This is a genomic window from Streptomyces sp. NPDC038707 (genome assembly GCF_040636485.1).
Classification (GTDB): domain Bacteria; phylum Actinomycetota; class Actinomycetes; order Streptomycetales; family Streptomycetaceae; genus Streptomyces.
In genome coordinates this window covers 1-57671 of sequence record NZ_JBEZUP010000031.1, presented here as the reverse complement: position 1 = coordinate 57671, position 57671 = coordinate 1, and the positions used below count along the sequence as shown (strand labels likewise).

Here is a 57671-nt window from a genome sequence, read left to right as displayed (position 1 = left end):
GGCCCATCATCACGAACTCGGTCGTACCGATGCCGAAGGCGCCCACGGCTAGGGCGAGCAGGGCCAGGGGCATGAGGGACCTTTCAGAGCGGAGAAGGGGGGACGGAAAGTTTCGCAGTATGTTCCCGTGCCGAACAAACGCTCTCAGGGTCGATATTCCAGCGGGTTACGCGCCTGTGTCCAGCTTCACACGGGCCGCCACCGGCAGGTGGTCGCTGTCGGTGCGCGGTAGCGTCCAGCTGCTCTCCGGCTCCGCGCCCCGGACCATGATCTGGTCGATGCGCGCCATCGGGAACGACGCCGGCCAGCTGAAACCGAAGCCGCTGCCCGCCGCGCCCTGGGTGGAGCGCAGCTGGGAGGTGACGGCGTTGAGCGAGCGGTCGTTCATGGTGCCGTTGAGGTCGCCGAGCAGCACCACCCGGCGCAGGGGCTCGTCGGCGATGGCCTCGCCGAGCGCGTCGGCGCTCTTGTCCCGCTGCCGCGCGGTGAACCCGGCCTCGATCTTCACCCGGACGGAGGGCAGGTGGGCGACGTAGACCGCGACCGGGCCCTCGGGGGTCGCGAGGGTGGCGCGCATCGCCCGCTTCCAGCCGAGCTTGATGTCGACGGCCCGCACATCGGTCATCGGGTACTTGCTCCACAGCCCGACGGTGCCGACCACCGCGTGGTGCCGGTACGTCGGCGCGAGCGCCTTCTCGTAGACGGGGACGGCGGAGGCCGGCAGTTCCTCCAGGGCCAGCACGTCGGCGCCGGACGCGGCCACGCCGGTGGCGGTGGCGGCCGGGTCGGGGTTGTCCGCGTTGACGTTGTGGGTGGCGACCATGAGATCGCCGCCGGCGCCCGTGCGGCCGACGAGCAGTCCGCCGAAGAGGTTCAGCCACACGATCGCCGGGAGGAGCACGGCGATGAGCGCGGTCGCCGACTTGCGCAGCACGCCGAGCACCAGCAGCACCGGGATGGCCAGGCCCAGCCAGGGCAGGAAGGTCTCGGTGAGGCTGCCCAGGTTGCCCACCGCGTTGGGGATGTGCGCGTGCAGCAGCATCACCAGGGCGAGCAGCAGGGCCAGCCCGGCGAGGACGGCGCCGCGCCGCCAGATGCGCGGATCGCCCCGCCAGCCGGAGACCAGCCGGTGCGCGAGGCGTCGGAGCCGGGTCCCCGGTCGCTCGGGCCCCGAGCCGCCGTCCGCCGTCTCCGTCCTGTACGCCTGCTGCGCCATACCGTCTGCCTCACTGCCTGCCGTGCACACCGTTCATCCCCCGTAGCCCCCGACCCTAGGGGATGACCGGCTCCGTTCCGCCGTCCCATGACGGCCGTACGGAAGACGATGACGTGCGATGCGGGGGCGGGAGTTCCGGTCGGGCCCCGGGCGGGCGGGGTCTGTGACGAAACGCGCACACGAGTGCTACGAGGCTGTGGAGCTGACGGGCCGTAGGCCGGCCAGGAGCGAGTCGACGACCCGTTCCGCCAGGTCCTCGCAGAGGTCCGCCTCGGGGCGCATGACGGAGCGGACCAGGACCGGGCCGACGAACAGGTCGTTCGCCAGGTCCACGTCGACGTCCGCGCGCAGTTCGCCGTCGCGCTGGCCGCGGCGCAGTACGTCCAGGACGAGCCGGCGCCGGGGCTCTATCACGTTCTCGTGGTAGGCGGCCCAGATCCTCGGGTTGCTCTTCATCTGGACGTGCACGTTGTGCAACAGCACCGAGGAGCGGCTGGCCAGTCCGCGTTGGCGCAGGTTCTCCAGCAGGACCACGAGATCGTCGCGCATGGAGGTGCCGGGGAGTTCCGGCTCGGGCGGCTCGGCCGCGCGGACCACGTCGATGAACAGTTCCTCCTTGCCGCTCCAGCGGCGGTAGATGGTGGCCTTGCCGACCCCGGCGGTGCGGGCGATCCGCTCGATGGACAGCTCGGCGAGGGGCACGCCCTCCTCCAGGAGCCGCATCACCGTGTCCAGGATGGCGCGCTCCGCCGCTTCGCTGCGCGGGCGGCCCCGGGCTGGTGCCTCCGGTCGCGGCCGGCTGCCGGCAAGGCTCACGTCGTTCCGTCCTCTCACTGCGCTGCGGCCATTGTCCCGCAGCGGCCTCCTTCCCCCGTCGAACCACCGCTTTCCCCGTCGGACCGCCGCGCCGGCCCCGGCGTCCGCCGACGCCCCGCCCACGGCCTCCGCGTCCACCACGGACCCCGGACCCCCGACGCCCCACACGGCCTCCGTGTCCGCCGCGGAACCCGGACTCCCCCGACGGACCCTGTCAGGAATCGCTCGGACCTCACTCGGATCTCACTCGGATCTCGCTCGGACCTCACTCCATCGCGGTGACCATCTCCTGTTCCTTCTCCCCCTGCGGTGCCGCGGGCGTGCGGCCCGGCAGGAACAGGGCCGTCACCACGGCGCCGACCAGTGCCACGCCCGTGCCGCACAGCGCGGTGACGTGCATGGCGTGCAGGAAGGCGTCGTTGGCCGGGTTGACCAGCGCCTCGCCCCGCGGGCCGAGCTTCTCGGCGACGCCCAGCGTGGCCTCGATGGACTCGGCGGCGGTGTCGCGCAGGTCCGGCGGCAGCGCGCCGAGCTTGCCCTCGATGCCGTTGCGGTAGGACGTGGCGAGGACCGAGCCGAGGACGGCGATGCCGAGGGCGCCGCCGACCTGCCGGAAGGTGTTGCTGAGCGCGGAGGCGGAGCCGGCCTTCTCCCGGGGCAGCGCCTGCATGATCACGACGGAGGTCGGGGTCATGATGTGCGCCATGCCGGTGCCCATGAGGAAGAAGACGACCTCCAGCAGCCAGATCGGGGTGTCCGCCTCGAAGCCGGCGAACGCGGCCAGCGTCGCCGCGATCAGCAGCAGGCCCCCGGTGGTGGTGGCCCGGTTGCCGAAGCGGTCGACCACCAGCCGGGCGCGCGGCGCGAAGAGCAGCTGGGCGACGGCGAGCGGCAGCATCAGCAGGCCGGACTCCAGCGCCGAGTAGCCGCGCACGCTCTGGGTGTAGAAGACGCCGAAGAACGTGACGCCCATCAGCGCGAAGAAGACCAGCGCGATGGCGCTCATGGCGGCCGAGAAGACCTTGTTCCTGAAGTAGGTGACGTCCAGCGAGGGGTGGTCGGTGCGCTTCTCGAAGACGACGAAGGCGGCCAGGACGACGATGCCGGCGATGGTGGTCGCGAGCACCTTGGGGTCGGTGAAGTCGGCCAGCTCGCCGCCCTTGATGATGCCGTAGACCAGCAGGATGAGGCCGACGACGGACAGGACCACGCCGATGGGGTCGAGGCGGCCGGGTCTCGGGTCGCGGGAGTCGGGGACCAGCCAGGCCATCAGGACCAGCGCGACGATCACGATGGGCACGTTGATCAGGAAGACCGAGCCCCACCAGAAGTGGCCGAGGAGCGCGCCGCCGGTGATCGGGCCGATGGCGATGGCGAGGCCGACGCCGCCGGCCCAGATGCCGATGGCCTTGGGCTGCTCGTGCCGCTCGAAGACGTTCATCAGGACGGCGAGGGTGGCGGGCATCACGAAGGCGGCGCCGAGGGCCATCACCGCGCGGTAGGCGATGAGCTGGTCGGGCGAGCCGGACTCGGCGGCGAGCGCGGAGCCGATGCCGAACACCAGGGTGCCGCCGAGCAGCACCTTCTTGCGGCCGACCCGGTCGCCGACGAGTCCGGCGGTGAACAGCAGGCCGGCGAAGACCAGGGTGTAGGAGTTGATCGCCCACTCGATCTCGCTCTGGGTGGCGCCGAGGCCGGTCGGCGCCGGGGTCGCGATGGTCTTGATGGCGACGTTCAGGATCGAGTTGTCGAGGACGACGATGAGCAGGGCGAGCATCAGCACGCCGAGGATGGCCCAGCGGCGCCGGTGCACGGCCTCCGGTATTCGGGAGGCGGGGACGGGACTTGTCATGCGTCCGACCCTAGAGACTTTCGATACGGAACGGTCTCGTATCTTATTTTCTTTGCCAAGCCATTGCCTCCGAACGTGGTTCACGGACTCTGCGGGACCCCCTCTGGCCCCGACTGGCACGAGGTGCCACCATGGAGACGATCCGGGGACGCCGTCAGGGCGCCTCGAGATGACTGAAGGAGCCGTTGCAATGACGCAGCTTTCGGCTGCCCAGACGAAGCCCTCCGACGGCAGCAAGGCGCTGTACGGGGGCAAGGGCACGCGCCGCATCACCGTCCGCGACATCGCCCTCGCCAAGGAGCGGGGCGAGAAGTGGCCCATGCTCACCGCCTACGACGCGATGACCGCGTCCGTCTTCGACGAGGCCGGGATCCCGGTGATCCTGGTCGGCGACTCGGCGGGCAACTGTCACCTCGGGTACGACACCACCGTGCCCGTCACCCTCGACGAGATGACCATGCTGTCGGCCGCCGTCGTCCGCGGCACCCAGCGCGCCCTGGTCGTCGCCGACCTGCCCTTCGGCTCGTACCAGGAGGGCCCGGTGCAGGCGCTGCGCTCGGCGACCCGGCTGGTGAAGGAGGCCGGGGCCGGCGCGGTCAAGCTGGAGGGCGGCGAGCGCTCGCACGAACAGATCCGGCTGCTGGTGGAGTCCGGCATCCCGGTCATGGCGCACATCGGGCTGACCCCGCAGTCCGTGCACGCGATGGGGTACCGCGTGCAGGGCCGCGGCGAGGAGGCGGCCCAGCAGCTGCTGCGGGACGCCAAGTCCGTACAGGACGCGGGCGCCTTCGCGGTGGTGCTGGAGCTGGTGCCGGCCGAGCTCGCGGCCGAGGTCACGCGGGTGCTGCACATCCCGACGGTCGGCATCGGCGCCGGTCCGGAGACGGACGCGCAGGTGCTGGTGTGGACCGACATGCTCGGTCTGACCTCCGGCCGGGTGCCGAAGTTCGTCAAGAAGTACGCGGACCTGCGCGAGGTCATGACCGGCGCGGCCAAGGCGTTCGCCGAGGACGTGGTCGGCGGCGCGTTCCCGGCGGCGGAGCACTCCGTCCACTAGTCCACCGCGGCACCACCGGACGGCCCGCCGATCTTCCCCCGTCGGCGGGCTGTCCCTTTTCCGGCCGAGAGGCATGCCGCCGGCACCCGCCCGCACGCCCGCGCCCGCGCCCGCAAAGCTTTGGCCTCAACTCCCCTCTCGGGCACGGCAGTTGTAACAGAGTGGCGTCGAAATCCGTGCGGGGGCTCCCCCGCTCCTGGCTCGGTGGTGCACTTGACAGTGTGGGCCGTCTCACACTCGGGGGAGAGACAATGAGCCAGCCACCGGCCGTCTGCGCCGACTGTTCCACCGCCACCGTGCCCGGGGCGGCCTTCTGCGGCGGGTGCGGGGCCACGCTGGCCGTCACCCGCAGCGCGGACACGGACCACCCGGCGTCCCGCCTGGCCGTGCCCCACTGGACCGGCGGCCGGGACCTGACCCGGTACATGTGCGCGGCCGTCTTCCTGGACCGGCAGTACGCCGACTCCCTGATCAGGGACGTCGCCGCCGAACCGCACCTCGGTGTGGCGCCGGCCCCGGGGTGCGACGTACCCGTGGTCCTGCGCTACGCCTACGAGGCCAACGCGCGCCGGCACGCCAGGGACCTGCTGCTGGCCGTCGAGTTCCTGGTACTGGTCCTCGGGCTGCTGGTGATCCACAGCGGCCTCGCCGTGTTCCTCATGCTCCTGTTCGGCTGGCTGACCACGCTGGTCTTCGCCCTCTCCACCCAGTACGGCGAGCGCCTCCAGCGGCTGCGGCCCGACCGGTTCGACCCGGCGCAGGCGCCGCCGCCGCCCAACGAGTCCGCCGCCCGGCGGCTGCGCCAGATCGACGAGTACGCGCGCGGCAACCTCACCGTCTACAGCGGCTTCTCGCCGTTCACCGGATACGGCCAGGAACTCGACTCCTGGTCGCTCACCTTCGACGTGACCGCCTCCGGGCGGGAGGGCGTACGGCCGCGGGACTTCGACGTCGCGGACCTGTACGCCCATATCGCCCGGCGGGTCGGCGAGCTGTCGCTGCCCTGCCTGGAGCTGGAGGAGCGGGTGTTCGTGGAGGGCACGGCGCTGCTGGGCGACACCCGCTTCCTGCCCGACCCGCTCGGCCGCCCGGTGGCCCGGATCGGCGCCGACCGGCTGGACGCGCTCAAGCGGGACCCGGAGGAGACCGCCCGCGCCTATCTGGTCGCCCACTCCTCGGGCTGGGGCGGGGAGCTGGTGACCTCGGTGTTCCTGCGGCTGGTGCGCTCGGACTCCAACCTGTTCGTGGAGGCCCTGCCCACCGTGCTGTGCCCGCTGCTGGACCGCTACCGGACCATCGACTCCCTGATGCCGGCGCCCTCGCCGCGCGAGTTCCTCTCGATGGCGCTGCAGACCCTCGCCAGCACCCCGTTCGTGATGATCGCCTCGCCGGGGCGCGCGGTCACCGGCTTCTTCCCGGACTTCGGGATGCGCAAGCGGCTGAAGAAGCAGCACCGGCAGATCACCCGGCTCGGGGTGTTCGACTACGGGGCGCGCAAGAGCGTGCGGCAGCTCGCCTCCGCCACGGACCACCGGCGCTACTTCCAGAAGGTCGACTCCGGCATGGTCCTCAAGACCGTGGAACGGCGGATCCTGGACGCCCTGGTGGAGTTCGCCCTGGAACACGACATCGACGCGGGCGATCTGATCAAGCGTCAGGAAACCATCATCAACAACGGCATCATCGCCACCGCGGGGGCCAGGGTCGAGTCGAGCGCGGTCGCCTCGGGCGAGAAGTCCCGCGTCTCGGCCATCCTGAAGAAGATCCCGCGGCCCAACACCGACTGACAACCACCGCACACGCGACGGATGAACGGGGACCGGCATGCACCAGCGCAGCAACGACGGCGTCATCGCGACGGGAAACGCACAGGTCAGGAACACGGTGGTGGCGAGCGGCAGCAACGCCCGCGTCGACTTCCGGGTCACGGAGGACGAGGCGGAGCGGGCCGGCGGCCGTCCGCTGACCCCGCCGGAGATCAGCGACCTGCTGGCCCGGTTCGTCGAGGAACTGCGCCGCTCGGACCACCCGGAGCGGGAGGACCTGGCGGAGTTCGCCGAGGACGCGCGCGAGGAGCTGGCCGCGCCCGAACCCCGCACGGGCAAGCTGCGCCGGGTCGCCAAGGCGCTGGTGGAGGCCGTGCCCGGGTTCGCCGCGCTGGCCTCGCTGGCGGTGACCATCGAGGAAGCCGTCCGCGGCCTGTAGCCGGGAAACGGCCTGGAGACGGAAAGCGGGGGGCCATGCACTTCTGTGTTCACTGCGGCTCGCGCGTCGAGGACGCCGCGCGGCCGGACTGCCCGGACTGCGGGGCGCCGCTCGCCGCGCCGGAGCCGCCCGGGGGCGGGTATGTGCGGATCGGCGCCACCCGGCTGCCGGTCTGGCTGCCCTGGGCCCTGCTGGCGGTGCTGGTGGCCGGCGGGGTGACGCTCGGGGTGGCCGTCGCGAACCGCCCCGACACCCCGTCGGCGGGCGGCTGGTCCGCCGTCACCGTGTCACCCGGCGGCACCTACGACGGCTGGACCTCCCCGCCCTCCCCCACCGACGGCGGGTACACCACACCGGTGGTCACACCCGACTACGACGACAGCGGCGGCTACGACGACACCCCGACTCCCGAGCCCTCGCAGGAGGACCAGGACGCGAGCACGGTCGTCACCACGTACTACGACCACCTCAACGCCGGGGACTTCCAGGCCGCCTGGTCCATGGGCGGCGGCCGGCTCTACGGCGGCTCCTACTCGGACTGGGTGGCGGGCTTCTCCTCCACCGCGCACATCGACGTCACCGCCTCCGACAACGGCGGCGGACAGGTCGCCGCGGAGATCCGGGCGACCCAGACCGACGGCAGTGTGCAGGTGTTCCGGGGCACCTACACCGTGTCCGACGGGCAGCTCGTCGGCGCCGACATCCGGCAGGTGTCGTAGCGCCCCGCCCGCGTCGACAGTCCGCCGACACAGTGCCCGCCGCCGGTGTCGGCGCTCTGTCGGCGGTTTGTCGGCGGGCCCTGGCACTGTCGTCCCCATGACACGCATCGACGACAACCCCGCCGGCGGACGTGCCGCCGTGACCGTACGGGGGCTGGTCAAGCACTACGGCGAGACCAAGGCGCTGGACGGGGTCGACCTGGACGTGCGCGAGGGCACCGTGATGGGTGTGCTCGGGCCGAACGGCGCCGGCAAGACCACCCTCGTACGCATCCTGTCCACCCTGATCACCCCGGACTCCGGCCAGGCCACCGTGGCCGGCTACGACGTGGTCCGCCAGCCCCGGCAGCTGCGCCGGGTCATCGGCCTGACCGGCCAGTACGCCTCGGTGGACGAGAAGCTGCCGGGCTGGGAGAACCTGTACCTGATCGGCCGGCTGCTGGACCTGTCCCGCAAGGAGGCCCGGGCCCGCGCCGACGAGCTGCTGGAGCGGTTCTCGCTGACCGAGGCCGCCCGGCGCCCGGCCGGCACCTACTCCGGCGGTATGCGGCGCCGGCTGGACCTGGCCGCCTCGATGATCGGCCGGCCGGCCGTGCTGTACCTGGACGAGCCGACCACCGGCCTGGACCCGCGCACCCGCAACGAGGTGTGGGACGAGGTGAAGGCGATGGTCGGCGACGGCGTCACCGTGCTGCTCACCACCCAGTACATGGAGGAGGCCGAGCAGCTCGCCTCCGAGCTGACCGTGGTGGACCGGGGCCGGGTCATCGCCAAGGGCGGCATCGAGGAGCTGAAGGCCCGCGTCGGCGGGCGCACCCTGCGGGTGCGGCCGGTCGACCCGCTCCAGCTGCGTCCGCTCGCCGGCATGCTGGACGAGCTGGGCATCACCGGGCTGGCGTCCACCACCGTGGACACCGAGACCGGAGCGCTGCTGGTGCCGATCCTCAGCGACGAGCAGCTGACCGCCGTGGTCGGCGCGGTCACCGCGCGCGGCATCACGCTGTCCTCCATCACCACCGAACTGCCCAGCCTGGACGAGGTGTTCCTGTCGCTCACCGGCCACCGTGCCAGTGCCCCGCAGGACGCCGCGCCCGCCCGCCAGGAGGTCGCCGTATGAGCACCGCCACCCTTTCCCCGGCCGCCGCGCAGGCCGACACCCCGATCCCGCTGCGGGCCCATCTGCGGCACACCGGCGCGCTGATCCGCCGCAATCTGCTCTGGATCCGCCAGGACCCGGAGTCGATGTTCGACGCGATCCTGTTCCCGGTCGTGTTCACCCTGCTGTTCGTGTACGTCTTCGGCGGCTCCATCGGCAAGTCGCTGGGCGGCGGCCAGGACCAGTACGTGCAGTACGTGGTGCCCGGACTGCTGGCCATGATGGGCATGAACATGGCCCAGGGGGTCGGTACCGGCTTCAACCAGGACTTCAACTCGGGTGTCATGGACCGCTTCCGCTCGCTGCCCATCGGGCGCGGCTCGGTGCTCTTCGCGAAGATCGCGGTGGAGCTGATGCGGATGCTGTTCGCGACGGCGGTGCTGCTGGTGGTCGCCCTGCTCGTGGGCTACGACGTCGGCAGCTGGAGCGGTCTGCTGGGCTCCGTGGCGCTGTCCGCGCTGTTCGGCTCCGCGCTGATGTGGGTGTTCCTGACCCTCGGCGTGATCATGAAGAACGCCCAGTCGGTGCAGGCGATGGGCTTCCTGGTGCTGATGCCGCTCCAGTTCGGCTCCTCCATCTTCGCGCCGACCCAGTCGATGCCGGGCTGGCTCCAGGCGTTCACCGACTACAACCCGCTCTCCGCGCTGGCCGACTGCGCGCGCGGGCTGATGGAGGGCGGCCCGGTGGCGCACGCCCTGTGGGTGACGGTCCTCTGGTCGGTCGGGCTGACCGTGGTGATGGCCCCGGTCGCGATCCACAAGTTCCGCACCAAGAGCTGACGGCGCACCGGTCAGACCAGGGCGGTGGCCTCCGCGAGGGAGAGGCCACCGCCCTCGGCGTACGCGGCCTCGTACGACCGCTCGTCCAGCCGGGCCAGGACCCGGGCCTCGGTCCGCTCGAAGATCCGCCGCTCCACCCCGGCGACCACATGGCCGGCCGGCAGCAGCGCCCGGGCGGCACCCAGGCAGCGGGCGGCGTCGGCGGCCCGCTCCCCGCCGTCGGCGTCGGCGAGGGCCATCGCGGCGGCGCTGAGGCAGACGGAGTGCAGATGCGGGGTGAGGGCCTGGGACAGCGGTTCGGCGCTGAGCCGCAGCGCCTTGCGGACCAGGGTGAGCGCCGGGCCGGTCCGCCGGTCGAGGGCGTCCAGCAGGGCCTCCTGGCACGTCAGCAGGGAGTCGAAGATGACGAAGCGGGCGACGGGGAGTTCCGCGCGCAGCACCCGCAGTTGCTCGCGCGCCTCGTCGGTGCGGTCGGTCAGGCCGAGCCAGGCGGCCAGGTGCAGCCGGGCCATCGTCGTCGCCTCGTTCTGCGCGCCGTCCTGGCCGGCGATGACATCCCTGAGCATCCGCTCGCCGCGCTCGCTGTCGCCCGACTCCAGCAGGACGCCGCCGAGCCGGGCGCGCAGCACGGCCGTCTGGGCGCGGGCGCCGAGGCGTTCGGCGTGCTCGATGGCGGCCCGGTAGTCGGCCGCCGCCCTGTCGTAGGCGGCCCCGCGTTCGTTGGCCTCGCCGCGGGCGGCCAGGGCCTCGGTGGCGCCCCAGAGGTCGCCGAGGCGGCGGTAGATCTCCAGCGACTCGTCGGCGTCCCGGGTGGCGTCGTCCGTCCAGGCGGCCCGGTTGGAGAGGAAGTTGGCGCGCAGGTGCAGCACTCCGGCCAGCTCCCACTCGAAACCCGGGGTCGTGCGGCAGGTCCGCACGCAGGCGTCCGCGAGGGCGTGCAGCCGGTCGGCGCCGCCGGTCAGCAGCACGGCGAAGAACCACAGCAGCCCCGGCACCCGGCAGGTCTGCGGCAGGCCGGGTTCGTAGACCCGGGCGATGGTGCGCAGCTTGGCCTGCGCGGCGGGCGTCTGCCAGGCGTCCATCTCGGTGTCCATGCAGGCCAGGTGGGCCAGATGGATCCCGCGCCGGGCCTCCATGAGGGCCTCGCCGGTGTACGGGGGCGGGGTGTCGGTGCAGCGCTGCCACACGGGGGCGGCGGGGCGGGCCGGTTCGGCGAACGGGTCGGGGCCGAGCGCCATGACCTCCCGGCACCAGATGCGGGTCTCCACGCGCAGGTCGCGCATCTGCCAGAACCAGAGCATGGAGTGGATCAGGCACAGCCCCTCGTGCTCGTCGTCCAGGGCGACGGCGTGCCTGAGGGCGGTGCGCAGGTTCTCGTACTCCAGCTGGAACCGGCCGATGGCGGCGCGCTGTTCGGGGCCGCGCAGCAACGGCTCGGTGGTGCGGGCCAGTTCCCGGTAGTACGTCAGGTGGGCGCGCTCGGTCTCGGTGCGCCGCCCGGTCTCGGCGAGCCGTTCGGCGGCGTACTCGGCGACGGTCTCCAGCAGCCGGTAGCGCATGCCGCCGCCCGCGGGCGCGGCCACCACCAGGGACTTGTCGACCAGGGAGCCGAGGGCGTCCAGCGCGGCCGGTCCGCACACGGCCTCGGCGGCGGCCAGGTCGCAGCCGCCGGCGAAGACCGACAGCCGGGCCAGCACCTCCCGCTCGGCGGCGTCCAGCAGGTCCCAGGACCAGTCCACGACGGCCCTGAGGGTCTGCTGGCGGGGCAGCACGGTGCGGCTGCCGGAGGTGAGCAGCCGGAACCGGTCGTCCAGCCGGTCGGCTATCTGCCGCGGGGTCAGCATGCGCAGCCGGGCGGCGGCCAGCTCGATGGCGAGCGGGAGGCCGTCCAGGCGGCGGCAGATCTCCGCGCACGCCTCGGGGTCGTCGGCCACCCCGAAGCCGGGGCGGGCCGCCGCGCCGCGCTCGGCGAGCAGCCGCAGCGCGACCGGCTCCGGCAGCGGTTCCACGGGCCGCACCAGCTCCCCCGGCACGCCGAGGGGCTCCCTGCTGGTGGCGAGGACGGTCAGCTCCGGGCAGCGGGCCAGCAGGGACTCGGTGAGCCGGGCGGCGGCGTCCACGACGTGCTCGCAGTTGTCGAGGACGAGCAGCATCCGGCGCCGGGCACAGTGCTCCACGAGCCGTTCGAGGGGGTCGTCGTGCCGGTCGGTGACCGCGCGCATGCCGTCCACGCCGGCGCCGTGCAGCACGGTGTCCCGGGCGCCGATGGCGGTGAGCACGGCCTGGGGCACGGCGTCCGGGTCGTCCACCGGGGCCAGCTCGGCGAGCCACACCCCGTCCCGGACGGTGTGCCGTACCGCCTCGGCGGCCTCCTGGGACAGCCGGGTCTTCCCGGCGCCGCCGGGTCCGAGCAGGGTGACCAGGCGGGCCCCGGCGAGGTCGGCGGCGATGGCCGCCAGGTCGGCTTCGCGGCCGACGAAGGAGGTGAGCCGGGCGGGCAGGTTGCCCGGGCCGGCGGCGGGCGGGGCGGGCGCCGGTTCGGCGCGCAGCAGCTCGGCGTGCAGGGCGCGCAGCTCGGGTCCGGGGTCGGAGCCGAGCCGGTCGGCGAGCAGCCGGCGCACCTCCTCGTAGGCGGCCAGGGCCCGGGCGGGGCGGCCGGTGTCCCGCAGGGCGCGCAGCCGCAGCGCCTGCAGCGGTTCGTCCAGCGGGTGGTCGTCGCACAGCGCGGTCAGTTCGGGCAGCGCCTGCTCGGCCCGGCCGAGGGCGAGGGCGGCGGCGTGCCGGGCGCGCCGGGCGTCGAGCCGGCGGGCCTCCCAGCGGGCCGCCTCGGCGGTGCGGTCGGGCAGGTCGGCGAGGGCGGGCCCGTGCCACAGGGCGAGGGCCTCGTCGAGGAGGACGGCGGCCTTGGCCGGGTCGCCGTCGGCGAGGGCGGCGAGGCCGTCGCCGGTGAGCCGGTCGAAGCGGGTGAGGTCGATGTCGTCGGGGGCGGCGGCGAGCCGGTAGCCGCCGTCGGCGGAGGCGACGGCCCCGGCACCGAGGGCGCGGCGCAGCCGGCCGACGAGCGCCTGGAGGGCGCCGGGGGCGTCGGCGGGCGGGTCGGCACCCCACACCTCGTCCACGAGCACGGCGGCGGGCACGGTCCGGCCGGCCCGCAGCGCGAGCACGCTGAGCAGGGCACGCAGCCGCGCCCCGCCGACCGGGACGGCCGTGCCGTCGGGGCGGATCGCCTGAGTGGTGCCGAGCAGCCGGTAGTACACGGGGTCCATTGTCTCCGGAGGGGGCGGCGCCGGAGACGGTCACCCCGGCAGCCCTGCGGCTGCCGCGGACGCCCCGACGGCCCCCGGTGTCAGGGGCTCTCGCCCGTGGCGGGGGTCTCCAGGGTGATCAGGGCGCCGACCGTGCGGTGCATGCGGTGCGGGCCCGGGTCCCGGCCGGGTTCGTCCGGCTCGAACCACTTCGGGCAGCTGTCGGCGGCCTGGAGGGTGTACGCGCCGGGCACCGCCTCCCAGCGGTGGGGGGACGGGAGGATGACCACGCCCTCGCTGCCCTCGCTCTCCATGGCCCGCTCCAGGCGTTCGCGGGCGCTCTCGTCCGTGTGGACCACGTACTCCCGGCGCACCAGCTCGATGGCGCGGACCCGGCCGGTGGTCGGGCGGGTCCGGTCGCCGTGGTTCTCCACCCACGCCTCGGCCCCGTAGCACTCGTCCCGGCGTTCCGGCGTGTCCACGGCGACCAGCGGCCAGGCCACCTCGTCGCCCGCCGCGAACGGCCGCCCGCAGCACTCCATCTGCCAGTCCTCGTAGAACACCTTGATCCGTGCCATCCCGCCAGCCTTCCAGGAACCCGGCGGCGACGGCGAGACGTTTTCCCCGTATGCTCTCGGATCTTGCGGGAGCCCCGTCCCGTGTCCCCCGTCACCGCAGGAGCCGACGCATGACCACCGCCACCACCCGACCCGGCGACCGGCAGGTCAGTCCCGTGTTCGTCGGCATCCTGGCCGTGACGGCGGTGACCGGCTGGGCCACCTGGACCGGGTACGCGGAGCAGCCGGGCGTCGCGGTGTTCCTGTTCGTGACCGCGGCCTGGATCGTCTCCCTGTGCCTGCACGAGTACGCGCACGCGCGCACCGCCCTGCACAGCGGGGACATCACGGTCGGCGCGAAGGGCTACCTCACGCTGAACCCGCTGAAGTACACGCACGCGCTGCTGAGCATCGTGCTCCCGTTGGTCTTCGTGATCATGGGCGGGATCGGTCTGCCCGGCGGCGCGGTGTTCATCGAGCGGAACCGGATCCGGGGGCGCTGGCGGCACAGCCTGATCTCGGCGGCGGGCCCGCTGACGAACGTGCTGTTCGCCGCGGTGTGCACGGCGCCGTTCTGGCTGGACGCGCTGGACGGGGTGCCCGCGGACTTCCGGTTCGCGCTGGCGTTCCTGGCGCTGCTCCAGGTGACGGCGGCGATCCTGAACTTCCTGCCGGTGCCGGGCCTGGACGGCTACGGCGTGATCGAGCCGTGGCTGTCGTACAAGGTGAAGCGGCAGGTGGAGCCGTTCGCCCCGTTCGGCCTGCTGTTCGTGTTCGCGGTGCTGTGGCTGCCGTCGGTGAACGAGGCGTTCTTCGACGTGGTCGACGCGGTCATGCGGGCGCTGAACGTGGACGCCTTCTCGCAGTACTGCGGCGAGGTCCGGTACCGCTTCTGGGAGGACGCCCCGGCGATCTGCTCGTTCAGTTCGTGACGGAGGCCGAGGTGCGCCGGGCGGCGGCCTCCATGCGCGCGCGCCGGACGTAGTACCAGGTCATGTTGGACGACAGGCCGGCCAGCAGCACCCACACGATCCCCAGCCAGCTGCCCTGGACGAAGGAGACGACCGCCGCGGCCACGGCGAGGACGCAGACGACGAGGGTGTAGAGGGCGATGCGGGGCATGACGGGGGGCTCCTGTCGGGGACACTGCTCGGAACTGCTTCGCCGACCAGTGTCCCCCATGCCCCGCGGCCGCTCACACGTCGGTCACGCGCAGCCCGGCGTGCGCCTTGTACCGGCGGTTGACGGAGATCAGGTTGGCGACCAGCGACTCCACCTGGTGGGCGTTGCGCAGCCGGCCCGCGAAGATGCCGCGCATGCCGGGGATGCGACCGGCCAGGGCCTGCACGATCTCCACGTCCGCGCGCTGCTCGCCGAGGACCATGACGTCGGTGTCGATGCTCTCGACCTGCGGGTCCTGGAGCAGGACGGCCGACAGGTGGTGGAAGGCGGCGGTGACCCGGGACTCCGGCAGCAGCGCGGCGGCCTGCTCGGCGGCGCTGCCCTCCTCGGGCTTGAGGGCGTAGGCGCCCTTCTTGTCGAAGCCGAGCGGGTTGACGCAGTCCACGACGAGCTTGCCGGCCAGTTCCGCGCGCAGCGCCTTCAGGGTGTCGCCGTGGCCGTCCCACGGTACGGCGACGATCACGATGTCGCTGCGGCGCGCGGCCTCGGCGTTGTCGGCGCCCTCGATGCCGTGGCCGAGTTCGGCGGCGGCGGCCCGGGCGCGGTCGGCGGCGCGGGAGCCGATGATCACCTTCTGGCCGGCCCGGGCCAGCCGGTAGGCGAGGCCCTTGCCCTGGGGACCGGTGCCGCCGAGCACGCCGACGGTGTGTCCGGAGACGTCGGGCAGGTCCCAGGGGTCCTTGGCGGGGGCCTTCTGTGCGCTGTCGGTAGAGGTCATGGCCCGACTCTACGTCCGGGCCGGCCGGGGCACCGGCTCAGGTCAGCCGCCGTACCGGCACCCGGCGGAAGGTGATCGTCTCGTAGGTGCCGAAGTCGCCGGTCTCGTACAGCAGCCCGACCGTGTGCCGGTCGACGCGGACGAGGTCGGAGTAGCCGGCGGGCAGTCCGTCCACGGTGAAGGCCGCCCGCCAGGTGGTACCGCCGTCGCGGGAGACGCGGATCGTCATCACGGCGCGGGTGTTGCCGGGGTCGGCGGGGGCGGAGAACAGCAGCAGGTCGGGGTCGCGCAGCTGGAGGACGGCGGCCTCGCAGACGGGTGCGGTCAGCCCGGCCTGCGGGCGGAACGGCTTGACGAGCGTCCTGCCGCCGTCCGCGGAGTGGGCGTCGGCGCGGTTGCCGGGGGACGGGGAGTCGTTGCGGGTGTTGAGGTAGACGCGGCCGTCGGGGAGTTCGGCGGCGGTGGTCTCGTTGACGTTGACGTAGCCGTCGGTGTTGTCGTCCAGGTAGCCGAGGTACCAGGTCTCGCCCCGGTCGTCGCTGAGCAGGCAGTGCCCGCCGTTGTACTTGGCCTCGGCGCCGGTGTCGGTGCCGGCGGGCGGCAGGGTGTGGTTGGCGGGGACGAGGACGCGGCCGGTGGTCAGCTGGAGGGCGTGGCCGGGGGTGGTGGCGTACCAGCGCCAGCCCGGCTTCTTCACCTGGCCGGTGATCTCGCTGGGCGCGGACCAGGTCTCCCCGTCGTCGTCGCTGTGCTGGACCCACACCCGCCGCCCGTCGGCGTCCGGGACCTGTCCGCGCAGGATGGCGGCCTCGGTGGCCGAGGCGGCGGCGCGGACGTGGACGAGCAGGATGCGGCCGGTGTCGAGGACGACGGGGGCGGGGTTGCCGGCGAGGCCGGTGCCGTTGCTCGCGGCGACCTGGAGCGGGCCCCAGGTCCGGCCGCCGTCCGTGGACCGCTTCAGCACGATGTCGATGTGCCCGTGGTCGGCGGCGGAGGCGACCCGGCCCTCGCAGAAGGCGAGCAGGGTGCCGGACCGGCTCGCGACGACGGCGGGTATGCGGAAGCTCGCGTACCCCTCGCGGCCCGCGCGGAAGGGGACGGTCACGCCGGTCGGGGGGACGGTCACGTCGGTCATGGGGGCTCCTCGGTCGCGGGCGGCGCGCGGATGGGGGCGCGTACGGGCCGGGTACGGGTCGCTCGCGGGCCGCGTACGCGTCTCGTGCGCTTCCCGTACGGGCCGCCACTTCCCCGGGTCGGGCGAATTCCCGGTGAACTCCGGGTCACGAGTGGCCCGTTGCGGCAGGATTCGGCCACATGGACGCCGTACGGGTCGCATTGCTGCGGGAAGTGCTCGCCGGGACGGAGTGGCTGGGGGCCACCCGGAGGTTCGCGGGGGTGCTGCGCGGGTCGGTGGTGGCGCACGGGGGCGGGCTGCTGCTGGTGGGCACGCCGGAGTACGAGCCGTGGCACCTGGCCGCGCACCTGGTGGACGAGGCGGCCTGGTCGGGCACGCCGGAGCTGGCGCCGACGCTGGTGCGCCAGCACGCGCGCCCCTCGGATCCCGCGCATCTGGCGGTCGGGCCGGGCCGGATCTCGGCGGCGCGGCGCGGGGAGACCCTGCTGGTGGTGGCGCCGGAGGAACCGGCGCCGCTGCTGGAGCGGGTGCACGATGCCCGGCGGGCCGGGGTGACGGTGCTGGCGCTGGGCGGCACGGGCGGGGGTGAGCTGGCCGCGATGGCCCACGACACGCTGGCCGTGCCGGAGGGGGCGGAGCTGGACCTGGACAGCGTCCAGCACCTGGTGAGCGCGGCGGCCGGCGAGAACGCGGGGCCGCCCCGGTCCCGCCGGGGCTTCCGCGACCGCCTCTCCCGCCTGACGGAAGCCCTGACGGCACCGCCCCCCGCCCCCTGGTGACCTCGCCCGCCCGCGCGGCGCGGCCGCCTGGACCGGCCGGAGAAAAGCGGTTGCCGCGCCCCGGTGCGGGGCTCAGCATGCCTGGGTGACCCGCGCCCTGCTTCCCGACCTCGCTCCCTGGAACGCCTCCGCCGACTTCCGGCGGCTGTGGAAGTCCGGGCTGATCAGCAACTTCGGCAGCTTTCTGACGTTCGTCGCGCTGCCCGTCCAGCTGAAGGACCTGACGCAGTCCACCGCGGCCGTGGGCGCGATCGGTGCCGTGGAGCTGCTGCCGCTGATCGTGTGCGGTCTCTACGGCGGCGCCCTCGCCGACGCCCTGGACAAGCGCAAGCTGATCGTGTGGACGGAGGCCGGTCAGGGCCTGCTCAGCGCGGCCCTGCTGCTGAACGCCCTGCTCCCGCGCCCCGCCGTCTGGCCGCTGTACGCCGTCGCCGCCCTCTCCTCCGCCCTGGTCTCCGTGCAGCGCCCGGCGCTCGACTCGCTGTGGCCCCGGATCGTCGCCCATGACGACATGCCGGCCGCGGCCTCGCTGAACTCGCTGCGCTGGACCGTCGGCGGGGTGGCCGGCCCGGCGGTCGCGGGCGTGGTCGTCGCCTACGCGGGCCTCGGCTGGGCCTACGCCGCCGACCTGCTGACCTTCGCCGTCTCGCTGCTGTACGTCCTGCGCATCGCCCCCTCCCCCGCCGCCGAGGCGGCCGCGAGGCCGGATCTGCGGGCCGTTGCGCAGGGCGCCCGGTACGCGTGGAGCCGCAAGGAACTGCTCGGCACCTACGCCGTCGACCTCGCCGCGATGTTCCTGGCCATGCCGCTGGCGGTGCTGCCGTTCCTCGCCGACGACCTGGACGCCGAGTGGGCGCTGGGGCTGATGTACGCGAGCGTGCCGGCGGGGGCGCTGCTGGTGAGCCTGACCAGCGGCTGGGCCTCGCGGGTGCACCGGCACGGGCGGATGGTGGTGCTGTCGGCGGCCGGCTGGGGCCTGGCGGTCGCGGCGGCCGGGGTCTGCCGGAACGTGTGGCTGGTGCTGCTGTTCCTGACCGTCGGCGGCGGGTTCGACATGGTCAGCGGGGTGTTCCGGTCGGCCATGTGGAACCAGACGATCCCGGACGAGCTGCGCGGCCGGCTCGCCGGGATCGAGCTGCTGTCGTACTCGGTCGGCCCGCAGCTCGGCCAGGTCCGGGCCGGCGGGACGGCCGCCTGGGCGGGGGTGCGGGCCTCGGTGTGGTCCGGCGGGCTGGCGTGCGCGGGCGCGGTGGGGCTGCTGGCCCTGTGCCTGCCGGGGCTGATGACGTACGACGCGCGGACGAACGAGCACGCGGTGCGGATGCGGGAGCGGCGCGCCGCCGCCCCGCAGACCTGATCAGTCCTCGTCGGCCCGCTCGCCGGACGGCGCGTCGTGCCAGCGTGGGTCGTTCTCCCACTTCAGGTTGCGCTCGGCGGCGGTCTGCATCGCGTGCCGGGCCTCCTCGGGGGTGGCGTACGGCCCGAAGCGGTCCTTGCCCGGGCAGTCGGGGCCCTCCTCGACCTTCCCGTGCTCCAGGCAGTAGTACCACTCGCCCGGTTTGCCGGCCGTGCGCTTCTTGAACAGGGCCATCGACAGCTCCTCTCGCCACCGACATGTTCCCCCATGCCCGCTGGTTAGACTCGCTGGCATGTCTGGCCAGTCGCTGCTCGTACCAGGGGAGCTGTCTCCCACCCGTTCGGTTCCCGGAAACATCCGGCGCCCCGAGTACGTCGGCAAGCCCGCGCCGACGCCGTACACCGGGCCGGAGGTGCAGACGCCCGAGACCATCGAGGCGATGCGGATCGCCGGCCGGATCGCCGCGCAGGCGATGGCGGAGGCCGCGAAGATCATCGCGCCGGGGGTGACCACGGACCAGCTGGACAAGGTCGCCCACGAGTACATGTGCGACCACGGGGCCTACCCGTCCACGCTCGGCTACCGCGGTTTCCCGAAGTCGCTGTGCACGTCCGTCAACGAGGTCATCTGCCACGGCATCCCCGACTCGACGGTCCTCAGGGACGGCGACATCGTCAACCTGGACGTGACCGCGTACATCGGCGGGGTGCACGGTGACAACAACGCCACGTACCTGGTCGGCGACGTGGACGAGGAGTCGCGGCTGCTGGTGGAGCGCACCCGGGAGGCGCTGAACCGGGCGATCAAGGCGGTGCGGCCGGGCCGGCAGATCAATGTCATCGGCCGGGTCATCGAGTCGTACGCCAAGCGCTTCGGCTACGGCGTGGTACGGGACTTCACCGGGCACGGCATCAACACGTCGTTCCACTCCGGGCTGATCATCCCGCACTACGACAGCCCGCACGCGACGACGGTGATGCAGCCGGGGATGACGTTCACGATCGAGCCGATGCTGACGCTGGGCACCCACGAGTACGAGATGTGGGACGACGGCTGGACGGTCGTGACGAAGGACCGCAGGCGCACCGCCCAGTTCGAGCACACCCTGGTGGTCACGGACACCGGCGCGGACATCCTGACCCTCCCCTGAGACCGGGTCCCCCTGGCCGGGTGCGGGAGGGGGACCCGGGTCGCGTCAGAACAGGTCGGTGCAGTGGGCGCCACCCCAGAAGATCTTGTTCTCCAACGAGGAGAGCCCGCCGAAGTAGGGGCTGCAGACCGCGTCGTCGTCCTTGTGGTCATCGTAGGTGCCGGCGGCTGCCGTCGACGCGCCGGCGCCGGCCAGGGCGACGGCGAGGACGGTCGCGGCCAGAACGGATCTGATGCGCATGGTGCTCCTCTCGGGAGGCTGAGTGGTCAGCCCAGAGGTCCCCGTTCGTCCTCGCCCGCACACTCGGTTCCACCCGGACGGCACGCGGCCGGTCACCCGGACGCCCGCAGGCGTCAGCGCTCCAGGTTGACCCGGCCGCCGACCTCGATCCAGCCGTGCGGCTGGGGCGCGGTCAGGATCTGCGAGCCGCGGCCCTGGGTGATGTTCAGGGCCCGGCCGAGCAGGTCCGTGAGCAGCAGTGCCGCGGCGCCGGTGGCCTCGTCCTCGTCGATGCCGTCGTCCCGCCCCGGGAAGGCACGGGCGCGGACCCGGCCGGCCGCCTCGTCCTCCCAGGCCCAGGCGTAAACCCACTCCCCCGGCGGCGGTACGTCGAGCGCGTCCACCTCGGCGGCGCTCAAATACCGGCGCAGGGTGCGCGGCGGCGCCCACTCCGGGCGGGCCTCGATCCAGCTGAACTCGCCGTCCTGCCGGGCCCCGACGACACCGGCGGGGGTGACGAGCTCGGGCACGTCGAGCAGCCAGGCGGTGCCCACGCAGGGGTGGCCGGCGAAGGGCAGGCGCAGGGCGGGCGTATAGATGTCGATCGCCCCGCGCTCGGGGTCGTCCACGAACACGGTCTCGCTGAAGCCGAGTTTTCCGGCGAGTGCCTGCCGGTCCTCCCGCTCGGGCAGCACCGAGCCGTCGCGGACGACACCCAGTTCGTTGCCGTAGCCGCCGTCCGGCCCGCAGAAGACGCGGAGTACGTCGTAGTCGGTCACCCGGGCATTGAAGCATCGCCGCGCCCGCCGGGAACCGCACCGGGCGTTTTGACCCTCCCTTTGCCGTCGCGTGATGTCTGCTTTGTGGCACCGCAACCAAGTCGTGTCTGTGCGCCCGCTGTGAGAGCCGAATCACCGAACGCACGGGGACGGCCGTGGTAAGCCTCGGGTAAGTTAGGGCAGCCTCACCATACGAATCGCCTTGGAGCCTGCATGCGAGCCGTCCGACTGACCGTCACCGCCGCCGTGACCGCGGCCGCTCTGACCGCCCTTTCGGCGTGCACCTCGAAGAGCGACGCCGAGGACGGTGACGCCATCCAGGTCACCGCGGCCGACTCCACGTGCGACACCTCCAGCAAGTCCGTACCGGCCGGCCAGGTCACGCTGAAGATCGAGAACAAGGGTTCGCGGGCGACCGAGGTCGAGATCCTCTTCCCGGACGACCGGATCGTCTCCGAGAAGGAGAACATCGGACCGGGCACCAAGTACACGCTCACCGCCGAGGTGAAGGCCGGCTCCTACGAGATCGCCTGCCGGCCCGGCATGAAGGGCCACGGCGTCCGGCAGAAGCTGACCGTGACCGGCGCCGGCGCCGGCGCCAAGCGCGACCCGAGGCTGGACGCGGCCGTCGCCCAGTACCGCACGTACGCCCAGGACCAGGCCGACGAGACGCTGCCGAAGGCCGAGGCGTTCGCGAAGGCCGTCCAGGACGGCGACCTGGAGGCGGCGAAGAAGGCCTACGGCCTGTCCCGGCTCGGCTGGGAGCGCACCGAGCCGGTCGCCGAGTCCTTCGGTGACATCGACCCGAAGGTGGACGTCCGCGAGGACGGCCTGGAGCCCGGGCAGAAGTGGACCGGCTGGCACCGGCTGGAGAAGGCCCTCTGGCACGACAAGAAGATCGGCGCCGAGGAGAAGGCCCTCGCCGGCCGGCTGGTCACGGACCTGAAGGACTGGCAGAAGCGGGTCGGCAAGGCCGAGATCACCCCGACCTCCATGGCCAACGGTGCCAAGGAGCTGCTGGACGAGGTCGCCACCGGCAAGGTCACCGGCGAGGAGGACCGCTACGCCCACACCGACCTCGTCGACTTCAAGGGCAACGTCGAGGGCGCGCAGAAGGCCTACGAGCTGCTGAAGCCGGTCGCCGCGAAGAACGACCCCGCGCTGACGAAGGAACTGGACAAGCAGTTCGCCGCGCTGGACGCGCTGCTCGACAAGTACCGCTCGGACAAGGCGTCGTACGACTTCGTCTCCTACGACAAGGTCGGCAAGGACCAGCGCAAGGAGCTGTCGGACGCGGTGAACGCGCTCGCCGAGCCGCTGTCCAAGCTCGCCGCCGCGGTCGTGAAGTAAGGCAAGGGGAGGGCCATGACCGAGACCCAGGGGAGCAATCCGTCGCGCCGGGCGCTGATCGGCTGGGGCGGTGCCGGGCTCGCGCTCGGGGCCGCCGTGGCCGGCGGGGCCGTGGCGATGGCCCAGTCGGGCGAGGACGCGGGCCCGGTGGCCGACGGGACGGGCGGCGCGGTGGAGTTCCACGGCGCCCACCAGGCCGGCATCGCCACCCCGGTGCAGGACCGGCTGCACTTCGCGGCGTTCGACGTGAAGACCGACGACCGCGAGGCGTTCGTCCAGCTGCTCAAGGACTGGACCGAGGCCGCCCGCCGGATGACCGCGGGCAAGCCGGTCGGCGAGGGTGCCTACGGCGGGCTCGCCGAGGCACCGCCGGACGACACCGGCGAGGCGCTCGGGCTCAAGCCGTCCCGGCTGACGCTGACCATCGGCTTCGGGCCCTCGCTGTTCGACAGGTTCGGACTGACGGACCAGCGGCCCGCCGCCCTGGCCGACCTGCCCAAGTTCCCCGGGGACAACCTGGAGCGCTCCCGCACCGGCGGCGACCTGTGCGTCCAGGCCTGCGCCGACGACCCGCAGGTGGCCGTGCACGCCATCCGCAACCTGGCCCGCATCGGCTTCGGCAAGGTGGCCGTGCGCTGGTCCCAGCTCGGCTTCGGCAAGACCTCCTCCACCACGCCGGGCGCGCAGACCCCGCGCAACCTCTTCGGCTTCAAGGACGGCACCCGCAACATCGCGGGCACCGAGACCGACCGGCTGGACCAGCACGTCTGGGTCGGCGCCGGGGACGGCCCGGACTGGATGACCGGAGGGTCGTACCTGGTCGCCCGGCGGATCCGGATGAACATCGAGACCTGGGACCGGACCTCGCTCCAGGAGCAGGAGGACGTGTTCGGCCGGGACAAGCGCGAGGGCGCCCCGGTCGGCAAGGCCAAGGAGCACGACGAGCCGTTCCTGAAGGCGATGAAGCCGGACGCGCACGTACGGCTCGCGCACCCGGACTCCAACGGCGGGATCACCATCCTGCGCCGGGGTTACTCCTTCACCGACGGCACCGACGGCCTCGGCCGGCTCGACGCGGGCCTGTTCTTCCTCGCCTACCAGCGGGACGTGCGCAAGGGCTTCATCCCGCTCCAGCGCAAGCTGGCGGCGCACGACGCGCTCAACGAGTACATCCAGCACGTGGGTTCGGCGGTCTTCGCGATCCCGCCCGGCGTCCGGGACTCCGGCGACTGGTGGGGCCGGACGCTGTTCTCGAAGGAGGCGTAGCCCGTGTTCTCCAACTACCTGATCGGCCTGCGGGAGGGACTGGAGGCGTCGCTCGTCGTCTGCATCCTGATCGCCTACCTGGTCAAGACCGGCCGCCGGGACGCCATCAAGCCCATCTGGGCCGGCATCGGCGTGGCCATCGCCATCGCCATGGGCTTCGGCTGCGCCCTGGAGTTCGGCTCCCAGGAGCTGACCTTCAAGGCACAGGAGGCGCTCGGCGGCTCCCTGTCGATCATCGCCGTGGGCCTGGTGACCTGGATGGTGTTCTGGATGCGGCGCACCGCCCGGAACATGCGGTCGGAGCTGCACGGCAAGCTCGACGCGGCCCTCAAGCTCGGCACCGGCGCGCTGGTCGCCACCGCGTTCCTCGCCGTGGGCCGGGAGGGCCTGGAGACCGCGCTGTTCGTGTGGGCCTCGGTGCACGCGGCCTCCGACGGCACCCCGCGCCCGCTGGTCGGGGTCGCCCTGGGCCTGGCCACGGCGGTGCTCCTGGGCTGGCTGTTCTACCGGGGCGCGCTGAAGATCAACCTGGCGAAGTTCTTCACCTGGACCGGCGGCATGCTGGTCGTGGTCGCGGCGGGCGTGCTGGCGTACGGCTTCCACGACCTCCAGGAGGCCGACTGGGTGCCGGGCCTGAACGACCTGGCGTTCGACATCAGCGGCGCCATCCCGCCGGACAGCTGGTACGGCACGCTGCTGAAGGGCGTGTTCAACTTCCAGCCGGATCCGACGGTCGTCCAGATCACGGTGTGGGCGCTGTATCTGGTCCCGGTGCTCGGGCTGTTCCTCTCCCCGGTAGGGTTCGCCTCCGGGAAGGGGAAGGTGAAGGAGCCCGATGACCAGGGAACGCAGTCCTCGGCGGCCTCGCAGGCGTGACCGGAACGCACTCATGGCGGCCGCGCTGACCGCTTTGTCGCTGACGGTGAGCGGATGCGTGGTGGTGCACGGGGAACGCGAGGTGCTCCCCGCCGCCACCCGCGCCGAGGCCGTCAGGGCCGTCACCGCGTTCACGGACGCGTACAACAAGGCCGACAAGGCCTACGACAGCTCCGTGGACGCCCCCTATGTCACCGGCGCCCTCGCCGACATCGACTCCGCCCGGCTGAAGGCGGGGCACGTCAACAACCCCTCCGGCAACCCGGCGCACACCCCGCTGACCCTGACGGACGTCAAGATCACGATCCCGAAGAAGGCCGGCTGGCCCCGCTGGTTCGTGGCCGACGCCCGGGGCAACAAGGGCGGTGACGTCCGCTGGGTGCTCGTGTTCACCCGGGGCGACCTCGCAGAGCGGTGGCGGGTGGCCTATCTGACCCTCATGGTGCCCGGGACCGTTCCGGAGTTCGAGAAGGACGCGGACGGCTGGGCCGAGGCCGTGCCCGCCGACGCCGGCGGGCTGGCCGTCAGGCCCGACGCGTTGAGCAAGACGTACGCGACGTACCTGAAGGACGGCGGGAAGGCCTTCGCGGACGGCCGCGACACCAGCGGGCTGCGCGCGGCCCGGAAGAAGGAGGCCGAGAAGCCCGGCCTGGTCCGGCAGTTCATCGACGAACCCCTCGCCCACGGTGCCTACGCCCCGCTCGCGCTGCGCACGGCGGACGGCGGAGCGCTGGTGTTCTTCACCACGCACCACTACGAGAAGCGGACCGCCGCCACCGGCACGACCCTGCTGATCCCCAACAAGGACGTACGCGCCCTGGTCAAGGGCGAGGTGAAGCAGTCCCTGACGATGGAGTCCATCGCCAACGAGGTCGTGCTCGACCCGGCCGGCGGCGGTCCGGTACGGATGCTGGGCCGGGTACAGGGACTGACGTCCGCACAGGGCGGCTGAACCCCGGCGTCCCGGACGACGGAGCCGGCGGGGGCGGGCTGGCGGGGTCGGCCGGGGCGGGTCAGTGGAGACCGCCAGGGCGGCGGTTGGCGGGTCGGCCGGGAGGCCGGGGGCGGTCGGCCGAGTCGGCCAAGTCGGACTTGCGGTGAAGTCGACCGGGGTCGGTCGGTCACGACGGCCGGGAGGCCGGTCAGCGGCGACAGCCCGGAGTCGGTCGACGGTGACGGCCGGAAGTCGATTGGCGGAGTCGGCCGGGACCGGTCAGCGGAGACCGCCAGCGCGGCGGTCGGCGGGTCGGCCGGAAGACCGGGGCGATCGGCCGAACCAGCCGGGCGGCGAAATCGACCGGGACCCGCCGGGCAAGACAGCCGGAACGCCGACCAGCGAAGACAGCCCGACGTCGATCGACAGCGACAGCCGCAAGTCGATTGGCGGAGTCGGCCGGGACCGGTCAGCGGAGACCGCCAGCGCGGCGGTCGGCGCGTCGGCCGGGAGACCGAGGCGATCGGCCGAACCAGCCGGGCGGCGAAATCGACCGGGACCCGCCGGGCAAGACAGCCGGAACGCCGACCAGCGAAGACAGCCCGACGTCGATCGACAGCGACAGCCGCAAGTCGATTGGCGGAGTCGGCCGGGACCGGTCAGCGGAGACCGCCAGCGCGGCGGTCGGCGCGTCGGCCGGAAGACCGGGGCGATCGGCCGAACCAGCCGGGCGGCGAAATCGACCGGGACCCGCCGGGCAAGACAGCCGGAACGCCGACCAGCGAAGACAGCCCGACGTCGATCGACAGCGACAACCGGAAGCCGGTTGGCGGAGTCGGCCGGGACCGGTCGACAACGACAGGCGGGGCCCATCGGTCACGACGGCCGGGAGGCCGGTCGACGGGGGCAGCGGAGGGGCCGGTCGACGGGGGCAGGTCGGTCAAGGCGGCCGGGAGGGCAGTCGGCGGTGACGGTCGAGGCCCGTCGGTCAAGGCGGCCGGGGGCGGTCAGTGGCGCAGGGGCCAGGCCGCGCCCGGGTGGTCGGCCTCGGCGCCGTGCCGGGCGCAGGCGTCGGTGAGCGCCTCCAGCAGGCTCAGCGGGTCGGGCAGCGCGTGCTCCGGGCCGCGCACCCAGCGCACCCGCTGGCCGTCGTCGCCGGGCAGCCGGGCGGGCGGTACGAGGACGTAGGAGCCCCGGCAGTGCCAGCGCAGGCCGGGGTGCTCGTCCATCGTCTCGGGGTGGCAGTCCAGCTCGCAGGGCCACCACTCGTCCTCGTCCTGGGGGGTGCCCCGGGTGAGGGTGAAGAACAGCATGCGGCCGTCGTCGCTCTCGGCGACCGGACCGACCTCGATCCCGGCGCCGAGCAGCCGCTCCAGGGCCTCCCGGCCGGCCTCCAGGGGCACGTCGAGCACGTCGTGCACCATGCCGGTGGCGGTGATGAAGTTCGCCTGCGGCTGGTGCCGGGCCCAGCGCTCGATCTGGGCGCGGTCGGTGGTGGACTGCGTCTGCCAGGCGAACGACACCGGGTGCCGGGCCGGGGTGGGACAGCCGACCCGGTCGCAGGAACAGCGGTAGCCCGGCGCGGGGTGCGCGGCCGGGGCGAGCGGCAGACCCGCGCCGGCGGCGGCGAGCAGCAGGGCCTCGCGGCCACCGTCGTCGGCGGCGCCCTCCTTCGGGCGGCGTCCGCGCAGCCACTGGGAGAGTTTGCCCTGCCGGCCGGGCCGGCTGCCGAACGTCCCGCTCATCTATCCCCTCGCCTCGCTGGTGTAGCGGACAGCATGCCTTATCGTCCCATCTTCGCGTGGACCGGGGGGCCGGCGCAGGCGAGTGGCCGGCCGTCACCGGCAGGGGGGTGGGCGGTCAACGCGGGGCCAGGCCGTACAGCGCGTAGTCGACCAGGGTGTCCGTGTAGTCGTAGGTGATCGGACCGGTGTGCTGGAGCCAGCGCTGGGCGAGCGGCGAGACGAACAGCTCCAGGGCGATCCGGGGGTCCACGTCGGGTCGTACGTGCCCGGCGTCCTGCGCGGAACGCAGCCGGGCGACGTACAGCTGGAGCTGCGGTTGGAGGAGCCGGTCCACGAAGACGCGGCCGAGCTGGTCGTTGACGACGCCTTCCGCGGCCAGCGCCCGCGCGGGCACGTCGAAGCGGGGGTCGAGCAGCTCGTCCACGGTGGCCCGCAGCACCGCCTTGAGGTCGGCGGCCAGGTCGCCGGTGTCCGGCACGGCGGCGGTCTCGTCCCCCGCCGTCTCGTGCCCGGCCTCGCGGGCCGTCTGTTCGGCGAGGTCCAGGAATGCCTCGAGCAGGACATCCGCCTTCGAGGACCACCAGCGGTAGATGGTCTGCTTGCCGACCCCGGCGCGGGCGGCGATGGCTTCCACGGTGGTCTTCGGGTAGCCGACCTCGGCGACCAGGGAGAGGGCGGCGGCGTAGATCGCCCGGCGGGACTTCTCGCTGCGGCGGGTGGCGTCGGGGGCGGGCTTGGGGACCATGGGACCGAAAGTAACAAGCCAGGGCGGCGGGCTACGACGCGGAGTCGTCCGGCGGCCAGGCGTCGCCCCAGTCGGCGTCCCGGGCGGCCTTGTACAGGTCGCCGTGGCGCTTGGTGACCGTGCTGCGGCGCAGCCGCTCGTCGGCCTCGCACAGGTCGAGCAGTACCTGCCCCTTGCGGATCTGCGGGCGCCGGACCACCCGGGCGGGGGCCGGTTGGGCGGGCAGCCGGGTGGCGGCGACGTAGGAGAACTTCTCGTCCTCGTACGCCAGTGAACCGCCCTTGACCTGGCGGTGCAGGGAGGAGCGGCCGACCCGGGCGGAGAAGTGGCACCAGTCGGTGCCGGGCGCGATGGGGCAGGCGGCGCTGTGCGGGCAGGGCGCGGCGATCCGGAAGCCGGCCCGGACCAGCCGGTCGCGGGCCTCGATGACGCGGGCGTAGCCGGCCGGGGTGCCGGCCTCGACGATCACCACGGTGCGGGCGGCGCGGGCGGCGGCGTCGACGAGGGCGGCGCGGTCGGGCTCGGCGAGTTCGTTGAGCACGTACGACACCGTGACCAGGTCGGTGTCGTCCAGGGTGAGGTCCGCGCCGATCCGGGCGCGCCGCCAGCGGGCGCCCTGGAGGGCCGGGTGGGCGGCGGCCAGTTGCCGGCCGAGGGCGAGGGCGGGTTCGGCCCAGTCCAGCACGGTGACGGCGCGCTCGCCGGGCCAGGTGCTCTGGACGGCCCAGGTGGCGGCGCCGGTGCCGCCGCCGACGTCGGTGTGGCCGGCGGGGGTCCAGCCGGGGACGGCGTCGGCGAGGGCGGCGAGAGCGGCGCGGACCGCCTCGAAGGTGGCCGGCATGCGGTAGGCGGCGTACGCGGCCACGTCGGCGCGGTCGCGCAGGATCGGCGCGTGGGTGGGGGTGTCGCCGCGGTAGCTGGCGATCAGGCGGTCGACGGCGGCGGCCACCTCCCTGGGGGGCAGGCCGTCCAGCAGGTCGGCCAGGGCCGTGCGCAGGGGGTCGTTCACCCGGCGATTCTATGGCGCCCGGCGCCTGCCTCGTTCCGGCCCGCCCGTCCGCCCGGTCCGACCTGCCCGTCCGCCCGGTCCGACCTGCCCGTCCGCCCGGTCCGACCCGCCCGTCCGCCCGGTCCGACCGGTCCGGAGGCGTCCTCTCGCCCGGACCGGCCGGCCCGGAGGCGCCCTCTCGCCCGGGTCAGATCACCGCTCTCGCCAGTCTGGTCGCCAGGGCCGCTCGCGGGGCGCTGTCGGGTGGGCGGCGGCGGGGGTGGACCCTGTTGGCCAGGAGGATCAGGAAGGTGTCGGTAGCCGGGTCCAGGATCAGGGACGTGCCGGTGAAGCCGGTGTGGCCCGCGGCGCCGCGGCCCGCCAGTTCGCCCATGAACCACGGCTGGTCCAGCAGGAAGCCCAGGCCGGGCGGGGTGAACAGCAGCTCCACGTAGTCGGGGCCGAGGATGCGCGCGGGGCCGTAGGAGCCGCCGGCGAGCAGGGCGCGGCAGAAGACGGCCAGGTCGGGCCCGGTGGAGAACAGTCCCGCGTGTCCGGCGATCCCGCCGAGCGCCCAGGCGTTCTCGTCGTGGACGATGCCCCGCAGCATCCCCCGATCGGCCTTGGCCCACGGCCGCCGCTGGTCCTCGGTGGCCGCGGCGCCGGCGCAGGGCCCGAAGCCGGTGGCGGTCATGCCGAGCGGCCGGGTGATGCCGTCCCGCACCAGGACGTCCAGCCGGCGGCCGGTGATCCGCTCCAGGACGGCTTGGAGCAGCAGCGTGTTCAGGTCCGAGTAGCGGTACGTGCCCGGCTCGTTCGCCGGTGCCTCGGCGCGCAGCAGGTCCAGCCGGGAGGCGTGGTCCGGGCAGTCGTACAGCGGCAGTTCCGGGCGCAGCCCGGAGGTGTGGGTGAGCAACTGCCGTACGGTGACGCCGTGTCGGGCCGCGGCGTGGAAGTCGGGCAGGTAGTCGCCCACCCGGGCGTCGATGCCGAGGGTGCCCCGCTCGATCTGCTGCACGGCGGCGACCGCGGTGAACAGTTTGGTCAGGGAGGCCAGGTCGAAGCGGGTGTCGAGGGTGGCCGGGACCCGTTCGGGGGCCGGCAGCTCGACGCCGGTGCCGGTCTCGGGGTCGCAGCCGGCGTAGCGGACCGCCCAGCCGGCGGCCTCGGCCACGGCGATCACGGGTCCGCGGCCGGCCAGCACGACGGCGCCGGCCGCCCAGGGGCGCTCACCGGCGGTGAGGGCGTGCGTCTCGGCGACCAGGCGCCCCAGCTCGACGGGGTCGAGCCCGGCGCGTTCCGGTGTGCCGGCGCGCAGTCTCGGTGCGCTCAGCTCGTCTCTCCCTCCGCGTGCGCACGGGTGGCCTCCCGCGCCCTCCAGGGACGGCACAGTCCCACGAAGCAGGCCGCCGCGACCAGTGCTCCGGCCAGCTGGACCACGGCCATGGGCACGGCGGTGTGCTCCCCGGCGACGCCGACGAGCGGGGAGGCCACCGCGCCGACGAGGAAGGAGGCGGTGCCGAGCAGCGCGGAGGCGGAGCCGGCGGCGTGCCGGACCCGCAGCAGGGCGAGGGACTGGGCGTTGGGCAGGGTGACGCCCATCGCCGACATCAGGACGAACAGGGCGGCGGCGACGGGGACCAGTCCGGTGTCGCCGAGGGCGCCGGTGGCCATCAGCAGCAGGGCGGTCGCGGCGAGGGTGATCACCGCGAGGCCGGCCGCGAACACCTTCTCCAGGCCGACCCGGCCGACCAGCAGCTTTCCGTTGAGCTGCCCGGCGAGCACCAGGCCGACCGAGTTGAGGCCGAACAGCAGGCTGAAGGTCTGCGGGGAGGCTCCGTAGATCTCCTGGATGACGAACGGGGAGGCGGATATGTAGGCGAACAGCGCGGCGAAGGCGAAGCCGCCGGCGAGCATGTAGCCGGTGAAGGGCAGGTCGGCGAGGAGGCCGCGCATCGCGCGCAGGGTCTCGCGCAGCCCGCCGCGGTGCCGTTCGGCGGGCGGCAGGGTCTCCGGCAGCCGCAGCCAGACCAGGGTGGTGAGCAGCGCGCCGATCACCGTGAGCACGACGAACACGCCCCGCCAGTCCGTCACCCGCAGGATCTGCCCGCCGACGAGCGGTGCCACGACGGGCGCGACCCCGGAGATCAGCATCAGGGTGGAGAAGAAGCGGGCCATGGCGACGCCGTCGTACAGGTCGCGTACGACGGCCCGGGCGATGACCACCCCGGCCGCGCCGGCCAGGCCCTGCACCAGCCGGAACGCGATCAGCGTCTCGACGGTGGGCGCGAGGGCGCACAGGGCGGTGGCGGCCAGGTAGACGATGAGCCCGGCGCGCAGCGGGCGGCGGCGGCCCCAGCGGTCGCTGAGCGGGCCGACGATCAGCTGCCCCAGCGCGAGTCCGGCCACGCAGGCGGTCAGGGTGAGCTGCACGGTGACGGCGGGGGCGGCCAGGGAGCGGGTGACCTGCGGCAGTGCGGGCAGGTACATGTCCATCGCGAGCGGGGCGGTCGCGGTGAGGGTGCCGAGGAGGAGGGTGACGAGGGGGCCGGGGCGGCCCGGGGCGCCGGCCGGCGGTGGCGCGGTCGCGGAGTGATGGTCCCGTTCCGGCGTCGGTGTCGCCGCGTGCTCCGGCATCTGCCCCTCCCCTGTCCGTGCCGTGGGTCCCTCCGGCACCGGTGTCCCTGACATCGGTGTCACCGACCCGACCGGCACCTATGCTCTCAGCTCGTACAGACTGCCGAGGCACACACGAGCGAGGGCGGGGCGGCGATGGCGGAACAGAGCGTGCGGTGGGGGATCCTGGCGACCGGCGGGATCGCGGCGGCGTTCGCGGCGGATCTGGTGGATCTCCCGGACGCGGAGATCGCGGCGGTGGCCTCGCGCCGGCGGGAGTCGGCCGAGGCGTTCGCCGAGCGGTTCGGGGCCGAACGGGCCTACGGCGACTGGGAGTCGCTGGCCGCCGACGAGGACGTGGACGTCGTCTACGTCGCCACCCCGCACTCGGCGCACCGGGCGGCGGCCGGGCTGTGCCTGGCGGCGGGCCGGAACGTGCTGTGCGAGAAGCCGTTCACGCTGAACCTGCGCGAGGCGGAGGAACTCGTCGCGCTGGCCCGGGAGCACGGCCGCTTCCTGATGGAGGCGATGTGGATGTACTGCAATCCGCTGGTCCGGCGGCTGAAGGCGCTGGTGGCGGACGGGGCGATCGGCGACGTGCGCACCGTGCAGGCGGACTTCGGGATCGCCGGGCCGTTCCCCGCCGGGCACCGGCTGCGCGACCCGGCACTGGGCGGCGGGGCGCTGCTGGACCTGGGGGTGTACCCGGTGGCGTTCGCTCAGCTGCTGCTCGGTGAGCCGGACGGCATCACCGCGAGCGCGGTGCTCTCGCCCGAGGGCGTCGACCTCCAGACGGGGGCCGTGCTGTCCTGGGAGAGCGGCGCGCTGGCCGCGCTGCACTGCTCGATCACCGGCGGTACGGGGGTCACCGCGTCGGTCACCGGCACGCGCGGGCGGATCGACGTGCCGTCCGGGTTCTTCCACCCGGAGCGGTTCGTGCTGCACCGGGAGGGCCGGGACCCCGAGGAGTTCGCCGCCGACCCCGCCGACGGGCCGCGCACCAGCCTGCGGCACGAGGCGCGGGAGGTCATGCGGGCGCTGCGGGCGGGCGAGAAGGAGTCGCCGCTGGTGCCGCTGGAGGGCACGCTCGCGGTGATGCGCACGCTGGACGCGGTGCGGGAGCGGGTGGGGGTGCGGTATCCCGGGGACGCGGAGCCGGTGGGCGTCTGAAGCTGTGGGCGTCTGAGCCGGTGGGCGTCCAGGCGTACGGCGGGCGGTCCGTCCGCGCCGGGCAACCGTACGGCGGGCCGCCCGTTCTCGCTCGGCAACCGTATGGCGGACAGCGGATTCCGCATGACGGACTCTCCGCCTACGCTGCGGAGGCATGACTGACAGGAACTCGAAGATCGCGGTGGTGACCGGGGCCGGGTCCGGCATCGGGCGGGCCGTCGCCGTGGAACTGCTGCGCGCCGGCTGGTCCGTGGCGCTGGCCGGCCGGCGGGCCGAGCCGCTGGCGCAGACGGCGGCGCTGGTGCCGGAGGCGGCCTCGCTCGCCGTGCCCGCCGACGTGTCCCGGCCCGAGGACGTGGACGCGCTGTTCACGGCGGTCGTGGAGCGGTTCGGCCGGGTGGACCTGCTGTTCAACAACGCGGGCACCTTCGGGCCCGGCGGGGTCCCGGTGGAGGAACTGTCGTACGACGCCTGGCGGCACGTGGTGGACACCAACCTCAACGGGGCGTTCCTGTGCGCGCAGGCCGCCTACCGGCGGATGAAGGAGCAGGACCCGCGGGGCGGCCGGATCATCAACAACGGTTCCATCTCGGCGCACACGCCCCGCCCGCACTCGGTCGCCTACACCGCGACCAAGCACGCGCTGACCGGCCTCACCAAGTCGCTTTCCCTGGACGGGCGGCCGTACGGCATCGCGGTCGGCCAGATCGACATCGGCAACGCGGCGACCGACATGACGGCGCGGATGCAGACGGGTGCACTCCAGGCAAACGGGGAGGTCGCCCCGGAACCGGTGATGGACGTGGCCGATGTGGCGCGCACGGTACGGCACATGGCGGAGCTGCCGCTGGAGGCGAACGTGCAGTTCGCGACGGTGCTGGCGACGACGATGCCGTACATCGGACGGGGCTGAGCCGCGCCCGGCCGCACGCGCGGGCGGGGCTGGGGCCGCCGCGGTATTGCCGCTCGTCATGGACGTGTGCTCAACTTTTCTCCACCGGAGCTTCACAGTTGGGGGACGAGGGTTCCGCGAGCCACTCCGAGGGGGAGACGGCGGCCGTTCCACCGGACCGCACCAGGGGGGACGTGCCTCGCGCCACCGCGAGGCCGGACCGGCCGGGGAACGGCCGCCGCATACGCGCGCGGCGCATCAGCGCCGTCGCCCTCCCGCACGGCCGGTGCGGGTCGCCCACAGGCGGCCGCGAGCGCTCAGTCCCGCCTCTCCCCCGCCCGCTCGGTCCCCTCGCCGTCACCGGCCGTCGCCGCGCGGGTCCGGCGGCGGCGCAGGGCCCAGACGCCCGCGCCCAGGAGGGCGAGCGCGCCGGCGCCGGCCGCCGCGACGGGGCCGGCGGAGCCTTTGCCGCCGAGGGCCGCCGTGCCGGGGGCGCCGGCCGCCGCGCGCACCGCCTGCCGCCCGGGTGCCGGGCTCGCGCTCGCCCCGCCCTCGCTGAGCGGGGTGACCAGCGTGCCGACGGCCCGGGCCGCCCGCCCGTGGGTGAAGCCCCAGTCGAGCAGCGCGGCGGTCTCCTCGTAGACGGCGTTGCCGCCGGACTCGGGATGCATCACGGTCACCAGCAGGGTGCGTCCGCCACGGGTGGCCGCGCCGGTGAAGGTGTTCCCGGCGTGGCTGGTGTAGCCGTTCTTCACACCGATCAGGCCGTCGTACGTCTTCAGGCCCCATGCTCCGGTCAGCAGGCGGTCGGTGTTCTGGATCTGGAACGTCTTCTTGCCGCCCGCCGGGAAGTCGGCCGTCCTGGTGCCGCAGTAGCCCCGGAAGTCGGCGTCCTTCAGCCCGTGGCGGGCGAAGAGGGTGAGGTCGTACGCCGAGGAGAGCTGCCCCTTGTGGTCGAAGCCGTCGGGGCTCACCACATGGGTGTCCAGGGCTTGCAGGTCCGCGGCCTTGGCCTGCATCTCGGCGACGGTCCTGGCGATGCCGCCGTTCATGTGGGACAGCACGTGCACGGCGTCGTTGCCGGAGCGCAGGAAGACGCCCTGCCACAACTGGTCGACGGTGTAGGTGATGCCGGGCTTGATGCCGACGAGGCTGGAGCCGGCCGGGACGTCGGCGAGGTCGGCGTCGGTGACCTTGTACCGGCGGGCGCGGTCGAACTTCTTCAGCACGGTGTCCGCGAACAGCATCTTCAGCGTGGACGCGGGCGCGAGCCGCCGGTGCGCGTCGAACGAGGCGAGCACCTCCCCGCTCGCGCAGTCGGCGACCAGCCAGGCGCGCGCGGTGAGCTTCTTGGGCAGTCCCGAGGCGCCGCGCACCTGGACGCCGGTACGGGCCAGACGTTCGCCCCCGACGACCGGGGTGGCCGCGGCGGCGTCGGTGACCGTGGACAGGGGCAGGGCGGCGGCCGTCAGCCCGAGGACGGCCCGCCGGCTGAGCCGGGAACATTCACGCACCCGGGGACCGTACACCGCGCCGTGCGGGCGATATGCGATCGGAGGGGCGTACGGACCGGATCACGCCGCGGACGTGCCCGCCGCTGCCCGGCCGTGGGCACCCGCGAGCACGGCACGCACGAACCCCTCGTGCGCGCCCTGGAGTTGGACGGCCCGCTCACAGACCGGCGGTGAGCGGCACGCCCGCGCACCGGGCACCGGCCCCTTGGCCCCCCGAAGACACGGGCGGGGCCCGAAGGACAGGGTCACCGAGCCTGCCGGGACGAGCAGCAGAAGCGGGCGACCGAGTCACCGGGCCCGGCCAGCCAGGAAGCCGAGCCCCACCGGCCAGTTCACCCAAGCCGGCCGAGCCGCACCTCCGAACCGGACCGACCAAGCCACCCAGGCCAGACGGCCAGGTCACCGACGCCGCTCCCCCAGGGTCGCCGAGCCTGACCGGCCGGGTCGCCGAGCCCGACCGGCCGGGACACCGAGCCCAGCCAGCCAGGAAGCCGAGCCCCACCGGCCAGTTCACCCAAGCCGGCCGACCGGAACGGCTCACCAAGCTCGACGAGCCGGAGTCCAGCCCGATCAGCCAAACCACCCAAGCCGGCCAAGCCGCGCCTCCATGCCCCACCAGCCAAGCCACCCAGGCCAGACGACCAAGCCACCGACGCCGCTCCCCCAGGGTCACCAAGCCCGACCGGCCGGGACACCGAGCCCAGCCAGCCAGGAAGTCGAGCCCCACCGGCCAGTTCGCCCAAGCCGGACAAGCCGCGCCTCCGCGCCCCACCGGCCAAGCCACCCAAGCCGGGCGAGCCGCGCCTCCGCGCCCGAGCGGCCAGGGACGCCGCGCCCGACCGGCCCAGTCGCCCAAGCCGGACGGCCGGGGCGCCGAGGAGCCGGGTCAGTTCTGCCGCGCCCCGGGGCCGCCACCCGAACGGCGGTCAGGAGGGGCCGGACGGGGTCGCGGGTGCGAGGGTGGGGTCATGGGGTCCGGAGCGGGGGCTCCGGGAGGGAGCCACCCGGGGCACCCCGGGAACCGGGGGACGTCTGTCCGCCTGTCTGCTGGGAGTGACCGTGACCTGTTACGACCGACGTGATCTGGGCCTGCTGCTGCTCCGGCTGGGCACCGGAGGGGTGCTGGCGGCGCACGGCGCGCAGAAGCTGTTCGGCTGGTTCGGCGGGCACGGCCTGGAGGGCACCGGCCAGTTCATGGAGTCCGTCGGCTACGTGCCCGGCAAGCCCAGCGCGCTGGCGGCGGGCCTCGCGGAGACCGGCGGCGGCACCCTGCTGGCGCTCGGCCTCGCGACCCCGGCGGCGGGCGCGGCGGCGGCCGGCGGGATGGCCGGGGCGGCGGCGGTGCACGTGCCCAACGGCTTCTTCGCGCAGGAGGGCGGCTACGAGCACCCGGCGGTCCTGGGCCTGGTCGCGGCCGGGCTGGCCGTCACCGGTCCCGGCCGGCTCTCCCTCGACCACGCCCTCGGACACGTCCTCGACCGCGGCTGGATGGTCCCGGCCGCCCTGGGCGTGGCGACGGCGGTGACGGCCGCGGTGGTGGGGACACGCACCCGCCGGCTGCGGCGCACGGCGGAGGGCGGGCAGGAGACGCTGTTCGAGGAGTGAGCCGGCGACCGGCGGGGGCCGCAGGCGCGGGGGCCGTCAGCCCGCCAGCAGCCCGCGTTCCAGGGCGACGACGACCGCGCGGGTGCGGTCGCTGACGTCGAGCTTGGCGAAGACGCGCAGGAGGTGGGTCTTCACCGTGGCCTCGCCGATCACCAGGCGGCGGCCGATCTCGGCGTTGGACAGGCCGTCGGCGACCGCGCGCAGCACATCGCGTTCGCGGGCGGTGAGGGTGACGGGTTCGGGGCGGCGCATGCGGGCCACGAGGCGTTCGGCGACCTTGGGCGCGAGGACCGTCTCGCCGCGTGCCGCCGAGCGGATGGCGTCGGCGAGCTGCTCGCGGGTGGTGTCCTTGAGCAGGTAGCCGACGGCGCCGGCCTCCACGGCCCGTTCGATCTCGGCGTCCGTGTCGTAGGTGGTGAGGATCAGTACCCGGGTCGGCACCGGCAGGGCGACGATCTCGGTGGTGGCGGCGACCCCGTCGAGCACCGGCATGCGCAGGTCGAGGAGGGCCACGTCGGGGGCGAGCGCCCGGACCAGGCCGACGCCCTCACGGCCGTCGCCCGCCTCGCCGACGATCTCGATGGTGGGCTCCCCGGCCAGCAGGGCGACGACGCCGGCGCGCATCACGGCGTGGTCGTCGACCACGACGACCCGGATCCGGTCGGGGGCGGTGTCGGTCATCTGGTTCCTTCGTGGTCGGCGGGGCCCGGCCGCCGGGCGGGCGTGGGCAGGGTGGCGAGGACGCGGGTGCCGTCACCGAGGGAGCTGGTGACGGTGAGTTCGCCGTCGAGTTCGGCGAGGCGCCGGCGCATGCCGTCGAGGCCGAAGCCGCGGGACTCCGCGACGACGAACCCCTCGCCGTCGTCGGTGATCTCCAGTTCCACGCCGCCGGGGACCTCGCCGAGGACGACGCCGACGGTGGAGGCGCCGGAGTGTTTCCGTACGTTGGCGAGGGACTCCTGGGTGCAGCGCAGCAGGGCGACCCGGGTGCGCTGGTCGAGGTCGATGTCGGGCAGTTCGGCGGTGACGGTGAGGCCGGTGTCCTGGGCGAAGCGGTCCAGGGTGCGGCGCAGGGTGGTGGCGACCGAGCCGGGGGCGACGCCGCTCGCCGGGACCGAGCCGACGAGGATCCGGGCCTCGGTGAGGTTCTCGCGCGCGGTCCGCTCGATGGAGGCGAGCTGGTGGGCGCTGCGCGCCGGGTCGGTGGCGAGGGCGGCGCGGGCGGCCTCGGCGAGGACGACGATGGAGGCGAAGCCCTGGGCCAGCGTGTCGTGGATCTCCCGGGCCATCCGCTCGCGTTCCTCGGCGGCGCCCTGGCGCTGGTGGGCGCGGGCCAGTTCCTCCTGGGCGAGGGCGAGTTCGGCGGTGAGCCGCTCCTGCCGCTCGTTGCTCTGGCCGATGAAGCGGTCGATCCACAGGCCGAGGCCGGACCCGAGGGCGTAGCCGGCGAGGGTGAACACCGTGTTGCCGGTGAGGAGGTCGGGACTCCAGCCCTGGCCGAGGGTGCCGCCGAACACGGTGAGGACGGCGGCGGCGCCGCTGAGGGCGAGCGCGTCGCGGGGGGTGCGGGTGTAGAGCCAGAACTGCGGCAGGGACACGACGTAGAAGGCGGCCCCGCCGTCGAGGAGGTACGCGCTGCCGCCGAGGGCGAGGGCGAGGAGGCCCAGGTAGGCGCGGCGGTCCAGGAGGCGGGCCCCCGGCCTGAGGAGGGTGGCGGCGTGGCACAGGGCGGTCAGGGCGAGCAGGCCGTACATCCCGTACTGCCGGGCCGGCGAGCGGTCGAGGACGCCGCCGGCCGTCGGCAGCAGGCCGAACAGGATCCAGACCGCCGCGTTCCACAGCCGGATCCGGTCCGGGGTGAGCCGCTCGTTCGGCTGCCGCTGCCCCTGGGCCACGCTGACTCACCTCATCCGTAAGGGTGTTCGGAATTCTATCGGCGGTGCCGGTCAGCTCACCGGTTCCAGCGGGCGGGGCGTGGTCACGGCGGTGTCGCGGGCGCGGCGCACTCCCCGGGAGGGCCACCAGTTGGCCTCGCCGAGCAGCAGCATCAGGGAGGGCAGGACCAGCATGCGGATGACGAAGGCGTCCAGCAGGACGGCGACGGCGAGGCTGAAGCCGATCTGCTTCATCTCGATCAGGTGCAGGGCGGCGAAGCTGGCGAAGACGGTGACCATGACGACGGCGGCGCTGGTGACCACGCCGGCCGAGCTGCCGATGCCCTCCAGGACGGCCTTGCGGGTCGGGACTCCGCGCAGCGCGGCCTCCCGGATCCGGCTGATCACGAAGACCTGGTAGTCCATGGACAGGCCGAACAGGATGACGAAGAGGAACAGCGGGACGCGGGAGCCGATCGATCCGGTGGAGGTGAAGTCGACCAGGCCCTCGGCCCAGGTGTGCTGGAAGACCAGGACGAGGACGCCGAGCGAGGCGGCGGCGGACAGCAGGTTGAGGAGGATGCCGACCAGGCCGAGGACGACGGAGCGGAACGCCCAGACCGTCATGGCGAAGGTGACCAGGAGGAGCGCCGCGATGATGAGCGGCAGCTTCTGTTCCTGGTGGGCCGGGTAGTCGGCGTAGCGGGCGACGTCGCCGGTCACGGCGGTCTCGGCGCCCTTGATCCGGCCGACGGTCCCGGGGACGTACCGCTCGCGCAGGTCCTTCAGGGAGCTCTGGGCCTGGTCCGTGCTGACATGGTGCGGGACCTGGAGCTGGAGCATGCTGATCCGCTTGTCGGGCGAGGTGGTCAGGGTGGAGTTGCCGCTCAGGCGCGGGTCGTCCGCGGCGTCGGCGGCGAGTGCGCGCAGGGCGGTGGTGACCTCGGCCGAGCGGCCGGCGTCGGCGCGGACGACGACCTGGTGCATGGACTTCAGCTCGGGGAAGGCCGCGTTGAGCCGGTCGTAGACCTGCATGGCGGCGATGGAGCGGGAGTGGGTCTCGCGGCCCATGTCGGTGAGTTTCAGGCCGAGGAGCGGGGCGGCCAGGGCGAGCAGCGCGAGGACCGTGACCAGGAGGGTGGCGGCGGGCCGCTTGGCGACGGGCCGCAGCACGGCGGCGGTGAGCCGGCCCGGTCCGGTCCGGTACGTCTTCGGCTTCTTCGGCGCGAGCCCGCGGGCGGCCCGGCGCTCGGCCCGGCGCTCGGCGCGCAGCCCCAGCTGGGCGAGCAGCGCGGGCAGGACGGTCAGGGAGCTGACGACGGCGACGAGGGTGACGACGACGGCGCCGGTGGCGATGGAGGAGAAGATGACGTCGTCGGCGAGGTAGAGCGTGGCGCTGGACACGGCGACGGCGAGCCCGGAGAGGACGACGGCACGCCCGGAGGTGGCGGCGGCGACCTCGACGACGGCCCGCGGGTTCAGCCGGCCCCCGCTCCTGGCGCGTTCCTCCCGTTCCCGCTTGAGGTAGAAGAGGGTGTAGTCGACGCCGACGGCGAGACCGATGAGCAGGATGACGTTGGTGCCCACTCCCGCGTCCGGGAAGACGTGCGAGGCCGCCATCGACAGGCCCACGGCCGCCACGATCGAGGACAGGGCGAGCAGCAGCGGTACGAGGGCCATGGCGAGGGAGCTGAAGACCAGCAGCAGGGTGAGCAGGGTGACCGGCAGGGCGATGACCTCGGTGCGGGACAGGTCGTCGCCGCGCAGCTTCTCCACCCCCTTGCTGATGGAGGGCGATCCGGTCTCCTCGATCCGCAGCCCGGGGTGGGCCTTCTGCACGGCGGCGGTCTGCGCGAGCAGCGGCTCGACGTGCTTCTTCCCTTCGAGTTCGGGGCCGTTGAGGGTGACGGTGACCCGTACGGCGGTGTGGTGCGCGTCGTGCGCCGGCGCGGCGACGGAGCGTACCTCGGGGAGCCTTCGCATCAGGGCGGTGAGGTCGGCGGCGGCCGCGTCGGCGGCGCCGGTGTCGAGCCGGCCGCCGCCGGGCCTCGCGGTGATCAGGACGTGTTCCACGGGCCGTTGCTGCAACCCGCCCTCGGCGGCGAGCGCCTCACCGCGTCCGGCCTCGCCGATCCGGAAGTCCTCGGAGGTCGCCGGGTTGGCGCCCACCGAGATGCCGATGCCGAGGCACAGCACGACGAACACCAGCCAGCCGACGATGCCCCGCCACGGGTGGGCGGCGCTCCAACGAGCCATGCGCACAGGGAGATTCCTCATGCCGACCATGCTCTTGGCCACGGGCACGGCGCCGACAGCGGCGACCGGTTGAACCTGGGGTCCACCACCTGGTGGACCCGGCCGGGCCCGTGGCCGGCGGTACGCGGACACCGCCGGCCGCGCGGAGCGTCCGGCACGGCTCGCGGGGGTCGGACAGGCGGTTCCGGCGCGGTCCGTCGTCGTCCGAGAACCAGCGAGTGCGGCGGCCCGCCACTTGGTTAATCTGCGGGAATGAGCACTGACTTGACGCTGCTGCCGCGTGTCGCCTACCGCGGGCAGGAGGTCACCGCTCCCCGGCTCCGCGGTCTGCTCGCCCTGCTCGCGGGCGATGTGCGCACCGGTTGCGGCATCGAGCAGCTGGTGGCGGGACTGTGGCCGGACGAGCTGCCGGACCGGCCGGGAAAGGCGGTGCAGGTCCTGGTGTCCAGGGCGCGGGCGCTGCTGGGCGCGGACGTCCTGGAGAGCACGCCGACCGGATACCGGCTCGCCCTCGCCGAGGAACAGGTCGACAGTTCCGCCCTGCTGCTGCACGCCGCCGCGAGCGCGGACCGGGCCCGGGCCGGCGACCACGCGGGGTCGCTCGCCGCGGCCGAGGCCGGGCTCGCGCTGTGGGACGGCACCCCGGCCGGGGCCGACGACCCGTACGACCCGGTGGCCGCGCTGCGCGGCCGGTGCGCCCCCGTCCGCGGCGCGCTGGTACGCGCGCGGGCGCTCGCGCTGGCCCGGCTGGGCCGGCACGCGGAGGCGGCCGGGCCGCTGGCCGTGGCCGCCGCGGAGCGTCCGCGCGACGAGGAGGTGCTGGCCGAGCTGCTGCGCGGCGAGGCGGCGACGGCGGGCCCGTCCGCCGCGCTGACGCGGTACGAGGCCTACCGCCGTGAGCTGCGCGACGAACTCGGCACCGACCCGGGCCCCGGGCTGAAGGCCGTACAGCAGGAACTGCTGCGGGGTGAGGCACCGGTGGTCAGGCACGGGGTGCCGCACGAGCCGAACCCGCTCCTCGGCCGGGAGGAGGACATCGCGGCGGTGGAGCGGCTGGTGCGTGCCTCGCGCGTGGTCACCGTCGTCGGCCCCGGCGGCCTCGGCAAGACCCGGCTCGCGCACGCGGTCAGCCGCCGCGCCGAACAGCGCGTGGTGCACTTCGTGCCCCTGGTCGGCGTCACCGCGGACGAGGACGTGGCCCGGGAGGTGGCCTCCGCGCTCGGGGCGGGCGAGGGGCGGCACGGCGGTGTCGGCGGCCATGCCCCGGCCGACCCGGTCACCGGCATCCTCGGCGTGCTCGGCTCGGGGCCCACGCTGCTGGCCCTGGACAACTGCGAGCACGTCATCCGGGGCGTCGCCGATCTCGTGCGGGCCCTGGTCTCGGCCTCCAAGGACCTGCGGGTGCTCGCCACCAGCCGGGCCCCGCTGGGCCTGACGTCGGAGGCGGTGTACGCGCTGCCCGAGCTCGGCCTGGAGACGACGGTCGAGCTGTTCGGCCAGCGGGCCCGGGCCGCCCGGCCCGGAGTGCGGCTGCCGCCGGAGGCGGTGGCCGAGCTGTGCCGCCACCTCGACGGGCTGCCGCTCGCCGTGGAGCTGGCCGCGGCACGGGTGCGGGTGATGTCGGTGCCGGAGATCGCCCGCCGCATCGGCGACCGGTTCGCGCTGCTGCGCGGCGGGGCGCGGGACGTGCCGGAGCGCCATCGCACGCTGCACGCGGTCGTGGAGTGGAGCTGGAACCTGCTCTCGGAGGACGCGCGGGCGGCGCTGCGCTTCCTGTCGGTCTTCCCCGGCGGCTTCTCCGGCGAGGCGGCGGAGCGGATACTGGGCGCGGACGCCCTGTTCCTGCTGGAGCAGCTGGCCGGCCAGTCGCTGCTGACCGTCGTCGACACCCGGCGGGGCGTGCGGTGCCGGATGCTGGAGACGGTACGGGAGTTCAGCGCGGCGCGCCGGGCGGAGGCCGGCGAGGAGGACGAGGCGGTCGACCGGTTCGTGGACTGGGCGCGGGACTTCGGCCTCGCGTACCACGACGTGCTCTTCGGGGCGGAGCCGCTGGCGGCCTGGGACGAGGTCAGGGCCGAACAGGACAACCTCGTGCTGGCGTTGCGGTACGCGCTGGCCCGCGGGGACGGTCCCGCCGTCGCCGCGCTGACCGCCGTCCTGGCCGCCTCGTGGTTCACCGATTCCAACTACCCCCGGCTGGCCGCGCTGGCCGCCGACACCGGTCCGCCGCTGTCGCACTACCGCCCCGCGCCCGAGCACGTCGAGGTCACCCGCGCCGCCACGGTGCTGTGCACGGCGAGCCTCCTCATGGGCTATCGCCCGCAGGTGACCGTGGCCCGGCAGCTGGTCACGCTGCGGCGGCTGCCGCCCGCGGAGCCGGACACGCTGCTGCGGGCGACCGCGGTGGTGCTGAGGGCGATCCCGGAGATGCGGCCCCCCGGCTACGAGGTGCTGCGGCGGCTGTGCGCCAGCGAGCGGCCGCTGGTCGCCGGCATCGCCGAGTGCGTGGCCAGCTATGTCTGGGAGTACGAGCACGACATCGACCGCGCCCTCGCGTCGGCCCGCCGGACGATCACCGCGCTGGCGTCGGTCGCCAACCCGTCCATGCAGGTCATGGGCCATGCGCGGCTGAGCGACATGTGTCTTCAGACGGAACAGGGCGAGGCGGCGTACGGGCACCTCAAGGCGGCGCTCGAGGCGCTGCCGCGCCTGGACGACGAGCACGACGCCATCGGCATCCGCCGGGGTCTGGTCCTGGCCTGCCTGCAGCGGAACGACCCCGACGAGGCCGAGTACTGGCTGCGGCAGGCGGAGGGCGACAGCACCCCGCGCAACGACGCCGTCCCCGACCTCGCCGGACGCGCCGAGATCGCGCTGGCCCGGGGGCTGACGGAGACCGGTCTCGGGCTGTGGCGCGGCGCCGTGGCGCAGATGCCGCAGGCCGGCTCGGCGCCCGGTGACGACCCCTGGCTCGACCCGTGGGCGCTGGAGATCCAGTCGGCCGCGGTGACGGCGCACGCGCACGCCGGCCGTCTCGAACTCCTCGCGGAGCCGGTCGACCGGCTGCGGCAGCGGCTGCACGCGCTGCTCTCCGGTCCGCCCCGCACCCCCCGGGAACTGCCGGTGCTGGGCACGGTGCTGCACGCGCTCGGCATGGCGGGGCTCGCCTCCGGTGACGCCTCGGCCGTACGGATGATCGCCCTGGCCGAACAGCTGCGGGTGCTGCGCGAGTTCCAGCCGACGATGTCGGCGGCCCGCGCCCGGCAGGCCGCGAAGGACGCGGACGCCGCGGCGTACGCCGCCGCGGTGGCGCGGTACGCCGCCCTGGGCCGGGACGAGTTGCAGGACGCGGCCCGCGCGCTCGTCACAGGAGGCGGCTGAACGCATCGGTGCCGGTCAGGCGGTGTCCGGGCCGGTTTCAGGGCGCTGAAGCCGGTGTGAAACCGCGCTGAAGGCGCCGTGCCGCACTCTCGGTGGCATGACGACAACGGCATCGCAATCACTCGCCATCGCGGCCAGAGGGCTCCGCAAGTCGTACGGGGACAAGACGATCCTCGACGGCATCGACCTGACGGTGCCGTCCGGGACCATCTTCTCGCTGCTCGGCCCGAACGGCGCCGGGAAGACGACCACCGTCAAGATCCTTTCCACGCTCGTCCGCGGCGAGGCCGACGAACTGTACGTCGGCGGTCACGACCTGGCCGCCGAGCCGCAGGCGGTGCGGGCCGCGATCGGGGTCACCGGGCAGTTCTCCGCCGTCGACGGGCTGATCACCGGCGAGGAGAACATGCTCCTCATGGCGGACCTGCACCATCTGCCCCGCGCCGAGGGCCGCCGCACCGTCGCGGAGCTGCTGGAGCGCTTCCACCTGACGGACGTGGCGAAGAAGCCCGCGTCGACCTATTCCGGCGGGACGAAGCGCCGTCTGGACATCGCGATGACGCTCGTCGGCGATCCGCGGATCATCTTCCTGGACGAGCCGACCACCGGGCTAGATCCGCGCAGCCGCCACAACACCTGGCAGATCATCCGCGAGCTGGTCGCCGACGGCGTCACCGTCTTCCTCACCACCCAGTACCTGGAGGAGGCCGACGAACTCGCCGACCGCATCGCGGTGCTGAGCGAGGGCAGGATCGCTGCCGAGGGGACCGCCGAGGAACTCAAGCGGCTCGTCCCCGGCGGACACGTGCGGCTGCGGTTCGCCGACCCGGCCGCGTACCGGTCGGCGGTCGTCGCGCTGAGCGAGGCCACCACCGACGACGAGGCGCTGGCGATGCAGGGGAGCAGCGACGGCAGCCGGCGCGAGCTGCGGTCCATCCTCGACTGGCTCGACTCCTCCGGCTTCGCCCTGCGGGAGGTCACCCGGGACGACGAGGCGCTGGCCCTGAAGATCCCCAGTGACGGCAGCCAGCGGGAGCTGCGGTCCATCCTGGACTGGCTGGACGCGGCCGGTATCGAGGCGGACGAGCTGACCGTGCACACTCCCGACCTCGACGACGTGTTCTTCGCCCTGACCGGCGGTCTGGCCCAGCCCCGGAAGGAGGCCGTGCGATGAGCTCCCTGTCCCTGGCCGTGCGCGACTCGACGACCATGGTGCGCCGCAATCTGCTGCACGCGCGGCGCTACCCGGCGCTCACCCTGAACGTCGTGCTGACGCCGCTGATCATGCTGCTGCTGTTCGTGTACGTCTTCGGTGACGTGATGAGCGCGGGCATCGGTGGCGGCGGTGCCGACCGCTCCGCGTACGTCGCCTACATCACCCCGGGCATCCTGATGATGACCATCGGCACCACGCTGGTGGGTACGTCGGTGTCCGTCGCCGACGACATGACCGAGGGCATCATGGCCCGGTTCCGCACGATGGCGATCCACCGTGGTTCGGTGCTCATCGGGCATGTGGCGGGCAGTGTGCTGCGGTCGATGCTCAGCGTGACCCTGGTCGGCGCCGTCGCCGTCGCCATCGGATTCCGGTCCTCGGACGCCACCGTGCTGGAGTGGCTGGCGGCGTTCGTGCTGCTCGCGCTGGTCGCCCTGGCGTTCACGTGGATGGCGATCGCCGTGGGCATGGCCAGCCCGAACGGTGAGGCGGCGGGCAACAACGCGGTGCCGCTGGTCATCCTGCCGTTCATCTCCAGCGCCTTCGTCCCGGTCGACGCGATGCCGGGCTGGTTCCGGCCCATCGCCGAGTACCAGCCCTTCACCCCGGCCATCGAGACGGTGCGCGGCCTGCTGCTCGGCAGCGGGATCGGGCACGACGGATGGCTCACCCTGGCCTGGTCCGTGGGCCTGGCCGTCCTCGGCTACTACTGGTCGAGGTCACTGTTCACCCGCGAATCGCGGTAAGAGCACGGGCTGAATCCCCCGCAGCCCGTACCGCCCCGGGGCGGAGCCACTCCGCCCCGGGGCGACCCCCCTCGCTCGCCGGCCCCGGACCTCCGTCCCGTCCGCCTCGTGGCCACGGCCCGCTCGCCGTGCCCGGCCGGCGCTCACGGCTCACGTTCCAGCCCCGTTCCAGCAACCTCCGCCCACGAAGGGAGACCGACGCCGTGTCCACCGCGACGATCGACGACAAGGGGAAAGGGCGCCATGGGTTCGACCGTGCCCACTGGCAGGACCGCCTCGACGTACTGCGTTCCCGGTACCACGTGCCGGGTGCGGCGCTCGCGGTACTGGTGGACGGTGAGATCCACGAGCTGGCCAGCGGCGTGCTGCACCGGGACACCGGGGTGCGGGTCACCCCGGATTCGGTGTTCCAGTGCGGCTCGATCGCCAAGGTGTACACGGCGACGCTGGTGATGCAGCTGGTCGACGCCGGTGAACTGCGGCTGGACACCCGGGTGGTGGACGTGCTGCCGGACTTCTCGGTCGCCGACGACGAGGTCACCAAGTCCGTGACGGTCGGGCAGCTGCTGAGCCACACCAGCGGGATCGGCGGGGAGTTCACCTATGACACCGGTCGCGGTGACGACTGCCTGGCCCGCTATGTGGAGGCGTGCGCGGACGTGGGCCAGGACTGTCCGCCGGGGACCATCGTGTCCTACTGCAGCACCGGGTACGCGATCCTCGGCCGGATCGTGGAGGTGCTCACCGGGCAGACCTGGGACGACGCGCTGCGCGACCGGTTGCTGACCCCGCTGGGCCTGGAGCACTCGATGACCCTTCCCGAGGAGGCGCTGCGGTTCCGGGTGGCCATGAGCCATGTCGGCGAGCTGGAGGACGAGCCGGAGCCCGCGCCGGTGTGGGACATGCTGCCGCGGTCGGCCGGACCGTACGGGCGTGTCCTGGTCACCGCCGGGGACGTGGTGCGCTTCGCGCGGATGCATCTGGACGACGGTCTCGCGCCGGACGGCACCCGCGTGCTGTCGGCCGGGTCGGCGGCGACGATGCGCCGGCGCGTGGCGGACTGCCGGGACCCGTGGTCGTTCATGGCGCAGGGGTGGGGGCACGGATGGGCGCTGTACGACTGGGACGGTGTCCCCGGTTACGGTCACGACGGGGCCGTGGTCGGGCAGTTCTCGTATGTGCGGGTGGTGCCCGGCAGCGGGGTCGTCGGCGCCCTGCTGACGAACGGGGGCAGTGCGACGAGTTTCTTCGTCGACCTGTTCCAGGAGTTGCTGGGGGAGCTGGCCGGGGTGCGGCTGCCGGACGTGTTCGCCCCTCCCGAGGAGCCCCGGCCGGTCGACGTGGGCGCGCTCGCGGGCACGTACGAGCGGGAGGGCGTGCGGATCAGGGTCGGCGAGCGTGCCGGTGTGCCGCGGGTGCGGCTGGAGCTGACCGGCGGGGTGGCGAAGTATTCACCGCCGATCGAGTCGGAACTGGTGCCGGTGTCCGACTCGGTGCTCGCCATGCCGGGGACCGGTCCGGTGAGCGCGCCCTGGCTGCCGCTGGTGTTCGGGACGCTTCCGGACCGTACGCCCTACGTCTACTTCGGCATGCGGGCGGCCCCGAAGGTCTCCTGAGGGCGTCGCCCCCGGTGTCCCTCCGCTTCCCCCGGCCGCGTGGTGCGCGGGGCCGGCCTCGGTCAGCGGCTCTGCCGGGGTTCGGGCAGTCCGCGCCGGTCCAGCTTTCCGTTGGGGCCCAGCGGGAGGCGGTCGAGGACGACGAACGCGGAGGGGATCATGAAGTCGGGGAGTTGGTCGGCGACGAACCGGCGCAGCCGCCTGGGGTCGAGACCGCCCCCGGGGTGTCCCGGCCCCGGTGCGGCGGGGACCAGATAGGCGACGAGCCTGCCGCCGCCGGAGCCGCGCCCGGGCCTGACGGCCACCACGGCCTGGGTGATGCCCGGGTGGGTGGCCAGGACGGCTTCGATCTCGGCGGCCTCGATCCGGATCCCGCGGATCTTCATCTGGGTGTCGGAGCGCCCGAGGTGCTCCAGTTGCCCGTCCGCGTTCCAGCGGGCCAGGTCGCCCGTGCGGTACATGCGCTGCCCGGGCAGGCCGAACGGGTCCGCGACGAACCGCTCGGCGGTCAGGCCGGGCCGGGCGTGGTAGCCGCGGCCGATCGAGCCCGCGACGTACAGCTCCCCCGCCACGCCGGGTGGCACCGGGACGAGGCCGGGGCCGAGCACATAGGCGCGCATGTTGCCCAGCGGGCGGCCGATGGGGATGGGCACGCTGCCGGTACCGGTGCCGGTGCGGTCCCGGGGGACGGTGTACGTCGTGGCGTAGAAACTCTCCGTCTGCCCGTAGGCGTTGATCAGCCGTGTGCCGGGCAGCGCGGTGTGCACCCGCCGCGTCAGCGCGGCCGTCAGCGGCTCGCCCGCGCACATCAGTACGTCCACGGTCACCCGGCCGGTGATCCGCTCCAGCATCTCCGCGAGCATGGAGGGGACGGTGTGCACGACGCTGCCGTTCCATCCGCCGCGTTCCGCGAGCACGAGGATGTCGCGGACCACCTCGACCGTGGCGCCGGTGCTCAGCGCCGCGAACACCTCGAAGACCGAGACGTCGAAGTTGACCGACGTCCCCGCCAGTACGCGCGCCCCCGGTCGCAGGTCCGCGGTCACGGCCAGCCGGGACACGCCGTTGACCACGTTGGCGTGGGTGATCGCCACGCCCTTGGGCGCGCCGGTCGAGCCCGAGGTGTACATCAGGTACGCCAGGTGGTCCGGGCGCAGCGTCGGGCGCGCCGGATCGCCGTCGGGCTCCTTCGTGACGCCGTCGAGGTCGAAGGACTCCAGGTAGTGGCAGGGGATGCCGTGGCCGGGCAGTGTCCGGACGGTCGCGGCGTCCGTGAGGATGAGGCCGGGGGCGGCGTCGGAGAGCAGGAAGCTCAGCCTCCGGCCGGGGTAGCGGGGGTCGATCGGCAGGTATCCGGCGCCGCTCTTCAGGACCCCCAGCAGGGCCACCACCAGGTCGGCCGAGCGGGGCAGTGCCAGCCCCACCAGGGCCTCGGGGCCGAGTCCGGCCCGGATCAGCGCGGCCGCCAGCCGGTCGGCCCGGGCGTTCAGTTCCCGGTAGGTCAGCGACCGGCCGGCGCACACGACGGCCACCGCGTCCGGGGTCGCCGCGACCTGTCGCTCCACCAGTTGCGGGATGGTCAGCGGGGGCGTGGGCACCGCCGTGTCGACCAGTTCCTCCAGCAGCCGGTAGCGCTCGGCCGTGTCCGTGACGTCGACCGCCGCCACCCGCGTGCCGGGATCCGCCGCCACCTGCCGCAGCACCCGCAGATACCGGCCCGCGAGCGTCTTTGCCGCCGAGCGCTCGAACAGGGCGGGGGTGTACTCGACGGTGGCGGTCAGTTCCCGGCCGTCCGCACCGGCGGCGGTGACGGTGAGGGCCAGGTCGGCGCGGGCGCCGGGGGTGCCCGCCGGTTCCTCGGCCACCGTGAGGCCCGGCAGGTCGAGGTGCGGCGCGGTGCGGTGGCGGTGTGCGAGTACCGTCCGGAACAGCGGGCGGCGGGGGCCGGGGGCGCCCGGGGACTCGTCCGGGGGGCCGGGGTCCCGGTCCCGTACGGTGTCGAGGAGCGTGGTGAAGGCCGGGTTGGCCGACAGGTCCGTGCGCCGCACGCGGATGGTGCCGTAGGGGTCGTCCGAGCCGGCCGCCGCGGCGGGGCCGTCTGCCCGGGTCAGCGAAGCGGTCGGCGTGCCGGTGCAACCGCCGAGGTGGTGCCAGAGCACCGCGAGCGCGCAGCGCAGGACCAGGGGGGTGGTCGTGTCCCGGTCCTTCGCCAACGCGCGGATCCGGTCCGCGAGTCCGGGTTCGAGGGGGAGGTCCACCGTGTCACGGTGGTGGTCCCCGGCCGGCCCGGGCGCGACGGCGGCGGGGGGCGGGGCGGGGGGCGGGGCGGGGTCGGGCCAGGAGGGCGGGGTGCCGGCGCGCCGTGCGGTGTAGGCGGCCGGCAGGTCGCGCACCAGGGGCGCCGTCAGGCCCCGGTCCGCGGCACCGGGGTGCAGGACCAGGAGCAGTACGTGCTCATCGGGCGCGCAGGCCAGCAGGTGCGCCCTGGCCGGCACGGTCTCCGCCGGACCGAACGGGCGGCGGGCCGCGTCCCGCACCGCGGCGGGTACGTCCCGGGGCGCCAGCTCGCGTACGGGCACGGGGGGTCGGGCATCTTCCGCGAGCGGACCTTCGTCCGCGAGCGGGTGTTCGTCCGCCGGCCGGTGTGGCGGGGGCGGTGCGGGCGTGACGGGTGCCGTGCGGGGACTGGCGTGGCGGGCCAGCACGTCGCCCATCGCCGCCGCGAGGGCCGCCCGGTCCAGGGGGCCGGTCATCCGCCATGCCCAGGTGGTGTGGCCCGGCGCCGGCGACTCGTTCGGCCGGTGGACGGGCTCCGCGGCGCGCTGCGCGGGCGGCAACGGGATCATGCGTGGCTACTCCTTCTCGCTCCTGCGTAGCGGGCCGGCCGAGCCGTGCGGAACCGGGCCGGGGCGGCTGTCCCGCCGACGGGACGCCCGAGGGCGCGCGAGCGGCCCCGGCGCTTCCCGGTTTCCGCGGACCACTGGGGGCTCGTTCACTCCCGCAGTTCGAGGGTGCAGCACTTGACGCTTCCGCCGGCCTTGAGGAGTTCGGTCAGGTCGGCGCCGACCGGTGTGTAACCGCGCTGGCGCAGCTGGTCGGCGAGTCCGGTCGCCTGCCCCGGCAGAATCACGTTCTTCCCGTCGGACACCGCGTTCAGGCCGAAGACGGCGGCATCCGCTTCGTCGGCCAGAATGGCGTCCGGGAATCGTTCGGCCAGCACGGCACGACTTTCTTCGGAAAACGCGTCCGCATAGTACATGATTTCCCCGTGGCCGAGTACGGCGAGAGCCGTGTCGAGGTGGTAGAACCGCGGGTCGACAAGCACCAGGGGCACTACGGGAAGGCTGAAGAACTCCTGCACTTCACGGCATGCGCGCGGGTCGCTGCGGAATCCGCTGCCGGCCAGGATCTCCCGGCCGGTGAAGAGGAAATCGCCCTCTCCCTCGTTGATGTACTCGGCCTGCCGCACCTCGGACCAGCCGGCGGCGCGGAACCAGTCGAGGTAGGCCGCCGACTCGTCGGTCCGCTGCCGGTTGCGGAACCTGGCGACGAGCGCCCTGCCGTCCACGGCCATCGCACCGTTCGCGGAGAACACCATGTCGGGCAGGCCGGGTTGGGGATCGATCAGCTCCACGTCGTGACCGAGCGTGATGAACGTGTCGTGCAGCCGCTTCCACTGCTCCTGACCGAGCGCGGCGGACGTCGGCCGGGCGGGGTCCATCCAGACGTTGATCGAATAGGTGACGTCGAAATACGTCGGACGGCACATGAGGTAACGCCGCCGGGTCGCCGTCCTGATACGGGTCGAACGTCGCTCCGTGTTTCGCTGCAATGGTTTGAGTCCTTTGCGCTCGGGGCTGTTCCGGAAAGGCTGGAATCAACGTGTGTCCCGTCGACAGGACAGCCGATATTCCCATGGAACCGCGGCGCCGGGAAGACGATAGCAATTACCCGGGCCAGGCTGTAGCGTTCGGCGGGACGCACGCTATTTCACCAGGTCTTCCGGACGCCGGCAGAAGCCTCGGCGGCCCTCCGCGGCGGTTCTGTTTCCTCCGGTGACGACGATCCGGACGTTCGTACCCGGCTTTGTGTCACCCGCCGTCGCGCGCGGCCGAGCCGGTCCGGTTCCGTGCGGTCCGGGCCCGAGGTCCGGTGCGGCGTGGAGCGCGGGCCCGGCGGCCCGGGGGCCGTCCGGTGCCCTGCACCTATCCGAAGAAAGGGAGACTCATGTCCCGCCCTGTCAGTGAATTGCCGGAACTGCCCGTGACACGCCCCGCGGGCTGCCCCTTCGATCCCCCCGAGGAACTGGCGAAGCTGCGCGAGGAAGAACCCGTGGTCCGGATGGTCTTCCCCGACGGACACACGGGCTGGCTGGTGACCAGTCACGAACTCGTCCGCGCGGTGCTGGAGGACAACCGGTTCAGCGCGCGGTTCGAGCTCATCCACTCCCCGCTGCCCGGCGCGGGCACCAAGGGCATGCTCCCGCCCGCCCCGCCCGGGATGTTCGGCGGAATGGACCTGCCCGAGTCCGCGCGCTACCGCAGTCTGCTCAAACCCCGGTTCAGCAGCCGCCAGATGGACCGGCTGGCCGGGCGCATCCAGGAGATCGCCGACGAGTACCTGGACGCCATGGAGGAGCACGGTCCGCCGGTGGACCTGGTGGAGGCGTACGCGCTGCCCATCCCCGCGCTGGTGATCTGCGAACTCCTCGGCGTGCCCTACTCCGACCGCGAGTCCTTCCAGAGCAATGCGATCGGGGTGAACAACAACGATCTCCCGACGGAGGAGCAGTGGGCCTGCCTCGTCGCCATCCAGGAGTACCTGACCGAGCTGGTGGCGGCCAAGCGCGCCAAGCCGGCCGAGGACCTGATGAGCGAGCTGACCGGCACCGACCTCACGGACGAGGAGATCGCCAACATCGCGGCGCTGATGCTGGGCGCGGGCTTCGAGACCACCGCCAACATGATCGCCCTGGGCACCTGGGTGCTGCTGCGCAACCCCGACCAGCTCGCCGCCCTGCGGTCCGACCCGGGCCTCACCGACCGGGCCGTCGAGGAGCTGCTGCGCTACCTGACCATCACCCACACCGGGGCGCGGGCGGCGCTCGAGGACGTCGAACTCGGCGGTCAGCTGATCAAGGCGGGCGAGAGCGTCGCCCTGTCGAACCAGGCGGCCAACCGCGACCCGAGGAAGTTCCCCGACCCCGACACCCTGGACCTGCGACGGCAGGCCGCGGGGCACGTGGCCTTCGGCCGCGGCGTCCACCTGTGCATGGGCAAGGACCTGGCGCGCGTCGAGATGCGGGTCGCGCTTCCCGCACTGCTCAACCGGTTCCCCGGACTGCGCCTGGACATCGCGCCCGAGGACGTGCCGCTCAGGTTCAACTCGGATGTCTTCGGTGTGGACCGCCTTCCCGTCGCCTGGGACCGGACGTAGGCGGTGGAGCTCCGCGTGGACCGGGAGCGCTGCGTCGGTGCCGGTATGTGTGTGCTGGCCGCTCCCGAGGTGTTCGACCAGGACGACGAGGAGGGGAGGGTGCTGTTGCTCGATCCGGCGCCGTCCCGGGGAGCAGCCGGGGCGGCGGCCCGTCAGGCGGCCCACCTGTGCCCGATGAGCGCGATCACCGTCCTCCCGGACGGCGACCCACGATGACACGCGACGGCGCGGTCCGGGCGGCGCGGTCGCCGGCCGGGCGCTGACGGCGCCCGGAGCCCGGCCGCGGGGTGGCCCCGCCGCCGGCCTCGTCGCCCGTATCCGCCACCCGGCGGCGCCGCGTCGCCCTCCCGGCACGTCGAGATCACGTCCGGCCCCCTCTCGCGCGTGCCGGCACCGCGTCGCGGCCCGGGCCGGAGGGCCGCTCCGCGGCGTCACCACCGATGACGTCACCCCAGACGATTGGAGCACGCAACGTGAGCGAACACGCCGCGCCGGCCGACAGGACGCTGCCCATCCCCCGTACCTGCCCCTTCTCCCCGCCCGCCCGGTACGCCGAGCTGCGGGAGAAGGAGCCGGTCGCCCGCTTCCGGCTGCCGAACAAGGACGAGGCCTGGGTCCTGACCCGCTACGCGGACATCCGCGCGATACTCGCCGACCCCCGGTTCAGCTCGGACGTCCGGCTTCCGGGATATCCGTTCTTCACCCCGGAGAGGCCCAGTGAGCAGCCCATCCAGCTGCTGATCCACATGGATCCGCCGACCCACAACGAAGCCCGCCGCAAGGTGATCAGCGAGTACACCGCGAAACGGACCCGGGACCTGCGGCCCCGGGTCGAGCGCATCGTCGCCGAGCGGCTCGACGCCCTGCTGCGGGGGCCGCGGCCGGTCGACCTGGTGGCCGAGTTCGCCGTTCCGGTGCCGGCGCTCGTGATGTTCGAACAGCTCGGGATCCCGCGCGCCGACCACCAGTGGTTCCTCTCCACGAACTCCCTGCTGATCAGCGGACTGACCTCGGAGTCCGAGCGGGACGAGGCGTTCGGCGCGCTCAGCGGCTATCTGATGGACCTGATCGGCAAGAAGGAGACGGATCCGGGCGACGATCTGCTCAGCAGGCAGATCGCCAAGAACAAGGAGAGCGGCGACTACGACCGTACGTGGCTGACGGGCCTGGCCCTGCTGCTGTTCATCGGCGGGTCCGAGAACATGACCAGCATGATCTCGCTCGGCGCGATGATGCTGCTGCGGCACCCGGAGGTGCGTGCGCGGATCACCGCGGACCCGTCGCTGACCCCGCAGGCGGTGGAGGAGATGCTGCGCTACTTCACCATCGCCGAGCTGACGATGACCCGGGTCGCGACCGAGGACATCGAGGTCGGCGGCAGGCTGATCCGCGCCGGCGAGGGCGTGGTCGCGCTGACCAACGCGGCCGACCGCGATCCGGAGGCGTTCCCCGAGCCCGACGTGTTCGACATCGACCGCCCGGCCCGCGGCCACCTGGCCTTCGGGTTCGGGCCGCACCAGTGTCTCGGCCAGAGCCTGGCGCGGCTGGAGTTCCAGGTCGTCTTCGACGCGCTGTGCGCCCGCCTTCCGGGAATGGAGCTGGCCGTCCCGTTCGACGAGTTGCGGTACAAGAGCGACGACGAGGGCGTCTTCGGCCTCGTCGAGCTGCCCGTCACCTGGTAACCGGCGACCGGCCCGGACGCGCTACCGGAGGGACGTCCCCCCGGTAGCGCGTCTTTGTCATCCCCGGCCCAGTTTCCGGTTGACGACCCTGCTGATCTCCGCCGCGGGCGCCGGGTCGCACATGGCCGCGTGGTCGGCCTCGATGCCGTACACCTCGATGTTCCCGGCGATGTGCTGCCGCCAGTTCCCGTCGTCCCCGGCGTAGGTGCCGTCCGTGCTCAGCGTGGCCTTGAAGAACAGCGCGTCCCCCGAGTACGCCGGCGAGGTGAAGCCCCGCAGCAGTTCCATGTGGTTGGTCCAGGCGACCGCCGCCGTCCGCACCACCGCCTGTGCGCCGTCCGGGCCGGCCAGGGCGCCGACGTACTCGCCCAGCACGCTCTCCACGTCCTGCTGCGGGGGCACCTCGGCCTCGTGGAAGTAGGTGCTGGGCGCGCAGTCCAGCAGCCCGAGCAGCCCCACTTCGTGTCCACGCCGTTCCAGCTCGGCGGCCATCGCGTGGGCGGCGGTGCCGCCGAACGACCAGCCGAACAGGTGGTACGGCCCCTCGGGCTGGATCTCCCGCATCCGTCGCAGGCAGCCGTCGACGAACTGCTCCATGGAGCCGGGAGAGGGCGCCCCGCTGAACGCCGGGGCCTGGAAGGCGTACACCGGCCGGTCCTGTACGTGCGGGGCGAAGTTGAGGTACGACCAGCCGAGCCCGAACCCGGGCTGGACGAACCAGAGCGGCGCGCCGTCACCCTCGGACCGGATCGTGAGCAGCGGTGCGAAGGGGTCCTCGACCCGGGCGCCGGCCCCGGTGCGCAGCCGGGCGGCCAGCTCGGCGACGGTGGGGCGCTCGAACACCGCCCGGATCGGCAGGGCGATGCCGAAGGCCGCGTCGATCCGGCCGATGAGCTGTGTCGCCAGCAGCGAATGCCCGCCGAGGGCGAAGAAGTTGTCGTCGATGCCCACCCGGTCGAGGCCCAGTACCTCGGCGAACAACGCGGCGACGCGCGCCTCGTGCGCCGTGCGCGGGGCCCGGTAGGCCTCGCCGGTGAACTCGGGCTCGGGCAGGGCCGCGCGGTCCAGTTTGCCGTTGGGGGTCAGCGGCAGCCGGTCCATCGGCACGATCGCGGCCGGGACCATGTACTCCGGCAGCCGGTCCGCCACGTACCTGCGCAGCTCGCCCGCGGCCGGGGCGTCGCCGCCCCCGGTGAGGACCGCGTAGGCGACGAGCTGCTTGCTGGAACCCCGGCCGTCACGGGCGATCACCACCGCCCGCTCCACCGCCGGATGCCCGGCGAGCGCGGCCTCGATCTCGCGCGGCTCCACGCGGAAGCCCCGCACCTTGACCTGGGAGTCGTTGCGGCCGGCGAACTCGAGGTGCCCTTCGGGGGTGCGCCGGGCGAGGTCGCCGGTGCGGTACATGCGGTCACCGGGCGGCCCGTACGGATCGGCGACGAAGCGCTCCCCGGTCAGTCCCGGACGCCCGTAGTAACCCCGGCCCACCCGGCCCGCCACGTACAGTTCGCCCACCGCGCCCGCCGGGACCGGGTTCAGCCCCCCGTCCAGCACATACACCCGCATGTTGCTCAGCGGCGTCCCGATGGGCATGCCGCCCTCGCCGTCCCAGTCGTCGGGGACCTCGAACGTCATGGCGTAGAAGTCCTCGGTCTGCCCGTAACCGTTGAGGATGCGCGCTCCGGGCATCGCGGCGCGGATCTTGTGCAGCAGCGCCGCCGGGAACGCCTCCCCGGCCAGCACCACCGTGTCCAGACCGAGTTCGCCGGTGCGCCGGTCGAGCAGTTCGCCCAGTGCCGAGGGAACGGTGTGCACCACGCGCCCCTCCCAGTCGCCGCCCTCGCCGAGGACCAGCACGTCCCGGACCAGCTCGACACAACCGCCGGTGCTCAGGGTGAGGAAGTACTCGAACACCGAGATGTCGAAGTTGATCGACGCCGCGCCCAGCATGCGGGAACCGGATCCGGAGCCGAGGATCTCGGCGAGCCGGGTCACCGGGTTGACGATGTTCGCGTGGGTGAGCGCCGCGCCCTTCGGGGTGCCCGTGGACCCGGAGGTGTACATCACGTACGCCAGGTTGTCCGGCCGCAGCCCCGCGGGCAGCACGGTGAGGTCCGCCTCCCCGTGCGGGTCGATGTCCTCCAGGTGGAGCCGCGCCGTGTGTGCCGGGGGCAGCGCGGGGGCGGTCGCCCGGTCGGTGAGGACGAGGACCGGGCGGGCGTCCTCCAGCATGAACGTCAGCCGGTCGCTGGAGTACTTGGGGTCGATCGGCAGGTAGGCCGCGCCGGCCTTGAGGATCCCCAGCATGGCGGCGACCATGTCGGCCGTCCGGGGCAGCGCGAGGCCGACGAGGGACTCGGGCCCGACCCCGTGCCGTACCAGTGCGCACGCCACCCGGTCGGCCCTGCCGTCCAGCTCCCGGTAGGTCCACGCGACATCGCCGCACCGCACCGCGACGGCGTCCGGGGCCGCCTCGACCTGCCGCGCGATGAGCTGCGGAACCGTCAGGCCGGGGACCGGGGCCGCGGTGTCGTTGAACGCCTCCAGCCAGGCGCGGTCGGCCGGGTCCAGCATGTCGGTCGCGCCGACCTTGCGGCCGGGATCGGCGGCGAACTGCCGCAGGATCCGCAGCAGCCGGGCGCCGGCCCCGGTCACGGCATCGCGCGCGAACAGGTCCGGCCGGTATTCGAGCGACAGCTGGAGCCGCGAGGTCGCCAGGGCGATCACGGCCAGCGGATAGTGCGTGCTGCCGGCGTAGGGGCGCATGCCGGTGCAGGTGATGCCGGCCCGGGCGTTGGCCTCGCTCAGCCCGGCCTGGTCCATCGGGTACGACTCGAAGACC

48 protein-coding genes (1 of these 48 running past the window's edge) are annotated in these 57671 nt (G+C 73.5%); 24 read left to right on the top strand and 24 right to left on the bottom strand.

Annotated elements, in window-relative coordinates; all coding sequences use genetic code 11:
- From AB0E62_RS31175 to AB0E62_RS31160, 4 genes are all read right to left on the bottom strand, one after another.
- On the bottom strand, positions 1–73 hold the start of the coding sequence (locus AB0E62_RS31175) for an MFS transporter (protein ID WP_362201305.1). The gene continues 1145 nt to the left of window position 1, outside the view; only the first 73 of its 1218 coding nucleotides appear in the window; the start codon lies at positions 71–73; the stop codon falls past the left edge of the window.
- A gap of 93 nt (positions 74–166) precedes the next feature.
- Entirely contained in the window at positions 167–1216 is a 1050-nt protein-coding gene (locus AB0E62_RS31170; protein ID WP_362201302.1) for an endonuclease/exonuclease/phosphatase family protein, read from the bottom strand.
- A 186-nt stretch (positions 1217–1402) separates the two neighbouring features.
- Complete coding sequence (locus tag AB0E62_RS31165) at positions 1403–2032, bottom strand: TetR/AcrR family transcriptional regulator (RefSeq protein ID WP_362201299.1); 630 nt, start codon at positions 2030–2032, stop codon at positions 1403–1405.
- 265 nt (positions 2033–2297) lie between these two features.
- Positions 2298–3884, bottom strand: a complete 1587-nt coding sequence (locus tag AB0E62_RS31160; RefSeq protein WP_362201296.1) for a DHA2 family efflux MFS transporter permease subunit — start codon at positions 3882–3884, stop codon at positions 2298–2300.
- A gap of 190 nt (positions 3885–4074) precedes the next feature.
- On the opposite strand from AB0E62_RS31160, the gene panB reads away from it, so the two are divergent.
- The 6 genes from panB (at position 4075) to AB0E62_RS31130 (ending at position 9800) form a co-directional block, all read left to right on the top strand.
- Complete coding sequence (gene panB, locus AB0E62_RS31155; RefSeq protein ID WP_362201293.1) at positions 4075–4941, top strand: 3-methyl-2-oxobutanoate hydroxymethyltransferase; 867 nt, start codon at positions 4075–4077, stop codon at positions 4939–4941.
- A 251-nt stretch (positions 4942–5192) separates the two neighbouring features.
- Positions 5193–6728 (top strand): zinc ribbon domain-containing protein, encoded by a 1536-nt coding sequence (locus AB0E62_RS31150; protein WP_362201290.1) that lies wholly within the window; start codon positions 5193–5195, stop codon positions 6726–6728.
- A gap of 37 nt (positions 6729–6765) precedes the next feature.
- Positions 6766–7146, top strand: a complete 381-nt coding sequence (locus tag AB0E62_RS31145; protein ID WP_362201287.1) for a hypothetical protein — start codon at positions 6766–6768, stop codon at positions 7144–7146.
- A 35-nt stretch (positions 7147–7181) separates the two neighbouring features.
- Positions 7182–7865 carry a hypothetical protein gene (locus tag AB0E62_RS31140; RefSeq protein ID WP_362201284.1) on the top strand — a complete coding sequence of 228 codons (684 nt, stop codon included), beginning with the start codon at positions 7182–7184 and terminating at the stop codon, positions 7863–7865.
- A 97-nt stretch (positions 7866–7962) separates the two neighbouring features.
- Positions 7963–8982, top strand: coding sequence for an ATP-binding cassette domain-containing protein (locus AB0E62_RS31135; protein ID WP_362201281.1), 1020 nt, complete (start codon positions 7963–7965; stop codon positions 8980–8982).
- Entirely contained in the window at positions 8979–9800 is an 822-nt protein-coding gene (locus AB0E62_RS31130; RefSeq protein ID WP_362201278.1) for an ABC transporter permease, read from the top strand. The genes AB0E62_RS31135 and AB0E62_RS31130 overlap by 4 nt, the downstream gene beginning before the upstream one ends.
- Before the next feature lie 11 nt (positions 9801–9811).
- Here AB0E62_RS31130 and AB0E62_RS31125 read toward each other — a convergent pair whose 3' ends face one another.
- Positions 9812–13066: a BTAD domain-containing putative transcriptional regulator gene (locus tag AB0E62_RS31125; protein ID WP_362201275.1), complete on the bottom strand. Its 3255-nt coding sequence runs from the start codon at positions 13064–13066 to the stop codon at positions 9812–9814.
- A gap of 80 nt (positions 13067–13146) precedes the next feature.
- Positions 13147–13623: a DUF6578 domain-containing protein gene (locus AB0E62_RS31120; RefSeq protein WP_362201272.1), complete on the bottom strand. Its 477-nt coding sequence runs from the start codon at positions 13621–13623 to the stop codon at positions 13147–13149.
- Positions 13624–13733: 110 nt separating this feature from the next.
- Between AB0E62_RS31120 and AB0E62_RS31115 the strand changes: the two genes are divergently transcribed.
- Positions 13734–14534 (top strand): site-2 protease family protein, encoded by an 801-nt coding sequence (locus tag AB0E62_RS31115; protein WP_362201269.1) that lies wholly within the window; start codon positions 13734–13736, stop codon positions 14532–14534.
- Here AB0E62_RS31115 and AB0E62_RS31110 read toward each other — a convergent pair.
- From AB0E62_RS31110 to AB0E62_RS31100, 3 genes are read right to left on the bottom strand one after another with little or no spacing between them, the layout of a single operon-like run.
- Positions 14524–14784, bottom strand: a complete 261-nt coding sequence (locus AB0E62_RS31110; RefSeq protein ID WP_362201266.1) for a hypothetical protein — start codon at positions 14782–14784, stop codon at positions 14524–14526. The genes AB0E62_RS31115 and AB0E62_RS31110 overlap by 11 nt on opposite strands.
- Positions 14785–14797: 13 nt before the next feature.
- Positions 14798–15502, bottom strand: coding sequence for an NADPH-dependent F420 reductase (gene npdG / locus AB0E62_RS31105; protein ID WP_362201263.1), 705 nt, complete (start codon positions 15500–15502; stop codon positions 14798–14800).
- Between the two features lie 37 nt (positions 15503–15539).
- Entirely contained in the window at positions 15540–16637 is a 1098-nt protein-coding gene (locus tag AB0E62_RS31100) for a sialidase family protein (RefSeq protein WP_362201260.1), read from the bottom strand.
- Positions 16638–16816: 179 nt separating this feature from the next.
- Between AB0E62_RS31100 and AB0E62_RS31095 the strand changes: the two genes are divergently transcribed.
- Together AB0E62_RS31095 and AB0E62_RS31090 are read left to right on the top strand one after the other, a co-directional pair.
- On the top strand, positions 16817–17416 hold the full coding sequence (locus tag AB0E62_RS31095) for a hypothetical protein (RefSeq protein ID WP_362201257.1): 600 nt from the start codon (positions 16817–16819) through the stop codon (positions 17414–17416).
- Between the two features lie 85 nt (positions 17417–17501).
- Positions 17502–18773 (top strand): MFS transporter, encoded by a 1272-nt coding sequence (locus AB0E62_RS31090; RefSeq protein ID WP_362201254.1) that lies wholly within the window; start codon positions 17502–17504, stop codon positions 18771–18773.
- Here AB0E62_RS31090 and AB0E62_RS31085 read toward each other — a convergent pair whose 3' ends face one another.
- Positions 18774–19007, bottom strand: a complete 234-nt coding sequence (locus AB0E62_RS31085; RefSeq protein ID WP_362201252.1) for a hypothetical protein — start codon at positions 19005–19007, stop codon at positions 18774–18776.
- A 58-nt stretch (positions 19008–19065) separates the two neighbouring features.
- Here AB0E62_RS31085 and map point away from each other — a divergent pair, with 58 nt between their 5' ends.
- The gene (map, locus tag AB0E62_RS31080) at positions 19066–19923 is read left to right on the top strand and encodes a type I methionyl aminopeptidase (RefSeq protein ID WP_362201249.1); all 858 of its coding nucleotides are present in this window, start codon (positions 19066–19068) and stop codon (positions 19921–19923) included.
- 45 nt (positions 19924–19968) lie between these two features.
- Here map and AB0E62_RS31075 read toward each other — a convergent pair whose 3' ends face one another.
- Complete coding sequence (locus tag AB0E62_RS31075; RefSeq protein ID WP_362201246.1) at positions 19969–20163, bottom strand: hypothetical protein; 195 nt, start codon at positions 20161–20163, stop codon at positions 19969–19971.
- A 113-nt stretch (positions 20164–20276) separates the two neighbouring features.
- Positions 20277–20921, bottom strand: coding sequence for a PhzF family phenazine biosynthesis protein (locus AB0E62_RS31070; RefSeq protein ID WP_362201243.1), 645 nt, complete (start codon positions 20919–20921; stop codon positions 20277–20279).
- 213 nt (positions 20922–21134) lie between these two features.
- Between AB0E62_RS31070 and efeO the strand changes: the two genes are divergently transcribed.
- From efeO to AB0E62_RS31050, 4 genes are read left to right on the top strand one after another with little or no spacing between them, the layout of a single operon-like run.
- Positions 21135–22271 carry an iron uptake system protein EfeO gene (efeO, locus tag AB0E62_RS31065; protein ID WP_362201240.1) on the top strand — a complete coding sequence of 379 codons (1137 nt, stop codon included), beginning with the start codon at positions 21135–21137 and terminating at the stop codon, positions 22269–22271.
- Positions 22272–22286: 15 nt separating this feature from the next.
- Positions 22287–23537, top strand: a complete 1251-nt coding sequence (gene efeB / locus AB0E62_RS31060) for an iron uptake transporter deferrochelatase/peroxidase subunit (RefSeq protein WP_362201237.1) — start codon at positions 22287–22289, stop codon at positions 23535–23537.
- 3 nt (positions 23538–23540) lie between these two features.
- The gene (gene efeU, locus AB0E62_RS31055; RefSeq protein ID WP_362201234.1) at positions 23541–24413 is read left to right on the top strand and encodes an iron uptake transporter permease EfeU; all 873 of its coding nucleotides are present in this window, start codon (positions 23541–23543) and stop codon (positions 24411–24413) included.
- The gene (locus AB0E62_RS31050) at positions 24373–25365 is read left to right on the top strand and encodes a hypothetical protein (RefSeq protein WP_362201231.1); all 993 of its coding nucleotides are present in this window, start codon (positions 24373–24375) and stop codon (positions 25363–25365) included. The genes efeU and AB0E62_RS31050 overlap by 41 nt, the downstream gene beginning before the upstream one ends.
- 989 nt (positions 25366–26354) lie before the next feature.
- Here the strand turns inward: AB0E62_RS31050 and AB0E62_RS31045 are convergent.
- From AB0E62_RS31045 to AB0E62_RS31025, 5 genes are all read right to left on the bottom strand, one after another.
- Positions 26355–27092: a bifunctional DNA primase/polymerase gene (locus AB0E62_RS31045; protein WP_362201228.1), complete on the bottom strand. Its 738-nt coding sequence runs from the start codon at positions 27090–27092 to the stop codon at positions 26355–26357.
- A 115-nt stretch (positions 27093–27207) separates the two neighbouring features.
- Positions 27208–27837 (bottom strand): TetR/AcrR family transcriptional regulator, encoded by a 630-nt coding sequence (locus AB0E62_RS31040; RefSeq protein WP_362201225.1) that lies wholly within the window; start codon positions 27835–27837, stop codon positions 27208–27210.
- A gap of 31 nt (positions 27838–27868) precedes the next feature.
- A complete protein-coding gene (locus AB0E62_RS31035; RefSeq protein ID WP_362201222.1) occupies positions 27869–28846 on the bottom strand; it encodes a small ribosomal subunit Rsm22 family protein in 978 nt (325 codons plus the stop codon).
- A gap of 187 nt (positions 28847–29033) precedes the next feature.
- Complete coding sequence (locus AB0E62_RS31030) at positions 29034–30215, bottom strand: serine hydrolase domain-containing protein (RefSeq protein WP_362201219.1); 1182 nt, start codon at positions 30213–30215, stop codon at positions 29034–29036.
- Positions 30155–31462, bottom strand: coding sequence for a multidrug effflux MFS transporter (locus tag AB0E62_RS31025; RefSeq protein ID WP_362201216.1), 1308 nt, complete (start codon positions 31460–31462; stop codon positions 30155–30157). The genes AB0E62_RS31030 and AB0E62_RS31025 overlap by 61 nt, the downstream gene beginning before the upstream one ends.
- Before the next feature lie 135 nt (positions 31463–31597).
- Between AB0E62_RS31025 and AB0E62_RS31020 the strand changes: the two genes are divergently transcribed.
- A complete protein-coding gene (locus AB0E62_RS31020) occupies positions 31598–32611 on the top strand; it encodes a Gfo/Idh/MocA family oxidoreductase (RefSeq protein WP_362201213.1) in 1014 nt (337 codons plus the stop codon).
- 154 nt (positions 32612–32765) lie between these two features.
- Entirely contained in the window at positions 32766–33524 is a 759-nt protein-coding gene (locus tag AB0E62_RS31015) for an SDR family oxidoreductase (protein WP_362201210.1), read from the top strand.
- A gap of 296 nt (positions 33525–33820) precedes the next feature.
- On the opposite strand, the gene AB0E62_RS31010 is transcribed toward AB0E62_RS31015, so the two are convergent.
- Positions 33821–35017 carry a D-alanyl-D-alanine carboxypeptidase gene (locus AB0E62_RS31010; RefSeq protein ID WP_362201208.1) on the bottom strand — a complete coding sequence of 399 codons (1197 nt, stop codon included), beginning with the start codon at positions 35015–35017 and terminating at the stop codon, positions 33821–33823.
- 1059 nt (positions 35018–36076) lie between these two features.
- Here AB0E62_RS31010 and AB0E62_RS31005 point away from each other — a divergent pair.
- Entirely contained in the window at positions 36077–36622 is a 546-nt protein-coding gene (locus AB0E62_RS31005) for a DoxX family protein (RefSeq protein WP_362201205.1), read from the top strand.
- Between the two features lie 36 nt (positions 36623–36658).
- Here AB0E62_RS31005 and AB0E62_RS31000 read toward each other — a convergent pair whose 3' ends face one another.
- From AB0E62_RS31000 to AB0E62_RS30990, 3 genes are read right to left on the bottom strand one after another with little or no spacing between them, the layout of a single operon-like run.
- Entirely contained in the window at positions 36659–37303 is a 645-nt protein-coding gene (locus AB0E62_RS31000; protein WP_362201202.1) for a response regulator transcription factor, read from the bottom strand.
- A complete protein-coding gene (locus AB0E62_RS30995) occupies positions 37300–38517 on the bottom strand; it encodes a sensor histidine kinase (RefSeq protein WP_362201199.1) in 1218 nt (405 codons plus the stop codon). Before AB0E62_RS30995 ends, AB0E62_RS31000 begins: the two co-directional genes overlap by 4 nt.
- A gap of 51 nt (positions 38518–38568) precedes the next feature.
- The gene (locus AB0E62_RS30990) at positions 38569–40773 is read right to left on the bottom strand and encodes an MMPL family transporter (RefSeq protein ID WP_362201196.1); all 2205 of its coding nucleotides are present in this window, start codon (positions 40771–40773) and stop codon (positions 38569–38571) included.
- A gap of 231 nt (positions 40774–41004) precedes the next feature.
- On the opposite strand from AB0E62_RS30990, the gene AB0E62_RS30985 reads away from it, so the two are divergent.
- From AB0E62_RS30985 to AB0E62_RS30970, 4 genes are all read left to right on the top strand, one after another.
- The gene (locus AB0E62_RS30985) at positions 41005–44133 is read left to right on the top strand and encodes a BTAD domain-containing putative transcriptional regulator (protein WP_362201193.1); all 3129 of its coding nucleotides are present in this window, start codon (positions 41005–41007) and stop codon (positions 44131–44133) included.
- Between the two features lie 97 nt (positions 44134–44230).
- Positions 44231–45307: an ATP-binding cassette domain-containing protein gene (locus AB0E62_RS30980; RefSeq protein WP_362201190.1), complete on the top strand. Its 1077-nt coding sequence runs from the start codon at positions 44231–44233 to the stop codon at positions 45305–45307.
- On the top strand, positions 45304–46095 hold the full coding sequence (locus AB0E62_RS30975; RefSeq protein ID WP_362201187.1) for an ABC transporter permease: 792 nt from the start codon (positions 45304–45306) through the stop codon (positions 46093–46095). Before AB0E62_RS30980 ends, AB0E62_RS30975 begins: the two co-directional genes overlap by 4 nt.
- A 203-nt stretch (positions 46096–46298) precedes the next feature.
- Entirely contained in the window at positions 46299–47711 is a 1413-nt protein-coding gene (locus AB0E62_RS30970; RefSeq protein ID WP_362201184.1) for a serine hydrolase domain-containing protein, read from the top strand.
- A gap of 62 nt (positions 47712–47773) precedes the next feature.
- Here the strand turns inward: AB0E62_RS30970 and AB0E62_RS30965 are convergent, their stop codons facing one another.
- Entirely contained in the window at positions 47774–50557 is a 2784-nt protein-coding gene (locus tag AB0E62_RS30965; RefSeq protein WP_362201181.1) for an amino acid adenylation domain-containing protein, read from the bottom strand.
- Between the two features lie 146 nt (positions 50558–50703).
- Positions 50704–51543 carry a dimethylargininase gene (ddaH, locus tag AB0E62_RS30960; protein WP_362201179.1) on the bottom strand — a complete coding sequence of 280 codons (840 nt, stop codon included), beginning with the start codon at positions 51541–51543 and terminating at the stop codon, positions 50704–50706.
- A gap of 431 nt (positions 51544–51974) precedes the next feature.
- Between ddaH and AB0E62_RS30955 the strand changes: the two genes are divergently transcribed.
- The 3 genes from AB0E62_RS30955 to AB0E62_RS30945 all read left to right on the top strand — a co-directional run bounded on the left by AB0E62_RS30955 (position 51975) and on the right by AB0E62_RS30945 (position 54829).
- A complete protein-coding gene (locus tag AB0E62_RS30955; RefSeq protein ID WP_362201176.1) occupies positions 51975–53147 on the top strand; it encodes a cytochrome P450 in 1173 nt (390 codons plus the stop codon).
- A gap of 3 nt (positions 53148–53150) precedes the next feature.
- On the top strand, positions 53151–53363 hold the full coding sequence (locus AB0E62_RS30950) for a ferredoxin (RefSeq protein WP_362201173.1): 213 nt from the start codon (positions 53151–53153) through the stop codon (positions 53361–53363).
- A gap of 257 nt (positions 53364–53620) precedes the next feature.
- A complete protein-coding gene (locus tag AB0E62_RS30945) occupies positions 53621–54829 on the top strand; it encodes a cytochrome P450 (RefSeq protein WP_362201170.1) in 1209 nt (402 codons plus the stop codon).
- 57 nt (positions 54830–54886) lie between these two features.
- On the opposite strand, the gene AB0E62_RS30940 is transcribed toward AB0E62_RS30945, so the two are convergent.
- The coding region (locus AB0E62_RS30940; RefSeq protein WP_362201167.1) for an amino acid adenylation domain-containing protein at positions 54887–57671 on the bottom strand (2785 nt) is incomplete at its 5' end.

Bases quoted from the DNA above. Each gene is read 5' to 3' on its own strand.
- AB0E62_RS31170 (WP_362201302.1), bottom strand. From the start codon at position 1,216: ATGGCGCAGCAGGCGTACAGGACGGAGACGGCGGACGGCGGCTCGGGG.
- AB0E62_RS31160 (WP_362201296.1), bottom strand. From the start codon at position 3,884: ATGACAAGTCCCGTCCCCGCCTCCCGAATACCGGAGGCCGTGCACCGG.
- panB (WP_362201293.1), top strand. From the start codon at position 4,075: ATGACGCAGCTTTCGGCTGCCCAGACGAAGCCCTCCGACGGCAGCAAG.
- AB0E62_RS31150 (WP_362201290.1), top strand. From the start codon at position 5,193: ATGAGCCAGCCACCGGCCGTCTGCGCCGACTGTTCCACCGCCACCGTG.
- AB0E62_RS31145 (WP_362201287.1), top strand. From the start codon at position 6,766: ATGCACCAGCGCAGCAACGACGGCGTCATCGCGACGGGAAACGCACAG.
- AB0E62_RS31140 (WP_362201284.1), top strand. From the start codon at position 7,182: ATGCACTTCTGTGTTCACTGCGGCTCGCGCGTCGAGGACGCCGCGCGG.
- AB0E62_RS31135 (WP_362201281.1), top strand. From the start codon at position 7,963: ATGACACGCATCGACGACAACCCCGCCGGCGGACGTGCCGCCGTGACC.
- AB0E62_RS31130 (WP_362201278.1), top strand. From the start codon at position 8,979: ATGAGCACCGCCACCCTTTCCCCGGCCGCCGCGCAGGCCGACACCCCG.
- AB0E62_RS31125 (WP_362201275.1), bottom strand. From the start codon at position 13,066: ATGGACCCCGTGTACTACCGGCTGCTCGGCACCACTCAGGCGATCCGC.
- AB0E62_RS31120 (WP_362201272.1), bottom strand. From the start codon at position 13,623: ATGGCACGGATCAAGGTGTTCTACGAGGACTGGCAGATGGAGTGCTGC.
- AB0E62_RS31115 (WP_362201269.1), top strand. From the start codon at position 13,734: ATGACCACCGCCACCACCCGACCCGGCGACCGGCAGGTCAGTCCCGTG.
- AB0E62_RS31110 (WP_362201266.1), bottom strand. From the start codon at position 14,784: ATGGGGGACACTGGTCGGCGAAGCAGTTCCGAGCAGTGTCCCCGACAG.
- npdG (WP_362201263.1), bottom strand. From the start codon at position 15,502: ATGACCTCTACCGACAGCGCACAGAAGGCCCCCGCCAAGGACCCCTGG.
- AB0E62_RS31100 (WP_362201260.1), bottom strand. From the start codon at position 16,637: ATGACCGACGTGACCGTCCCCCCGACCGGCGTGACCGTCCCCTTCCGC.
- AB0E62_RS31095 (WP_362201257.1), top strand. From the start codon at position 16,817: ATGGACGCCGTACGGGTCGCATTGCTGCGGGAAGTGCTCGCCGGGACG.
- AB0E62_RS31085 (WP_362201252.1), bottom strand. From the start codon at position 19,007: ATGGCCCTGTTCAAGAAGCGCACGGCCGGCAAACCGGGCGAGTGGTAC.
- map (WP_362201249.1), top strand. From the start codon at position 19,066: ATGTCTGGCCAGTCGCTGCTCGTACCAGGGGAGCTGTCTCCCACCCGT.
- AB0E62_RS31075 (WP_362201246.1), bottom strand. From the start codon at position 20,163: ATGCGCATCAGATCCGTTCTGGCCGCGACCGTCCTCGCCGTCGCCCTG.
- efeO (WP_362201240.1), top strand. From the start codon at position 21,135: ATGCGAGCCGTCCGACTGACCGTCACCGCCGCCGTGACCGCGGCCGCT.
- efeB (WP_362201237.1), top strand. From the start codon at position 22,287: ATGACCGAGACCCAGGGGAGCAATCCGTCGCGCCGGGCGCTGATCGGC.
- AB0E62_RS31050 (WP_362201231.1), top strand. From the start codon at position 24,373: ATGACCAGGGAACGCAGTCCTCGGCGGCCTCGCAGGCGTGACCGGAAC.
- AB0E62_RS31045 (WP_362201228.1), bottom strand. From the start codon at position 27,092: ATGAGCGGGACGTTCGGCAGCCGGCCCGGCCGGCAGGGCAAACTCTCC.
- AB0E62_RS31040 (WP_362201225.1), bottom strand. From the start codon at position 27,837: ATGGTCCCCAAGCCCGCCCCCGACGCCACCCGCCGCAGCGAGAAGTCC.
- AB0E62_RS31025 (WP_362201216.1), bottom strand. From the start codon at position 31,462: ATGCCGGAGCACGCGGCGACACCGACGCCGGAACGGGACCATCACTCC.
- AB0E62_RS31020 (WP_362201213.1), top strand. From the start codon at position 31,598: ATGGCGGAACAGAGCGTGCGGTGGGGGATCCTGGCGACCGGCGGGATC.
- AB0E62_RS31015 (WP_362201210.1), top strand. From the start codon at position 32,766: ATGACTGACAGGAACTCGAAGATCGCGGTGGTGACCGGGGCCGGGTCC.
- AB0E62_RS31000 (WP_362201202.1), bottom strand. From the start codon at position 37,303: ATGACCGACACCGCCCCCGACCGGATCCGGGTCGTCGTGGTCGACGAC.
- AB0E62_RS30990 (WP_362201196.1), bottom strand. From the start codon at position 40,773: ATGAGGAATCTCCCTGTGCGCATGGCTCGTTGGAGCGCCGCCCACCCG.
- AB0E62_RS30985 (WP_362201193.1), top strand. From the start codon at position 41,005: ATGAGCACTGACTTGACGCTGCTGCCGCGTGTCGCCTACCGCGGGCAG.
- AB0E62_RS30980 (WP_362201190.1), top strand. From the start codon at position 44,231: ATGACGACAACGGCATCGCAATCACTCGCCATCGCGGCCAGAGGGCTC.
- AB0E62_RS30975 (WP_362201187.1), top strand. From the start codon at position 45,304: ATGAGCTCCCTGTCCCTGGCCGTGCGCGACTCGACGACCATGGTGCGC.
- AB0E62_RS30965 (WP_362201181.1), bottom strand. From the start codon at position 50,557: ATGATCCCGTTGCCGCCCGCGCAGCGCGCCGCGGAGCCCGTCCACCGG.